General features: G+C 61.1%; 49 protein-coding genes and 2 pseudogenes (1 of these 51 running past the window's edge). 15 read left to right on the top strand and 36 right to left on the bottom strand.

Annotated elements, in window-relative coordinates; genetic code table 11:
* Together LJE91_11565 and LJE91_11570 are read left to right on the top strand one after the other, a co-directional pair.
* The coding region (locus LJE91_11565; GenBank protein ID MCG6869331.1) for a GDSL-type esterase/lipase family protein at nt 1–1,482 on the top strand (1,482 nt) is incomplete at its 5' end.
* Between the two features lie 4 nt (nt 1,483–1,486).
* Complete coding sequence (locus LJE91_11570; protein ID MCG6869332.1) at nt 1,487–1,897, top strand: hypothetical protein; 411 nt, start codon at nt 1,487–1,489, stop codon at nt 1,895–1,897.
* A gap of 211 nt (nt 1,898–2,108) precedes the next feature.
* Here LJE91_11570 and LJE91_11575 read toward each other — a convergent pair whose 3' ends face one another.
* The 8 genes from LJE91_11575 to LJE91_11610 form a co-directional block, all read right to left on the bottom strand.
* Nucleotides 2,109–3,410, bottom strand: coding sequence for an NAD(P)-dependent oxidoreductase (locus LJE91_11575; GenBank protein MCG6869333.1), 1,302 nt, complete (start codon nt 3,408–3,410; stop codon nt 2,109–2,111).
* A gap of 66 nt (nt 3,411–3,476) precedes the next feature.
* Complete coding sequence (gene rfbC / locus LJE91_11580) at nt 3,477–4,007, bottom strand: dTDP-4-dehydrorhamnose 3,5-epimerase (GenBank protein ID MCG6869334.1); 531 nt, start codon at nt 4,005–4,007, stop codon at nt 3,477–3,479.
* A 38-nt stretch (nt 4,008–4,045) separates the two neighbouring features.
* On the bottom strand, nt 4,046–5,095 hold the full coding sequence (locus LJE91_11585; GenBank protein MCG6869335.1) for an SDR family oxidoreductase: 1,050 nt from the start codon (nt 5,093–5,095) through the stop codon (nt 4,046–4,048).
* A gap of 129 nt (nt 5,096–5,224) precedes the next feature.
* Nucleotides 5,225–6,445: an L-2-hydroxyglutarate oxidase gene (lhgO, locus tag LJE91_11590; GenBank protein ID MCG6869336.1), complete on the bottom strand. Its 1,221-nt coding sequence runs from the start codon at nt 6,443–6,445 to the stop codon at nt 5,225–5,227.
* Nucleotides 6,439–7,218 (bottom strand): glucose-1-phosphate cytidylyltransferase, encoded by a 780-nt coding sequence (gene rfbF / locus LJE91_11595; GenBank protein MCG6869337.1) that lies wholly within the window; start codon nt 7,216–7,218, stop codon nt 6,439–6,441. The genes lhgO and rfbF overlap by 7 nt, the downstream gene beginning before the upstream one ends.
* 1,379 nt (nt 7,219–8,597) lie before the next feature.
* Nucleotides 8,598–9,245: a peptide-methionine (S)-S-oxide reductase MsrA gene (gene msrA, locus LJE91_11600; protein MCG6869338.1), complete on the bottom strand. Its 648-nt coding sequence runs from the start codon at nt 9,243–9,245 to the stop codon at nt 8,598–8,600.
* A 29-nt stretch (nt 9,246–9,274) separates the two neighbouring features.
* Nucleotides 9,275–9,793, bottom strand: a complete 519-nt coding sequence (gene msrB / locus LJE91_11605) for a peptide-methionine (R)-S-oxide reductase MsrB (protein MCG6869339.1) — start codon at nt 9,791–9,793, stop codon at nt 9,275–9,277.
* 181 nt (nt 9,794–9,974) lie between these two features.
* On the bottom strand, nt 9,975–10,550 hold the full coding sequence (locus tag LJE91_11610) for an NUDIX hydrolase (GenBank protein ID MCG6869340.1): 576 nt from the start codon (nt 10,548–10,550) through the stop codon (nt 9,975–9,977).
* Nucleotides 10,551–10,798: 248 nt separating this feature from the next.
* Between LJE91_11610 and LJE91_11615 the strand changes: the two genes are divergently transcribed.
* Together LJE91_11615 and LJE91_11620 are read left to right on the top strand one after the other, a co-directional pair.
* The gene (locus tag LJE91_11615; GenBank protein ID MCG6869341.1) at nt 10,799–12,397 is read left to right on the top strand and encodes an arylsulfatase; all 1,599 of its coding nucleotides are present in this window, start codon (nt 10,799–10,801) and stop codon (nt 12,395–12,397) included.
* A gap of 139 nt (nt 12,398–12,536) precedes the next feature.
* Nucleotides 12,537–13,113, top strand: a pseudogene (locus LJE91_11620) (hypothetical protein).
* Nucleotides 13,114–13,742: 629 nt separating this feature from the next.
* Here the strand turns inward: LJE91_11620 and LJE91_11625 are convergent.
* Nucleotides 13,743–13,994, bottom strand: a complete 252-nt coding sequence (locus LJE91_11625) for a hypothetical protein (GenBank protein ID MCG6869342.1) — start codon at nt 13,992–13,994, stop codon at nt 13,743–13,745.
* 211 nt (nt 13,995–14,205) lie between these two features.
* On the opposite strand from LJE91_11625, the gene LJE91_11630 reads away from it, so the two are divergent.
* Nucleotides 14,206–14,718, top strand: coding sequence for an FHA domain-containing protein (locus LJE91_11630; GenBank protein ID MCG6869343.1), 513 nt, complete (start codon nt 14,206–14,208; stop codon nt 14,716–14,718).
* Nucleotides 14,719–14,726: 8 nt separating this feature from the next.
* Here LJE91_11630 and alaC read toward each other — a convergent pair whose 3' ends face one another.
* The gene (alaC, locus tag LJE91_11635; GenBank protein ID MCG6869344.1) at nt 14,727–15,908 is read right to left on the bottom strand and encodes an alanine transaminase; all 1,182 of its coding nucleotides are present in this window, start codon (nt 15,906–15,908) and stop codon (nt 14,727–14,729) included.
* 179 nt (nt 15,909–16,087) lie between these two features.
* Between alaC and LJE91_11640 the strand changes: the two genes are divergently transcribed.
* Together LJE91_11640 and LJE91_11645 are read left to right on the top strand one after the other, a co-directional pair.
* Nucleotides 16,088–16,474: an Mth938-like domain-containing protein gene (locus LJE91_11640; protein ID MCG6869345.1), complete on the top strand. Its 387-nt coding sequence runs from the start codon at nt 16,088–16,090 to the stop codon at nt 16,472–16,474.
* Nucleotides 16,475–16,823: 349 nt separating this feature from the next.
* Nucleotides 16,824–18,563: a DnaJ domain-containing protein gene (locus LJE91_11645; protein MCG6869346.1), complete on the top strand. Its 1,740-nt coding sequence runs from the start codon at nt 16,824–16,826 to the stop codon at nt 18,561–18,563.
* Between the two features lie 84 nt (nt 18,564–18,647).
* Here LJE91_11645 and LJE91_11650 read toward each other — a convergent pair whose 3' ends face one another.
* The 13 genes and pseudogenes from LJE91_11650 to truA all read right to left on the bottom strand — a co-directional run bounded on the left by LJE91_11650 (nt 18,648) and on the right by truA (nt 30,791).
* Nucleotides 18,648–19,478 carry a capsular biosynthesis protein gene (locus LJE91_11650; GenBank protein ID MCG6869347.1) on the bottom strand — a complete coding sequence of 277 codons (831 nt, stop codon included), beginning with the start codon at nt 19,476–19,478 and terminating at the stop codon, nt 18,648–18,650.
* Between the two features lie 266 nt (nt 19,479–19,744).
* A complete protein-coding gene (locus LJE91_11655) occupies nt 19,745–20,110 on the bottom strand; it encodes a hypothetical protein (GenBank protein ID MCG6869348.1) in 366 nt (121 codons plus the stop codon).
* 100 nt (nt 20,111–20,210) lie between these two features.
* Nucleotides 20,211–21,284 carry a 6-carboxytetrahydropterin synthase gene (locus LJE91_11660; protein MCG6869349.1) on the bottom strand — a complete coding sequence of 358 codons (1,074 nt, stop codon included), beginning with the start codon at nt 21,282–21,284 and terminating at the stop codon, nt 20,211–20,213.
* Nucleotides 21,285–21,355: 71 nt separating this feature from the next.
* Nucleotides 21,356–21,940 carry a L,D-transpeptidase gene (locus LJE91_11665; protein MCG6869350.1) on the bottom strand — a complete coding sequence of 195 codons (585 nt, stop codon included), beginning with the start codon at nt 21,938–21,940 and terminating at the stop codon, nt 21,356–21,358.
* Between the two features lie 2 nt (nt 21,941–21,942).
* Nucleotides 21,943–23,454, bottom strand: a complete 1,512-nt coding sequence (purF, locus tag LJE91_11670) for an amidophosphoribosyltransferase (protein ID MCG6869351.1) — start codon at nt 23,452–23,454, stop codon at nt 21,943–21,945.
* Between the two features lie 47 nt (nt 23,455–23,501).
* A complete protein-coding gene (locus LJE91_11675) occupies nt 23,502–24,029 on the bottom strand; it encodes a CvpA family protein (protein ID MCG6869352.1) in 528 nt (175 codons plus the stop codon).
* Between the two features lie 223 nt (nt 24,030–24,252).
* Nucleotides 24,253–24,924, bottom strand: coding sequence for an SPOR domain-containing protein (locus tag LJE91_11680; protein ID MCG6869353.1), 672 nt, complete (start codon nt 24,922–24,924; stop codon nt 24,253–24,255).
* Between the two features lie 89 nt (nt 24,925–25,013).
* Nucleotides 25,014–26,276, bottom strand: a complete 1,263-nt coding sequence (folC, locus tag LJE91_11685) for a bifunctional tetrahydrofolate synthase/dihydrofolate synthase (GenBank protein ID MCG6869354.1) — start codon at nt 26,274–26,276, stop codon at nt 25,014–25,016.
* Nucleotides 26,277–26,364: 88 nt separating this feature from the next.
* Nucleotides 26,365–27,204: pseudogene (gene accD, locus LJE91_11690) on the bottom strand (acetyl-CoA carboxylase, carboxyltransferase subunit beta).
* Between the two features lie 88 nt (nt 27,205–27,292).
* Nucleotides 27,293–28,120: a tryptophan synthase subunit alpha gene (gene trpA, locus LJE91_11695; GenBank protein ID MCG6869355.1), complete on the bottom strand. Its 828-nt coding sequence runs from the start codon at nt 28,118–28,120 to the stop codon at nt 27,293–27,295.
* Entirely contained in the window at nt 28,117–29,343 is a 1,227-nt protein-coding gene (gene trpB, locus LJE91_11700) for a tryptophan synthase subunit beta (GenBank protein ID MCG6869356.1), read from the bottom strand. The genes trpA and trpB overlap by 4 nt, the downstream gene beginning before the upstream one ends.
* A complete protein-coding gene (locus tag LJE91_11705) occupies nt 29,327–29,971 on the bottom strand; it encodes a phosphoribosylanthranilate isomerase (GenBank protein ID MCG6869357.1) in 645 nt (214 codons plus the stop codon). Before LJE91_11705 ends, trpB begins: the two co-directional genes overlap by 17 nt.
* A gap of 55 nt (nt 29,972–30,026) precedes the next feature.
* A complete protein-coding gene (truA, locus tag LJE91_11710; GenBank protein MCG6869358.1) occupies nt 30,027–30,791 on the bottom strand; it encodes a tRNA pseudouridine(38-40) synthase TruA in 765 nt (254 codons plus the stop codon).
* Between truA and LJE91_11715 the strand changes: the two genes are divergently transcribed.
* Nucleotides 30,711–30,884: a hypothetical protein gene (locus LJE91_11715; protein MCG6869359.1), complete on the top strand. Its 174-nt coding sequence runs from the start codon at nt 30,711–30,713 to the stop codon at nt 30,882–30,884. The two genes, truA and LJE91_11715, sit on opposite strands and share 81 nt — an antisense overlap.
* 337 nt (nt 30,885–31,221) lie before the next feature.
* Here LJE91_11715 and LJE91_11720 read toward each other — a convergent pair whose 3' ends face one another.
* The 5 genes from LJE91_11720 to leuC form a co-directional block, all read right to left on the bottom strand.
* On the bottom strand, nt 31,222–34,179 hold the full coding sequence (locus LJE91_11720; GenBank protein ID MCG6869360.1) for a hypothetical protein: 2,958 nt from the start codon (nt 34,177–34,179) through the stop codon (nt 31,222–31,224).
* Between the two features lie 140 nt (nt 34,180–34,319).
* On the bottom strand, nt 34,320–35,342 hold the full coding sequence (locus tag LJE91_11725; GenBank protein MCG6869361.1) for an aspartate-semialdehyde dehydrogenase: 1,023 nt from the start codon (nt 35,340–35,342) through the stop codon (nt 34,320–34,322).
* A 200-nt stretch (nt 35,343–35,542) separates the two neighbouring features.
* The gene (gene leuB / locus LJE91_11730) at nt 35,543–36,625 is read right to left on the bottom strand and encodes a 3-isopropylmalate dehydrogenase (GenBank protein MCG6869362.1); all 1,083 of its coding nucleotides are present in this window, start codon (nt 36,623–36,625) and stop codon (nt 35,543–35,545) included.
* Entirely contained in the window at nt 36,622–37,296 is a 675-nt protein-coding gene (leuD, locus tag LJE91_11735; GenBank protein MCG6869363.1) for a 3-isopropylmalate dehydratase small subunit, read from the bottom strand. Before leuD ends, leuB begins: the two co-directional genes overlap by 4 nt.
* Before the next feature lie 88 nt (nt 37,297–37,384).
* Complete coding sequence (gene leuC / locus LJE91_11740; protein ID MCG6869364.1) at nt 37,385–38,788, bottom strand: 3-isopropylmalate dehydratase large subunit; 1,404 nt, start codon at nt 38,786–38,788, stop codon at nt 37,385–37,387.
* A gap of 149 nt (nt 38,789–38,937) precedes the next feature.
* Here leuC and LJE91_11745 point away from each other — a divergent pair, with 149 nt between their 5' ends.
* Nucleotides 38,938–39,813 (top strand): LysR family transcriptional regulator, encoded by an 876-nt coding sequence (locus LJE91_11745; GenBank protein MCG6869365.1) that lies wholly within the window; start codon nt 38,938–38,940, stop codon nt 39,811–39,813.
* A gap of 56 nt (nt 39,814–39,869) precedes the next feature.
* Here LJE91_11745 and LJE91_11750 read toward each other — a convergent pair whose 3' ends face one another.
* From LJE91_11750 to prmB, 3 genes are read right to left on the bottom strand one after another with little or no spacing between them, the layout of a single operon-like run.
* Nucleotides 39,870–41,036 (bottom strand): MFS transporter, encoded by a 1,167-nt coding sequence (locus tag LJE91_11750; GenBank protein MCG6869366.1) that lies wholly within the window; start codon nt 41,034–41,036, stop codon nt 39,870–39,872.
* Between the two features lie 39 nt (nt 41,037–41,075).
* A complete protein-coding gene (gene aroC, locus LJE91_11755) occupies nt 41,076–42,173 on the bottom strand; it encodes a chorismate synthase (GenBank protein ID MCG6869367.1) in 1,098 nt (365 codons plus the stop codon).
* 47 nt (nt 42,174–42,220) lie between these two features.
* Nucleotides 42,221–43,105, bottom strand: coding sequence for a 50S ribosomal protein L3 N(5)-glutamine methyltransferase (gene prmB, locus LJE91_11760; protein MCG6869368.1), 885 nt, complete (start codon nt 43,103–43,105; stop codon nt 42,221–42,223).
* Nucleotides 43,106–43,271: 166 nt separating this feature from the next.
* Between prmB and LJE91_11765 the strand changes: the two genes are divergently transcribed.
* A complete protein-coding gene (locus LJE91_11765) occupies nt 43,272–43,922 on the top strand; it encodes an SCO family protein (protein ID MCG6869369.1) in 651 nt (216 codons plus the stop codon).
* Nucleotides 43,922–44,806 (top strand): archaetidylserine decarboxylase, encoded by an 885-nt coding sequence (gene asd / locus LJE91_11770; GenBank protein ID MCG6869370.1) that lies wholly within the window; start codon nt 43,922–43,924, stop codon nt 44,804–44,806. Before LJE91_11765 ends, asd begins: the two co-directional genes overlap by 1 nt.
* Before the next feature lie 53 nt (nt 44,807–44,859).
* Here the strand turns inward: asd and genX are convergent, their stop codons facing one another.
* Together genX and efp are read right to left on the bottom strand one after the other, a co-directional pair.
* Nucleotides 44,860–45,828, bottom strand: coding sequence for an EF-P lysine aminoacylase GenX (gene genX / locus LJE91_11775; GenBank protein MCG6869371.1), 969 nt, complete (start codon nt 45,826–45,828; stop codon nt 44,860–44,862).
* 4 nt (nt 45,829–45,832) lie between these two features.
* Nucleotides 45,833–46,399 (bottom strand): elongation factor P, encoded by a 567-nt coding sequence (efp, locus tag LJE91_11780; protein ID MCG6869372.1) that lies wholly within the window; start codon nt 46,397–46,399, stop codon nt 45,833–45,835.
* 346 nt (nt 46,400–46,745) lie between these two features.
* Here efp and epmB point away from each other — a divergent pair, with 346 nt between their 5' ends.
* The 3 genes from epmB to LJE91_11795 all read left to right on the top strand — a co-directional run bounded on the left by epmB (nt 46,746) and on the right by LJE91_11795 (nt 51,893).
* On the top strand, nt 46,746–47,744 hold the full coding sequence (gene epmB, locus LJE91_11785) for an EF-P beta-lysylation protein EpmB (protein MCG6869373.1): 999 nt from the start codon (nt 46,746–46,748) through the stop codon (nt 47,742–47,744).
* A 123-nt stretch (nt 47,745–47,867) separates the two neighbouring features.
* The gene (locus LJE91_11790) at nt 47,868–49,703 is read left to right on the top strand and encodes a hypothetical protein (protein MCG6869374.1); all 1,836 of its coding nucleotides are present in this window, start codon (nt 47,868–47,870) and stop codon (nt 49,701–49,703) included.
* A 57-nt stretch (nt 49,704–49,760) separates the two neighbouring features.
* Nucleotides 49,761–51,893, top strand: coding sequence for an EAL domain-containing protein (locus LJE91_11795; GenBank protein ID MCG6869375.1), 2,133 nt, complete (start codon nt 49,761–49,763; stop codon nt 51,891–51,893).
* A 39-nt stretch (nt 51,894–51,932) separates the two neighbouring features.
* Here the strand turns inward: LJE91_11795 and htpX are convergent, their stop codons facing one another.
* The 3 genes from htpX to parE form a co-directional block, all read right to left on the bottom strand.
* Nucleotides 51,933–52,814, bottom strand: coding sequence for a protease HtpX (gene htpX / locus LJE91_11800; protein MCG6869376.1), 882 nt, complete (start codon nt 52,812–52,814; stop codon nt 51,933–51,935).
* A 185-nt stretch (nt 52,815–52,999) separates the two neighbouring features.
* The gene (parC, locus tag LJE91_11805) at nt 53,000–55,249 is read right to left on the bottom strand and encodes a DNA topoisomerase IV subunit A (GenBank protein ID MCG6869377.1); all 2,250 of its coding nucleotides are present in this window, start codon (nt 55,247–55,249) and stop codon (nt 53,000–53,002) included.
* Between the two features lie 51 nt (nt 55,250–55,300).
* Complete coding sequence (gene parE, locus LJE91_11810) at nt 55,301–57,187, bottom strand: DNA topoisomerase IV subunit B (GenBank protein ID MCG6869378.1); 1,887 nt, start codon at nt 57,185–57,187, stop codon at nt 55,301–55,303.
* A gap of 207 nt (nt 57,188–57,394) precedes the next feature.
* Here parE and LJE91_11815 point away from each other — a divergent pair, with 207 nt between their 5' ends.
* A protein-coding gene (locus tag LJE91_11815) for a hypothetical protein (GenBank protein MCG6869379.1) crosses the window boundary here: on the top strand, nt 57,395–57,671 show its 5' portion. It continues 131 nt past the right edge of the window; only the first 277 of its 408 coding nucleotides appear in the window; it begins with the start codon at nt 57,395–57,397; its stop codon lies beyond the right edge, outside the window.

The raw sequence follows: 57,671 nt of genomic DNA on the forward strand, positions 1-57,671 counted from the left end.
CTGGTGGTGATCGAGGCCGAGCACTTCGACGCCAGTACGCCTCGGGCCGGTCACGAGTGGCTGCTGAAGACCTCCCCGGGCGGTTTCGAGGGCGAGGGTTCCATGCTTGCCGCGCCGGAGGATTCGGCCAAGGTCACCGCCAACTACAACGCCAACAGCCCGCGACTGGACTATCAGATAAACTTCACCGAAACCGGCACACACTATATCTGGGTGCTGGGATACGGGCCCACGAGCAGCTCGGATTCGGTCCACGTGGGTCTCGACAGTGACGAGATCGCTTCCGCAGCCGGTATCGGGCCCTTCGATCCGGAGGATAACTGGGTCTGGGAGGACAGGGGTGGAGCCAGCATCCAGATCGCCTCGCCAGGCGTCCACACCCTGAACCTGTGGATGCGTGAGTCCGGCATCTCCGTCGATCGCATCCTGCTGACCACCGACCCGTCCTTCATCCCCGGTCCGGGCCTGGCCGAGAGTCCTCGTGGCAGCGCCTGCGGATCGGCGCCGACGGTGGAGATAACGTCTCCCGTTGCGGGAGATTTCCAGAGCAAGACGGACCTGTTCGTCACGACCCGGACCTGTCTCGAAGGCGCTTCACATTCGGGCTGGGGAATCCGGGTGAGGGCTGACGGCGGACCCAGCGCCGGGGGATCGGAGGCCTTTGCCTATACCTCACCATGGTCGGTCACGCTGTTCGGGCTCGCCCTAGCGGAGCACGTGATCGACGCGGACGTCGTGGACGAATCCGGCAACCCTGTCGCCGGCAGCCAGACGCACGACCAGGTCAGCCAGATCGGGATCGGCGACGGCTATCTCGCCATCGGCGACAGCGTTACCCTCGGCGTCGGGGATGACGACCCGAGCGACGACACCTCGCAGGACGGCAGGGTCACCGGCGGCGGCTTCGCTCCGATCCTTAACGACCTGCTGAGCAGCCCCCCGACCAAGGGATATCCCCACCGTATCATCAATAATGGTGTAGGTGGTGAAACCTCCGCAGGCGGGCTTCAGGAACTGCCGGGTGTGCTGAGCGCACACCCGGATGCGGACCGCGTCCTGATCATGTACGGCATGAATGACGCCCGCCCCTGGCTACCCGTTCCCAGCGGTCTGGGGTTGTCACCCGGTGATGGCGGATATCCCGGCACCTACAAGGACAACATGCAGCAGATTGTTGACCTCGTGAACGCCGACGGCCGTGAGGCAATGCTGGCCACGGTCAACATCGCTCTCGGTGACAGCACGAACACGACGCCGTATCCTGACCCCAACCTCGGAGCCCGCAGCGTCCTGATCCAGGAATACAATGATGTGGTGGACGAACTGGTAGCCGACAACGCGAACGGAATCAATGTGACACCACCGAACTTCTACAGCCATTTCGAGGTGAATCACCCGACAGAGTACTCGGACAATATCCACCCCAATGGCGCGGGGTACGACTCGATGGCCGATCTCTGGTTCAATGCATTGACACAATAACGGCATGAAATCGCTCACACGGATTATCGCAGTGGCAACGCTCCTGGCCACACTGGTTTCGCCAGCCACCGCCGGTGACCTGCGCGACGAAGACCCGCAAACCTGGGAAAGGGCGGAGTCGGAGGTGTTCGTACCGCTGTTCGAGGCTTTACAAGCGGGTGACGTCTCGGCGATCAAGCGACTTCTGGATGCTGACTTGTTCGGACAGTACCACGTTCTGCTGGAGCGAAACTCGGCGTACCCACAGTACCTCAGAGACTACTACCGTGGCGCGACCTTCGAACTGCGAGGGATCGAGGACGAAGGCGACCGTTACACGGCAGATGTGGTCATCCAGTGGCCGGACGGCAGGCGCATCCCGGTTCGAATGAGCGCCAAATCCCTGAATGCGAAACCCCGCACCGGACAGCGCTAGATCGCAACCTGAGCGCGCTACAAGACAAGAATACCCACTAACCTTCATGGATATTGACCATCCACCCCAGAAGATGAAAAACCACGGAAACTGGCTCGAAACGAACTGTGCGAACTCAATTTTCTGAAGCCGAACGAGCGTGACAAGAGATTCACGCCTGCAAGGGGCATCCGTCAAATCCCGGTACGCCCCACCGTACACCCGAACCTGGCTACGAGTTGCCGAAAAACAACTGGTTCTGTTCTGCCCGGAGTTGGTCCACGAGACGCCCTTGCGGGACTTCCACGTCGTCGTACGTCACTGTGGTGTCTTTAGGAATATTCCGTTTCAACCTACATCCCTCTGCTAGCCCTATTGGCAGGAGTCTCTCCGCGGAACAGACATCCGCATTCTCCGCCTCTCCGTAGGTCATGTAGTATCCCATGCCGTCCAGTACCTGCCCTGCCTTGAGATCGATCTTGGCGGTCGTGACCACGTCGACGCAGGGACCTCCAGCAGGCATGATAGCGCCGTCATTAAACAATGCAGCGCGGGCTACGGTCGTCGGGACCTCGAAGTGGCATAGGTGATAGGGTGTATAGAAGCAATACAGCGGGCCTTCTCCCAGTTTGTACAGATTCAGATAGTGCTGCTGTTGCGGGTGATCGTGCGTTCCGAGGACAAACACCCCCGGGCCCGGTTCCGCCCTAACCACGTAATCGACGATCCCCGTGCCTTCGATGAGGTCTTCGAGTGGATACCAGTTCACGGCCTCCTTGATCGGGGTGCCCGGCTCGACGGTCGGCCCGTGCATGCCGCGTTTGGCCACGCGCATACCGGTCGCATTCGCCACGATGGCCTGCTCGAAAGAGATCTTGGTCCCGTCCGCGAACGAGGTCACCATATGGGCCTTTTGACCCCATTGCCTGGCAAATCCCTCCTGGGTCGTCGGATTACGGTACGGGTCCTGGAGGCCCTTGATGTTGCCGCATAGCACCGGTTTGACACCGATGCCCTGAACGAATCGATAGAGGTTCAGAATGACACCGGGCTGGTCACCATCGGCATTCGTGTAAACAACGCCAGCCTTGTCCGCATAGGTCTTCAGCAATGGCCCGATCGTACCGTCCAGTTCCGCGTTCATGATGACGACATGCTTGCCGTTCTCGATGGCCTCCATCACCACACGGGCACCGAACTCAACCGCCCCTGTCACCTCAATTAGCACCTCGATATGATCCGACCGGCAAAGAAGCATAGAATCGTCGGTTACGGCATAGGTCCCTTTCTCTATGGCCTCGTCCAGCGATGAGACTGAATCCACGCACAGCGTGTCGTCTACATCCGCCTCCCGATAGGCCCTGATCGCACCCTCGACAGACCGATTGGAAATCGCGACCAAATCCATCCCAGGAGTATATTTCAGAATCTGTAACGCGATTCCCCTCCCCATGAAACCTGCACCTACCATCCCAACCCTGATGGGTCTATTCTCCGCCTCTCTCTGCTTCAGCGCTGTGTCCACAATAATCATGCACGCGACTCCAAAATCTGTCTGGATGGAATATCCCCTTGCGTAAGACCGGTCCGGGCGAGGTGATTAACCCTCAAAGTCCGGCCAAGATGCATCTTTATCGGAGATAACGGAGACCGTGACCGGCCACTCGATTCCCAGGGCCGGGTCGTTGTAGCGCAAACCCTGTTCGGCACCAGGCGTATAGAACTCCGTCACCATATAATAGGCTTCGGTGTCGTCCTCCAAGGTCACGAATCCGTGAGCAAAGCCTTCAGGCACGAACAACATCCGATGGTTATCCGCGGTAAGTTCTACACCTATCCAATCCTTAAATGTCGGGGAGTCTTCACGAAGATCGACGATGACGTCATAAAGGGACCCGCGCGTGCAACGTACCAGTTTCGACTCCTCGTGGGGACTGATCTGGTAATGCATGCCCCGCATTGTGCCCTTTTTTGTGCTCAGGGAAACGTTGGCCTGCGCGAGATCCGCCGACAAACCATGTTCCTGCATTTCCCGCTTGCACCAGGCTCTGGCGAAAAAACCTCTTTCATCCCCCAGTTCCTGGATATCGATGATAAAGGCACCCTTGAATTTGGTCTCGTCAAACTTCATGGCTTGTCGCTTTGTTCTATGTGTTTGGACCCGGCGCCTTAGGCGATCCAGCGCAATTCTTTGCCAAGAAGTTTTCTTTCTTGCAGACCGTTCAGAACCTTTAACCGCATGTATTGGGAGTTCCGGAAGTCCTGGTTGTCAAACCCCATACGCTCCAGTCCCTCTCTCAATTCCCGAATCGATTGATCTAGCGGTACCTGAGGGAGGTGACCCGGGGCAAGCGACTTGTACAGACTGAAATCAACTCGATAGGAGCGCTTGTCCGGTTGGGCTTCCGTGTTGATCTCCAGCTCCACATCCGGCATCTGCTCCTTTACGGCCTCCGCAAGATCTCGAACCTGGTAGTTCCACTCCGTCCTTCCAACGTTGACTGCCAGGAAAGCGCCGCCGTTCGATGCTTCACGGCTCACGGCCCAATTCATCGCGCGGCTCATGTCCTTGATGTCGATTAGCGGGCGCCACGGGGTGCCGTCACTGAGTATCTTGATCTTCCTCGAAGCGACCGCGGCCGCTACAAAATCATTTAGAACCAGGTCCAGACGCAGGCGTTCGCTCATACCACAAGCCGTAGGAAACCGCAGACTGGTGACAACGAAACTGTCTTCAGCCAGACCTTGAATGGATTTTTCCGTGTTTATCTTTGATCTCGCATAGGCGGTTAGTGGGTTTAACTCAGAATTTTCATCTCGCGCCTCACCCTCGGCGTAACCGTATACACTGCAGCTGGAAGCGAACACGTAGGACTTCACGCCCGCCTCTTTCGCCATCTCGGCAATCCGTAGGCTGGAACGGTAATTGACTTCGGCGGTTACGTTCTCGAACGCATTACCCATAGGATCGTTGGAGATAGCGGCCAGATGGACAACGCTGTCCACCCCTCGCAGGAACTGCAGTTCAATATCTCGAACGTCCCTGATGTACTGAACATCGATTCGGGTTTCCGGAAGCACTTCGGCCCCCGTAAGACAGTGACCAAAAAAACCCGTGTCTACCCCCACTATCTTCACCCCCGGATAACCCGCCTTTAGCGTACGTACCAGCGTTGGACCGATGTACCCCATGTTTCCAGTAATTAAGATGTTCTGCATTTTTACTCGAGTAGTTCCCTAGAAATAATTGAAATATTCATAGTCACACTCAAGCAGAGCGTGCCCGTGCCGTGTTTCATTTTCCCTTGAACCGCTGGTATGGGGCAATTCAAGGAGATCTCAATACTCTCAGGTCAAGGTGGATAGATTACGGTCGATATAGTCGACAACGTAAGCGGAGAATGGGATTGAACACGTCCATCCCGGCGACACAGCATTCAACACATGGGTTGACTCACTATTTCCCTCCAACACGAAGTCCATTTCCAGTTTGCGTTTCTTCGTGTTGACCAATTGTGCGCGAATGCCAGGCTTACCCCAATCCCTGAAATGCGACTCGGTAACTCCCGTTGCCAATTTCGTTGCCAGTGAAATCAGATGGTTGCGTGAATACTTCCGGATCTCCGTCATCGCCAACCTGGAAAATTTGAATTCGGACGAGGTAAACAGCGATGCAGAACGCAAACCAATATCGACAACCTCACCTAAACTGAACCCGTTGAACCCATTGTAATTCTCGCGCCAGAAAGCAGGGATAGCAGTAGGCCCGATTTTGGTTATTCCATCAACGGTAATAGTGAAATGGACGCCGAGGAACGGATATTCGAGATCCGGAACTGGGTAAATATGCGTCTTGTATGCCCCTTTCTGTTCATTAGATTTCAGGTAGATTCCTTTGAACGGCAAGATCGCATAGTCCTCGGAGAAACCAAAATCGCGCGCCACCTTGTCGGCGTACAATCCAGCGGCATTCACTAGATGACCCACCACGTAATCGCCAGATTTGGTAAGTATCTTCATTCCGTCTCGCCTGACATATCCAGCGCCGTATCGGAAGTCGATCCCTTCCCGTCTGGCATCCTGCTCCATGTGCTGGATCACCGTGAGTGGATCGGCGGATGATGTTGTCGGCGAATAAATAGCTCTGCGGTAGGTCTTGATTCGCGGTTCTATCCGCCGTGCCTCCTCCGCGCTCAGTTCCTCGAGCGCCACACCATTGGTCGCTCCACGCCTCAATAGTTCATCCAGCAACCTGTCTTCCGACTCATTAGACGCGACGACAAGCTTGCCGCATTTGTTGAGAAATATCCCTTTATCGTCACAATACTCGGTGAGGGCCTGATTTCCGTCCCGAGTAAATCTGGCCTTCAGACTATCGGCCGTGTAGTAAAAGCCAGCATGCAGCACGCCGCTATTCCGACCGCTGGCATGTTCGCCGCAGACGGTTTCCTTTTCCAGGAGGACAACACTGGAACCCGGATTCCGACGTTTTATCTCACGCGCTATGTTGATTCCGATGATGCCTGCGCCGATGACGAGGAAATCGGCTCGTTTTGCCTTGGTCACCATATCTTCCAGGGAGCTTCACCACTATCCCAAATGCTTTCCAGGTGGTTCTTGTCTCTCAGCGTGTCCATGGGGTGCCAGAATCCATGATGTCGATATGCGCTGAGCTGATTGTCCGATACCAACGCGTCCAGTGGTTCCCTCTCCCAGACCGTGGAATCACCTTCGATGTAATCCGTTACCTTCGGCTCCAGGACGAAAAAACCTCCATTGATCCAAGCATTTTCTTCCTTCGGCTTCTCACGAAAATGCTTTATCACGTTCTGCCCTTCTGCGAGAGTAAAAGCTCCAAACCGACCGGTGGGTTGAACTGCGGTAAGGGTCGCTAGTCTACCCTGCTGCCTATGAAAGCTTACGGCCTCACTAATATTGATGTTTCCGACACCATCTCCATAGGTCAAACAGAATGTCTCGTCGCCAATGTAACCCCTCACCCTTTTTAAACGGCCGCCAGTCATGGTTGCCACCCCCGTGTCCACCAAAGTGACCTGCCACTTTTCAACCCCACTCTTGTGGATTTGTGTATCCTTACCCTCCCCGTCAAACGTGAAAGTCACGTCCGACCTGTGAAGCCAATAATTGGCGAAATACTCTTTGATAACATATCCCATGAATCCACAACAAATAACGAATTCACTAATACCATGGCAATAGTAAATTTTCATAATATGCCAGAGAATCGGCATCCCGCCCACTTCGACCATTGGTTTAGGCCGAATCGAAGTTTCTTCCGACAGCCGAGTGCCCAACCCACCGGCAAGTATCACTGCCTTCATTGCTTCTCCATACTTATCGGATAAACCTTGTTTGCGTCTTTGCGTTCCCTACGGCCGTCTTGGCATGGTTTCTGGCCCGGACAGACGGCAATCGCGCTAGATTGCGCCACCGGACAAGCACCGGGGCCACGCTGGTGTGGGAGGCGCAGATTTCAGCGCCTAACTCCGCGATCCCGAATCGGCGCGCATGTCTTGCGCGTCAAAATAAATCTTCCATGATTTAAAGCACCCACTATAATGGCTAGCACTATTGGATTCAGGCATTTATCTTGTCCCCACTAGCCTCAAGGTACGAGAATCGGATAAGGAATCATTGCCGCCACACAATTCTATGCATGGTCTTAATTTATCGACACTGAATGCCAAGGATGTTTGTAGATTAGCGACCAGCGACCATCATGTACAAAAACGCAAATGATGATTACAACGACTTGCAGCAATATTCCATCATTGATGGATACGAAACTGCGCGGGAAATCTACTTTCGATATTCTTGATTGTCAAATGAGTGGGATCATTCGATCCATTATCGACATTCCCGTAGATGGTGTGGTCATGGGCGTCATATACCTCCCCCCCAGGTACCCGCCGATGGCTCTCACCAGCCGCCTGTCGCCTCGGAAGCCCAGCAAATCACCCATTCCAGTCGCTACATCAATTGGATGATCGATTGTCGCTAGAATCCCGAATTGCCCTGAATCATGATGCGCGCCTTCAGTCAGCGGTTGCGAATCCGTCCCACCATCCACTTCATCTCCTCGACACAGCCATCCGGCGCATCCCGGTTCGATGGGCACAGGCGCACAAACGGTGTTCGCGGCAGAAACTGTACGGAGCCAGTAACAGTAGCACACGTAGTCTCAATAGAAAAAATGCCCTTCCCTCCTGGTCGGCATCGAGCATACCTTTTTACGACCGAACCGTCCTCCTCACCAGAAACCGGCTTAGGAGAACTACGCAGGAATTGAAGCTGTCCCGGGGTATTCGATACGAGGGCGTCTGCGGCTCCTGATACGAAAAGGCCTCGGGAGATTACGACACGCCAGATGAACCGACTCATCTCTGCGGTTCGGCAAGTGTCGCGCTCAACACCGCGGCACGGCGCGTACCCCAGCAATCGGCCTCACCATATGCAATTCGTCGCCCGACCGGCCGGGATCCTCAAGTGGAATCGGGATCGCGCTCGAACGTCGAGACCCGACCGCGGAACACTGTCACAAAGTGCTTATCCACCGCCCTGGAAACCAGGCCCTGAACAGCGGCAGCGGCCTGTTCTGCAAGAACTTATTTTTGCCTCCGTTTCGGCAACGTGAGTTCGAATGCGCAGGATCTTCCGAGACAAGTGCACCATGACCGCTCCGAACCACGACCACGAACCTTCACGACCCGCTCTTCCAGGAATGCCCTTCCGCGCCAGCCTCACCCCAGAGTTCCTCGAGACGCTGGTCACGCCCGCAACGATAGCGGTAGTACTTGTAACGGATTGGGTTCTTTTTGTAGTAGTCCTGATGGTAGTCCTCGGCGGGATAGAAAGTCGAGGCCTCCACGATCTCCGTGTGGATCTCGCGCCCGCCGAGCGCAGGCTCGGCCACTTCCTGGACGCTGCGCTCGGCCAACGCCTTCTGCTGCGCGTCGTGATAGAAGATCGCCGAACGGTATTGATTGCCGCTATCACAGAACTGGCGATTCTTCACCGTCGGATCGATGTTATGCCAGAAGACCTCGAGGAGCTCCCGGTAACTGACCTTGTCCGGGTCATAGGTTACCTGTACGGCCTCGGCGTGACCGGTCCCCCCCGCCGAGACCTGCTCGTACGTCGGGTCCTGCACATGTCCGCCGGTGTAACCGGATACCGTCTCGACCACGCCGTCGACCCGGTCGAAGGGTCCCTCCATGCACCAGAAGCATCCTCCTGCGAACGTGGCGACCTGGAATCTGGCCTCGTCGGCCTGGGCCGACGAGATCAGCGCGATTGTACCCGCGAGCGTGATGCCGGCCAGGTGCCACATGGCTTGAATCTTTCTCATCTGGAATCCTCGTCTCACCGAATGGTGGTTCATTGCTCGAACAGCGCCCGGAACTCTCCGTAACCCTCTTTCTCCAGGTCCGCCACCGGAATGAACCGCAGCGACGCGGAGTTGATGCAGTAACGTAATCCGGTGGGCTGCGGGCCGTCGTCGAAGACGTGACCGAGGTGAGAGTCGGCCTGAGCGCTGCGAACCTCCTCGCGCACCATGAAAAAACTCCGGTCCTTCCTGATCACGATGTTCCCGCTCTCGAGCGGTCGGGTAAAACTTGGCCAGCCTGTGCCGGACTTGAATTTGTCGAGCGAACTGAACAGGGGTTCGCCGGAAACGATGTCCACGTAGATCCCGGGTTCCTTATTGTCCCAGTATTCGTTGTCGAAGGGCCGCTCGGTGCCGTCATCCTGCGTCACCTTGTACTGCAGCGGCGTGAGTCTCTCGCTGAGATCGCCCTTGTCAACCGGCTTCCCCTGCGAGCCGGCGATTACGACGATCGCTCCAACCGCCCCCAAAACGGCGATCAGTATTGCCGAAAGGATGCTTGGCTTCATTGCATTTCACTCCTGGCCCCCGCGTTTCGGGGCATTACAAGATCGACTGTCAGACCATAAGACCGTAAAAACCCTCGGATCCTTGCAAACGCGCCGCACTCGGTCGTTGTTTCCGGGGAGCGGAGCTTCAGGGGCCGAAGATATGATCCTCACACCTCCTGTGGTCGGTGCGCGCCCCGGATCAATCCCCGTGAATCGTGATCCGGTAACGCCGGATGTCTCCGTTGGTGCGCACGATATCTCCAGATCGCAGGGAGAAATCGCCCGTTCGCCTGTCGCGGTAGTACAGTGCCAGGGTTTCCCGGATTACCGGGAAGGCGATCTTGTCCCAGGGGATGACCTCCTCCTCGAACAGTCTCACGTCCAGACTCTCTGCACCCGGACCGAACTCCAGATCCTGCAGCGCGCCCCGGAAGATCAGATACACCTGGTTGATGTGCGGTAGATTGAAAATCGTGTACAGCCCTTTGAGCGTCACGTGCGCATTCGCCTCTTCTACGGTCTCGCGACAGGCGGCCTGCAGGGTTGTCTCGCCGTTCTCCATGAATCCCGCGGGCAAGGTCCACAGACCGTAGCGCGGCTCGATGGCGCGCCGGCACAGAAGAATCTTATCTTCCCACTCGGGGAGACAACCGGCCACGATCCGGGGATTCTGATAGTGGATGGCCCCGCATGCGCTACAGACGTGACGGGGTCGGTTGTCACCCTCTGGAACGATGAATTCGACTTCCGATGCGCAATTACTGCAGTACTTCATCGATGAGTCCATTGTGAAAATCGCGATTCTGGAATTTCTACCCATTGGACCGACGCGTTACCGGCGGGTTCTCGAGGCCTGTTGCATATGGACAACAAGAGCCGAATCTGCGACGGGTTCGAGCGCAGGAACCGATCTCGACAACTCTGGAATAGACCCGGAGTCACACGCTAAAGCATAATGCCGCGCAGTCAACAACGAACACCCGCCGGGTAGTCATCCGACAAATTCACCGCTGGAGTTACGCCATGCCGAAATTACCCGTACATTCGTTGCATCACGATTTCTACCTTGTCCTGTTTCTGCTCCTGATCAGCCAGGGAGTCTCTGCAGCAACCGGTAAACCCAATATCCTTGTCATCTTCGGTGATGATATCGGGATGTACAACATCGGCGCCTACCACCGGGGATTGCTCGGCGGAAAGACACCTAATCTCGACCGCATCGCGGGGGAGGGCGCGATGTTCACGGACTACTACGCCCAGCAAAGTTGTACGGCAGGGCGAGCCGCGTTCATCACGGGTCAGCACCCCTACCGCACCGGCATGCTGACCATCGGGATGCCGGGTGACACGCAGGGGATCCAGGCTAAGGACCCCACCATCGCCGACCTGCTGAAACCTCTCGGCTACAACACCGGACAGTTCGGCAAGAACCACCTGGGCGACCGCAACGAGTTCCTGCCCACGGTACACGGCTTCGACGAGTTCTACGGAAACCTCTACCACCTCAACGCCGAGGAGGAACCTGAAACCTATTTCTATCCGACCAACCCGGAGTTTCACAAGAAATTCGGCCCGCGCGGCGTACTCAAATGCGTATCTTCCACCAAGGTTGACGACAGTGAAGATCCGCGTTTCGGCAAGGTCGGAGCACAGCAATGCGAGGACACCGGACCGCTATCCCGGGAACGCATGACGACCGTGGACGACGAGTTCATGAAATCCGCGCTGGATTTCATCGACAGGTCCCATCGGGACGGCAAACCCTTTTTCGTATGGTTTAACTCCACCCGAACTCATGTCTGGACCCATCTCAAAGAGGATAGCGTGGGCAAGTCAGGCTACGGCCTCTACGCCGACGCGATGCTGGAGCACGACAAGCAGGTAGGTACCCTGCTCGACAAGCTCGACCAGCTCGGGATCGCGGACAACACCATCGTGGTCTACTCCAGCGACAACGGTGCGGAGGTGTTCACCTTCCCGGACGGTGGTTCGATCCCCTTCAAGGGAGAGAAAGGCACGACCTGGGAGGGCGGTATGCGCGTGCCCACGCTCGTTCGCTGGCCGGGGGTGGTGGAACCGGGCCGCGTGATCAACGACATCTTCAGCCACGAGGACTGGCTTCCCACCCTGCTGGCTGCCGCCGGCGTTCCCGACGTGAAACAGCAGCTGTTGAAGGGCTATGAGGCGGGTGACAAGACCTTCAAGGTCCATCTCGACGGTTACAACCAGACCGGATTGCTGAGCGGCAAGGACGAAGGCGCCCGCAAGGAGATCTTCTACTTCGACGCCGGCGGACACATGAACGCGATCCGCTACAAAGACTGGAAGATCAGCTTCACGATCATGGAGGGCTCCATCAACGAGGCCTATCGAAAGACGCCGAGCTGGCCGATCGTCACCAACCTGCGAATCGACCCGTGGGAACGGGCGCCGTTCGAAGGCAGCGGCTACATTCGCTGGTATGCAGACCAGATGTGGATGTTCGTCCCCGCTCAGGCCGCGGCAACGAAGTTCCTGTCGACCTTCAAGGACTATCCGCAGAGCCAGAAGGTGGGATCTCTCAGTATCGACAACGCAATCGAGATGCTGGAGAACGCGCAGTCCAGCGCCGTGAGACAATAGCCGTTACCAAACGGATCGGAAGGACCACGCGCGGCCCTCCCGATCCGCTGCCGGCTCCGGACACGGCCTGCTATCATCCTGGCTGCGGAGTCGACACACTCGTTCCCCGGGGCCGAAACCGATAGCACGCCGCGCGCTCGGTCCGCGGGGCGTCATCCGTTCCACTGCCGGCGGCGAGATCGAGGACACGGGTCAGCTTACGAAGAAGCGCATGGAGACCGTCGACGACGAGACCTCGGACGCCGCCATCGACTTCATCGAGCGGCAGCACAATGTCGGCAGGTCCTGGTTCGTCTGGTGGAACGGGACCCGCATGCACTTCCGCACCCATGGTAGGCGATTTCTGCCAGAGGAAGGAAATCTTCTACTTCTCCGACGACGTTGACCTGACGGCCCTGCGTTACGAGGACTGGAAGGTCATCTTCATGGCGCAGAAGACCCCGGGGACCTTCCGGGTGTGGATGGAGCCCTTCACGCCGCTGCGCGTGCCGCTGATCGAGAACCTGCGCCGCGACCCCTACGAGCGCGCCACCATCACCTCGAACACCGACTACGACTGGCTGCTGGACCGGACGTACGTGCTGGTGCCCGCGCAGGCCTACCTGGGGCAGTTCCTGGAAACCTTCAGGGAATACCCGCCGCGCCAGAAGGCCGCCAGCTTCAGTCTGGACCAGGTGATGGAAAAACTGTCGGAAGGTCCCGGGGCGAGTCACTGAAACCCCGTAATCGCGCTTCCGCTCCTTACCCCGGACGCGCGCATCGCTCGTTTGCGAAGAGAAGACCCTCCGCTTCGCAGAGCCCGGTTGGCGACGAAACGACAACCGGGCTCTCAATCGCGGTGAGATTTTCTGGGGAAACCGTAGGGGCTGACGCCGGAGAACGACATCTGGCCGGGGTTGGAAACCTTGCCCGTGCGTAGATTGGAAGAATCGAGCCCACCCGCCCGTGTTTCTCGGGCGGGTGGTGTGTTACGGCGATTCAAGGCTCAGCGCCAGAGGATCCAGCCCAGGGTCAGGACCGGAATCAGCCAGAGCATGCCCAGTACGATCAGGGTGTCCATCGGATCTCCTCGTATTGATCTGCGTTTTCCCGGATTCCAATGTAGGGAATGATTCCCTTGGATTCGTCGATGTCCCTCACACTCTGGGATACAGAATCGACGGCGGGCGACGAAACCTTGACGGCAGCCGCACGTCACCGGATGCGAGACCACAAGGAGCCATCAAGGAACCCTGAACATATGCGCGGGACGGACACGCCGCGATGCGTTCAGAACGGGCGATGCAGCAGGCATTTGTTCAGGATTCTCGGACCATACGTCGCTCCGGCACCGCTGAATCACGGATCAGGCCAGTCGGCTGATATGGGCCTCGTAACGTGACAGTTCGTCCGGGTCGTTGATGTCGTAGATCGTGCGCTGCTCGCGCACCCTGGAATCGGGATAGAAGTGGCACATCCTGCGTTGCGCCTGTTCGGCATCGCCGAGACTGGAGAACTCGTCCGGGACCAGCTTGTAGATCATCGACTCGAGCACATCCACGATGAAATAGGACTTGACGGTCTTCAGCATTGCCTTCTCCTCCTGAGAATCACTCACTTCCCTTGACGCGAAAGCATCAGCGGCTTTCTTGCTGAATGGTATTAGCGGAATCCAGGCGGGATTGGGATGAATGACATCACAATTTCACCACCGCCACCCCTTCGGTCACGATAGGCCGTGAACGCCGTAACAGCCCTGCAGGGCTGGTTCTTATGCGCTCGATTGCGGACGTTTTTTCGCGCACCGACCATTCGTGGACTCCACAGTAATGTCGAAATCGACGCCGGATTCAGTGGCGCGCAATCGTAGCGGGACGAAACGAAAGGATTCGGACGATGAAGTCCATTCTGACGCGGAGTGGGTGCAGAGCGATGTGCACGGGGAAAATGGCGGACCGGGCATCCGCCGCATCACCAAATCCAGCGATGGCTGGCAGATCATGGCCTCCGCTAAACCGACGCGGCGGTTACTCTTGAGATGCCACGAAGAACTCCTGGAACTGACGAAAACCGCAGCACCGATCGTAGTGGGCCGACAACTTGACTGCGATGTGGTTCTCGACGACTTGAATGTCTCCCGATCTCACGCCCGATTCGAGTATTGCAACGGCCGGTGTATGCTAACCGATCAGAGTCTCAACGGAACGTACGTCGATACGGACTTCGACGGCAGGGTCCACCTCGTGCAGTCGCGGATGTTCCTCTATGGCTACGGAATCGTCAGCCTGGGAAAACCGGTGCGCGCCGGCGACAGGATGCTGCTGCACTACTTCTGTAGCTGACCCCTCCATTATCCGCCACTGCGTATCATCTTGCGTATGCCGCGCACCGCCTGGCGGGTACGATGCTCGTTCTCGATCAGCCCGAAACGCACGTGGTCGTCTCCATACTGCCCGAAGCCAACTCCCGGGGACACGGCCACCTTTGCCTCGTTGAGCACCTTCTTAGAGAACTCCAGCGAACCCATGTCCCGGTACGGTTCGGGGATCGGCGCCCAGACGAACATCGTCGCCTTCGGTCGCTCTACCGGCCAGCCGGCATTGTTGAGACCATCGCACAGGACGTTGCGGCGCTCGCGATAGGTGCGCCGCACCTCATCAACGCAGTCCTGAGGGCCTTCCAGCGCGGAAATGGCGGCGACCTGGATCGGCGTGAACATTCCGTAGTCGAGATAGGACTTTATGCGTGCCAGCGCAGCGACCAACGTCTTGCAGCCGCACATGAAACCGACCCGCCAGCCCGGCATGTTGTAGCTCTTGGATAGCGAGTAGAACTCCACCGCAATATCGCGGGCCCCCGGCACCTGTAGAATCGAGGGGGCCCGGTATCCGTCGAAGACGATCTCGGCGTAGGCGATATCGTGAACCACCCAGATCTTGTGTTCGCGCGCGATCTCGACCACCCGCTCGAAAAACGCCAGGTCCACGCACTGCGTGGTCGGGTTGCTCGGGAAGTTCAGGATCAGCATCTTCGGCTTGGGCCAGGCGTCCTTGAGTGCCTTTTCCAGTTCCTCGTAGAAATCCGTCCCCTTCGTCATCGCGACGTAGATCACCTCGGCCCCGGCGATCACGCAACCATAGGGATGAATGGGATAGGCGGGATTGGGCACCACGACCGCGTCCCCCGGACCTAGCGTCGCCAGTGTCAGGTGCGCCAGGCCCTCCTTCGACCCGATTGTCACGATGGCCTCGGTCTCCGGATCCAGTTCGACACCAAAACTGCGCTCATACCAACCCGTAACCGCCTTACGCAGCCGCGGAATCCCGCGAGACATGGAGTATCGGTGCGTATCCTTGCGTCTCGCCGCCTCCACGAGCTTCTCCACGATGTGTGACGGCGTGGGTTGGTCCGGATTGCCCATACCGAAGTCGATGATGTCTTCGCCCCGCGCTCGCGCCGCCGCCTTCAACTCGTTGACGATATTGAACACATAGGGGGGAAGACGTTTTATTCTGGGAAAATCCTCGATCAAGGCGGCCTCTGGTTTCTGCGCGCCGGCGTCCCGGCAAAAGCCGTCAGTTTACACGAACCGTGTGTTCGGTTGAGCCCGTGGCGTCGGTAAATCCCGCTCGAAACTGCGCATGGTCGCAGCCCGGACCCTCGCGCCCGGATCGCTATAATGGTGTGCACCGAGCGAGCCCCGGAGCCCTTATGCAGATCACCCTCGAGTCCGACGAGCGTCGTAATCTCATTCAGCGCTACGACACCGCGTCGGTGCAGATCAACGAGGTCGTTTACACCGCCAGCCTCCTCGTAACACCCGACGACCTGCAATCTGACTGGTCTGTGACCTCCATCGACGATCTCGCCGAAAGCCATGTCGATGCGATCGCCAGTCTGGCACCCGACCTAGTCATCGTAGGGACGGGGACGACGTTGCGGTTTCCGCGTCCGTTGATTCATGCGGGTTTCGCCGGTCGCGGGATCGGAGTTGAGTTCATGGACAATGCCGCGGCCTGCCGCACCTACAATGTGGTTGCGGCCGAGGGACGGCGGGTCGTGTGCGCCCTGATCATGCCGCCATCCCGAACGGATTGAACCGGGCCGAGATCCGACTGCGGATACGTCCGGGGATTCAATGCCCGTCTGCCGCATGGTTCCGCGCACACGCCGAGAACCCGTGTGATCTATCATCCTGTATGGGCCCACGGCATCGAAATCTCCATACACAGTGAAGGGACGGCGTCACCGATGGTCGGCTGATCTCAACCGTCTGATCCGGCGGGATGACCATGCCAGCGGGTTCACGCTATGGGCATGACGTACCGGCCGAAGGGGTCACCGGCAGGAAACGCTTTTATCAGCGACACGTAGGACATTGAGCCCCCAACCACTTGCGCATGCCCCGAATACGGACCAGAACCGGCAAACCGAAGCTCCAGCGACCGTGAATCCAGAATCCTTTAGACTGCCACTCGCCTACTACCGTTCTCAGACACGCTATCCGCAGCTGTCCGATGCGGACTGGCCCCTGCCCGAACAGCTCGGTGAGGTCATCGAGGCCCTCGGCGGTGGTCAACAGGACCCACGCTTTGACACCGCCGCCCGTGCACTGGATGTCACCCCCGAGGAACTCCGCGAGGCATCCCGGTTCTTCGTGAGACAGGTCCTGTTCGCACCGAAAGGGGACTTCTATCGCGTCCTCGGTGTGGACCCCAGCGCCGGGGCTGAACAGATCAAGCAGCACCATCGCCTGCTGATGCGAATCTTCCAACCGGACCGCCGACACGCGCACGAGTGGGAAAGACACTTCGCCAATAGGATCCACGAGGCCTGGACGACCTTACGAGACCCAAAAATGCGACGGTCCTACGACCGCAAACTCGGACCCCGACGGATCCGGCCTCACACGGCCAATGCGCAGGCAGAGGCGGCACGAACACGAGCCAGGGACTTCGGACAGCCCAGGGATTCCCATGACCATTCGCCGAAGCCTGGCGAGATCCTCTACCGTAGCCGACTGTGGATCCGCAAACCCTCCGCGATCATCTGGAGCGCTATTCTCCTGATCGCGGTGAGCGCCGCCGGCCTTGCAATCTTTACATCACGCCAAGGCGTCCTCTCCTGGCAGGCTGGCGACCAACAGCCGGTATCCGCCAACCTCGCAGGAGTCGGATCCACTCCACCGACCGCGACCGGCGCGATCGATCTGGCGCAACGGCAGGACGATCTCGACGAGACGGGTCCCGACGCCGTCGCCACGGAGCCCACCCCGAAACTGTTGAAGTCCTCACCAGCCGGAAGCGTCAAGGCTGGTCTGGAAACGGACGACAGCCAACCCGCAGAACTCGCAACAATCCGACACGATGAAGAACAAGAGACGGTCGTTCCCGACCAGACAAGAGAAGCCACTCCGGATAGGATCGATATCGGGATCGACCGGATGATTGCCAGGGTGGAATCGCCGGTAGTGCCAGCGGAAACTCCGCCGTACCGGACCAACGTGGAATCGCCCGCAACGCCCGCGGAAGTCCGGCCACCCGAGGTCGCGTCCGATTCCCCCGCCCGGGAGGCGACACCACCCTCCCCCGCACAGCCGTCCAAGGCATCCGCAGCCGCGGTTACGCAATCGAGCGCACAGCCGTCGGCGACAGCCATGTTGAAACCCTCCCCGGCGCCTGCCGAGGCGGATGGAGACACCGAACAGACGATCTCCCGTTCACCGGCTACCCAGGCAGGGCGTCCGGAACAAACGGCCGGTGGCGCTGCGGCCCTTTCCACGACCAGCACGCTAGCCGACGACTATGGCGATATCTCAAAGCTGGAACTCAACATGCTGCTGGCCCGCTTCCTTGCGGCCTACGAAAACGGAGATCTGAAACGGTTCACGCGAGTCTTCTCCCGCGATGTTAGCCTGAACGATGGCGAGGGCTACCGTGCACTGCTCAAGGCATACAAATCGCTGTTCAGAAATACCGAGGCCCGACGGATGGTGCTCAACGACATCAGCTGGATTCCTCTCGACGATACCCATCTGAAGGGCTGGGCGCGGACCGATATCGAACTCTGGCCCACCGGTCAGGAGGGTTCCGAACTGTTCACCGGAAATATCGTCCTGGTGGTGGAAAAAAAGAGCGACAAGCTGCAAATCACACGATTCGACCACCACATGACATCGCAGCCATAGTTTCAGGTACGAACCATCGAGCCACGTGGGACCCGGCACGGGAGCACACAGCATTCTGGGCCGAATCTGTAGCACGGCTGCGCGTTACAGGCGATTCGCCGATCCCTGTTCCCGGCCAAACAACCGACGCAGCCAACCGCCGGCCCGGGCAGCTGTAGCAGACGAATCCTGGACCAGTCCTTCCGGGAACGGTACGGCGTCGGGAGGCGCGTCCTCGAGGATGGCCCCTGGGCGACCCACCACCATCCTGAGCGCCTCCTCCTCCCCGACCCGCTCGGCCGCCGCATCCCGTCCCTCGGCAAGAAGTGGCGCCCGGTTTCCGAGGTTGTGCGCATCGGTGGCGAGGACGTGTACGACACCTTCATCCAGCATGCGCTCCGACCAGCGGCGCACACGCCGTCCGAAGCGGCCCGTCAGGCTGCCTGCCGTGAGCTGCAGCCAGGCGCCGCCCCTGGCGGCGTGGATGAACAGCTCATAGTGGTCCTCGATCCAGCGCAACCTTTCCGGGTGGGTGATCAGCGGGACGTAACCGGCGGCGAGGACGTTGAAAACGGATTCCGCGAAACGCGGGGGGGCAACATGGTGAGGCGGCTCGAAAAGGAAATACCGGCTGCCATTCAGGGTCGGTATACGCCCGGCCCTCAACCCCTCCACCAGATCCGGCACGAGGTGCGTGTCGGCGCCGAAGGTCAGGCGCAGCGGAATCCCTGCCTCAGCTAGTCGCTCCCTGAATCGCGTCACGGCCCTGCGAATCCCCTGCGCATCGTTCTCGTAGACGCCCGGGTAGATGTGCGGGGTACAAGCCACCTGGGTGATTCCGTCTCCCACCGCCACCCGGGCCATTTCCAGCGCCGTGTCAAGGTCCGAAGCGCCGTCGTCGATACCTGGTAACAGGTGGCAGTGAAGGTCTATCATCGTTTGGGTTTCCCGCCGCTGCGTGGTAACAGGTTCGCTCCCTGGGTTACGATCATCGATCGAATGACGGCTACACCACCCCTGCTCCCGGACAGGATGCGATTCACGCCACAACCGTAGTGGGATGAGTATAGAGGAACCGGCCCGGGCTGTACCGTTTCGAACGACCCTATCGTCACGGAACGCGGCGCAAATCCGGTGTCGGATGCGGTCCGATCCTCACCGATCCTGACCCGGACACTCATCGAGGAATGATAAGGTGCAGGTTATCTCGCCACGTACATCGATTCGGCGTTCGACAGTTTGATCCACCCGATCGCGATCCGGTAGATCAGCCAGAGGTATGCCAGGGTCAGGACCAGGTAACCCACCAGAATAACCACGGTGACCGTTCCCAGCACCGTCCAAAGGACGCTGTACCAGAAGGTGCGGATCTGCCAGCGATAGTGGGAATCGACCCAGCTATCTCTGACCTCGCCACGGGTCACATAGTTGATGATCACGCCGATCAACATCGGGATACCCGTGACCAGCGCCACCGCCTGAAGGGCGTAGACGACATGCGCCAGCGTCCTCCCCGTCGCCGGGGACACATCGGTCACTTCGACCGTTTGCATTTCATTGTCGCTCATTAGAACTCCGAGGGTTCGGGTAGGGTTAAGGTCGCGGCTCCGTGGTGTGGGTGTCGGCCCGGGAAGCGCCGACGCACCCCGGCACCCTCACCGGCGGCCTTTAGGGGGTCTGTTCCAGTATCACACCGCTGCCCGGGGCCTGGTACAGGTCAATGCGATCAAGGTGCGGGATCACGTTGGCCAGCCGAGTGAAGATCCAGCGGGCGATACCCGCCGGGTCCGTCGAGCCAATGTCGTCGATCTCGTCCAGCCGCCGGTGGTCAAGGAGATCATACACGGGACCGAACAGCGCCTTGACGTCGCCATAGTCAACGGTCCAGCCCATGAGCGGATCCAGTTGGGTGGTCAGATAGAGCCGTACCCGATAGCTGTGCCCATGAAGCCGGCGGCGGGGATCCCGCGAAGGCGCGTTGCCAAGACGCAGTGCGCTCTCGAACCGGCGTTCCTTCCAGATCCGATGGTTCGTCCCGTCGAAGTGGCAACCCGCCGTGGTCGTTTCGTACACGGTGACACGGGACAGCGATGGCACGGGAGGTTTGATCCGTCCCCAGATCCAGGTTGCGATCAACTCACTGGTCGGGTTCTCGAGACCGGGAAGGTCGTTGAGACAGCCATGGTCGAGTTCACGGAAGAGTGCACCCCATTCCCGGTCCAGCGCGGCCTCCTCGAGCCGGCACTCCACCTCGTCCAGGGAATGGCGGGTCCGCAGGTCGACATCGAAACCGTGCCCGTGCATGCGCCCGCAGGGGTGTCCGGGCGGCACGTTCGGCAGGCGGTGGGCGGCCTCGAAACGGACACGTCGCCACGCATGAACCGCGCTTCCGGGTTTGTAATCGATGCCGGAAGTCGGAGCGCCTCGGACGCTGACCCGGACGATCCCCGGCACGTCGATCCGCCTGGAGATCCAGCGCGCCAGATTCTCGTCGGTGGGCGTATCGAGGCGTTCGTTGAGCAGGGAATAGTCCAGCGGTTCCACGCTGCGCACCAGGGACCTCTCAAGCGCGGCGGACTCGTCGCCCGGAAAGCGGCCCCAGCCCGACGGAAGGTTCGCCCGAACCCGCGACAGAAAACTGTGGCCGTGCAGCCCCCTCTCGGAGCGATCGAACGAAGTACCGTCCAGACGGCGTGCAGCCTCGAACGGTGCATGTGCGGTATACAGCAGGAATTCTTTCACGATTCGAAAGACTACATCAGATCGGCCGTTCTCCAGTACGCCCAGCCGGATGCCGCGCAGGCGCTATGAATTCAGGTTGCGATCATGACCAGCGAGCCGACCGGGATCAGGTCGTAAAGTTCGATGATGTCGTCGTTCTTCATTCGAACGCAGCCGATGGAGGCGGATTCCCCGATCAGGCCCTCCTCCAGCGTACCGTGAATGTAGACATAGCGCTCCAGCGTATCGACCCCCACACCCAGATTGAGACCGGGCTCGAGTCCCCGGAGTTGCAGTATCCTGCTGGTGACGGCGTCTTCGCGTCTGCCCTCGTGGGTGGAGATGATTTCCCCGATCTTCCCGGTGGGCTTTCTGCCCTTGAATATTGACGCCTTCGGTGTGCCGTCACCGATCTTCGCGACGATCCGGTGCGCGCCCATCGGCGTCTTGTAGCTTCCCTCCACGCTGCCGGTGCCGAAACGCGACGTGGATACCGCGTAATCCCGCACGACATCCCCGACCTCGAACAGGAAAAGCCGCTGTTCGCCGATGGATACGAGCAGCACAAATTTCACCTGGGGCGTATCGAAACGATAGGTCAGGAGACGAACCAAACGCCGGTAGCGCCTGTCGGGCCTCGGGCGAGCCACAGCGATCGTACCGGTGTTTTCAATCATCTTCACGCATCGTTGTGGAGATCGATCCCCGCGTATTCCTTTTCGTGCCCCGACTTGGCGTCGTCGTTGCGCTGGGCCTCGAGATGTTCGAGATACCCGTCACTGATCCGGGTGACGTACTCTCCGGTGAATACCGAACAGTCGAACTGGGTAATGGAGGGATTCCCCTTGCGCACCGATATCACCAGGTCATCCAGTTCCTGATAGAGCAGCCGGTCCGCCCCGATGGCCTTGCGCACCTCTTCCTCGGAACGCCCGTGGGCAATGAGTTCACTGGCGGCGGGCATGTCGATCCCGTAGACGTTAGGGTAGCGGATTGGTGGAGATGCCGAGGCAAAATAGACCTTGCGAGCCCCAGCGTCCCTGGCCATTTGCACGATCTCCCTCGAGGTCGTACCACGCACGATCGAGTCGTCCACCAGTACGACGTTCTTGCCCTTAAACTCGAGACCGATGGGGTTGAGCTTCTGGCGCACCGACTTCTTGCGCTGCTTCTGTCCTGGCATGATAAACGTCCTTCCGATGTAGCGGTTCTTTATGAATCCCTCACGAAATTTCACACCCAGCCGGAAGGCCAGCTCCTGCGCCGCCGTACGGCTGGTATCGGGAATGGGAATCACCACATCGATATCGTGATTCGGCCATTCCTTCAACAGCTTCTTGCCCAGGCGTTTTCCCATCCGCATCCGCGCCTTGTGAACGGAGATGTCGTCGATAACCGAGTCCGGCCGGGAAAAATAGACGTGCTCAAATATACAGGGGACATGTTTCGGGTCTTCCGCGCATTGTGCCGTGTGGACCTCGAAGTCCGTATCGATGTAAATGGCCTCGCCTGGCAGGATGTCCCTGACGAGTTCGAAGCCCAGCACGTCAAGCGCCACGCTCTCCGATGCAACGATGTACTCCGGCCCGGAACGTGTTTCGCGGCTACCGAAGACAACGGGCCGGATTCCATTGGGGTCGCGAAACGCGAGTACCCCGTACCTGGCCATCATGGCAACGACGGCGTAGGCCCCGACGCAACGTCTGTGCACCTCGGATACCGCGGCGAACACCGCGTCCGAATCCAGTGACAGTCCGCCGCTTCGGGAAAGCTCCTGGGCGAAGACGTTGAGCAGGATCTCCGAGTCCGAGTCGGTATTGATGTGTCTGCGGTCCTGCCGGAAGAGTTCTCCCCTGAGATCCCCCGCGTTGGTGAGATTCCCGTTGTGCCCAAGCGAGATTCCGTAGGGAGAATTCACGTAGAACGGCTGGGATTCCGACGATGCGGAACTGCCCGCGGTCGGATATCGCAAATGACCGATTCCCATGTTTCCGGTCAGGCGCTGCATGTGCCTTTCCTGGAACACGTCCCTGACCAATCCCTTGGCCTTGCGCAGATTGAGACGCTTCTGACCCTGATCGTAGGTCACGATACCCGCAGCATCCTGTCCTCGATGCTGCAGTATGGTCAAACCGTCATACAGGGCCTGATTGACCGGCTTGCGGCCGACTATACCGATGATACCGCACATAGGTTTTTAGTCCGGGTCGGAGGCAACGGGGATCGACTGGCACCGCGTCAACGAAACGAAAAGTACTCGGCATACTTGTCCGGAAGACGCTCGATGACCCGGAACGCGATCGCCTCGAAATGATCGACGAGCGTGGAATCCTGCCACCATGGGGTCTCGGGAAACCGGGTAAGGCCTCCTGCCATCACGAGAACAACGACAATAATAACACCACGAACCACACCGAAGATTAATCCCAGCCCCCTGTCCGCCAGATTGAGCGAACCGCGCATCAGGTAGCGCCCGATCACATAGTTCAGGACCGCGCCGACGATCAGCGTGAGCACGACTATCAGCGTGAAAACGATCCCGACACGCAGATTCCTGACGGTAACCTGGGTCTCGCCCAGAGCGAGGTCGGCCTCGTCCATGGACGCCGGCAGCAAGGGCGCCAATGCCCCTGAATAGGCGAATGCGAGCCACAGGGCGATGATCCAGGTCGCAAGCGCAATGAACTCCCGAACGAACCCTCGAAACACACTGACCAGCGCCGAGAGCGCGATGATCCCGACGATCCCCGCGTCAAGCCAGGACATTCAGCAGCCTGGCCAGGCGCCGCCAGGACCCGGTTGCGGGCACGGTAACGTCCACAGTTTCGGAAACACGCTCCAACGGGGCAAACTTGAACGAGTAAAACGCGCAGTGGCGCCGCCCCCTTACGCGGTACGTACTGTCTCTCCGGGTGGCTAGACAGGTTCCATTCGATACCCGCGACTCACCTCGCGCCACAATCTTTTCACTCATTCGTTCGGGAATCCTTTAGCGCTGAAGGACCACGATACCACTGAGTTTTTCCCTGGACTTCAAACGCGTGCGCGTCGTCATCGCCGCCGCCTTGTCCCTATCAGGTCCCACCTTGACGCGATACCGCCGGCTTGTCTCGCTCCCGACGGGTTCGATGAAGGCCCTGTACCCCGAAGCTTCCAATTTCGCCGCCAAGGTTTCAGCGTTCTTCCTGCTGCTGAAGCTGCCGACCTGCACCACCCAGCCGCGAGGGTTTGCATGCTCCGGTGCGACCGGCGGCGTCTTCTCGCTGGGTCCCGCGGTCGTGGACCCGGCGCCTGGCGCTTCGTTTGACGTGGCGCTGACCTCTGCCCTCTTTGCTGCATCTTCTGTCGGGGACTCGAGCGCTTTCGCCTGCTCAGAAATGCGTGGCGCATCACCGGTCACCGAAACAGCGTCTGCAGAGGCACCCTGACCAGACACCTGCGGTTCGACTGCTGGAGCCACGGGTGGGATCACGTCCCGTCGCGCATCCGACAGGGTGGGCAGGGAACGGGAAAAGGTGAACTCCGGCTCGGGCGGAATCTCCGCACCACCAGAGCGGCGCTCACGCCAGCCCGTACCGTCGAGTAGCACCGGTACGAAAATGACCGCCAGCGCGATGAGCACCACCGCGCCGATCAAGCGCTGTTTAAGGAGAATGTCCATGGAACAGTCCGAGAGTCCCGCGCAGAATGACGCGATGCGTCAGTTTTTCCGGATACCGGTTATATGGTAACTTGCAAGCCGTACCAGGCTCAATCCGCCAGTGCGGCCATGAGTTCTCCAACACCGAAGGCAGATCCGAAAACAACGACCCGGTCTTCGTCTCCAGCCCGCGCCATCGCGTCGGTGTACGCCCCGACGATGTCACGGTAGCATGTTACTTTCACACCCGTCACACGGGCGAGCAGAATTTCACGGATAGCTTCCGCCGCCAGCCCTCGGTCGCTGCCCAACGTCGCAACGAACCACTTGCCGAAACGGCCCCCGACCGCGTCGACGATGCCGGCCACGTCCTTGTCGGCGAGCACGGTGAACACCGCCAGATCTGCACCGGGAACCGGGCGGGCGTCCAGATCCGCGGCGAGGCCCGCGGCGGCCGCGGGATTGTGGGCGATATCCGCCACCACATTCCCTTCGGTCCCCAGGTGATCGAATCGCCCTGGCAAACGCACCGCGCGCAACCCCGCGTGGATTGCCCCCGGTTCAAGCGGAAACTCGTCCACCAGGGCGTCCAGCGCCATCAGGACCGCGGCGGCATTGTCCGTCTGCCGCGAGCCCCTCAATGCCGGATACGGAAGCCCCCTGCGCTCGGCATCGAGACCAATCAGATTCCAGGTCTCGGCATCGCGGCGGACACCGAAGTCCCTGCCGGATACACGCAGATCGCAACGCATCCCGGCTGCGATCGATAGCAGGCTCTGCGGTGGCGCAGCGTCACCGCACACGACACGGATCCCCCGGCGCATGATACCCGCCTTCTCCCTGCCGATGGACTCCCGATCGTCCCCGAGCCATTCCTGGTGATCGAGATCCACACTGGCGATCACGGCGACGTCCGGGTCGACGACGTTGACCGCGTCGAGCCGTCCGCCCAGTCCGACCTCGAGGATCGCGACATCCAGTCGCGCGTCTTCGAACAACAGCAGCGCGGACAGGGTTCCAAACTCAAACTCACTCAGGCTCGTCCCATCACGTGCCTGATCTACCGCCCGGAAGGCACCAATCAGCGCCTCGTCCGATACTTCGCGGCCGGCGATCCGTATCCGTTCGTTGTAGCGAACCAGGTGAGGCGAGGTGTATGCACCGACCCGGTACCCACTCGAACGTAGGATGGCTTCAGCCAGAGCGACACAGGAACCCTTTCCATTGGTTCCGCCGACCGTGATGACGCGCCCGGCCGGGCGCGTCAGTCCCAGTCGGCCAGCCACGGCCGCAACACGTGAAAGACCCAGATCGATCTTCCTGGGATGAAGCTGGCGCTGCCAGTCAAACCATTCCGATAGCGTTCGGGCCATCACCGGCAGACTCCGCCGTCGTCAGGGGCGGCGATACAGCGTCGGCACGCGGGGCCCCTCAGATACCCTTGGCGACCGGTTGCCGCATCATCATCGTCACGAGATTGACCACCGTCTCGCGCATGTCCCTACGATCCACGATCATGTCGATCGCGCCGTGATCGAGCAGAAACTCGCTGCGCTGGAAGCCCGTTGGAAGCTTCTCGCGTACGGTCTGTTCGATGACGCGGGGACCGGCAAATCCGATCAGTGCATTGGGTTCGGCGATATGGATGTCACCCAGCATCGCCAGACTGGCGGACACCCCCCCCATCGTCGGATCCGTCATCACGGAGATGAACGGCAGCTTCGCCCTCGACATTCTCGCCAGCGCAGCGCTGGTCTTGGCCATCTGTAACAATGAAATCAGGGCTTCCTGCATCCTTGCGCCCCCACTGGCGGTAAAGCACACCAGGGGCAGTCCGGTGACCATCGCCGCATTGACGGCGCGCACGAAACGCTCCCCCACGACCGAACCCATGGAGCCCCCCATGAATTTAAACTCGAAAGCGGCACTCACGAGCGGGACCCCCATGACCGCACCCTTGATGACGACGAGCGCGTCCTTTTCTTCCGTCGCCTTCTGCGCTGCGTGGAGCCGATCCTTGTACTTCCTGCTGTCCTTGAATTTAAGGATGTCGTGCGGTTCGATCTCTTGGCCGATCTCTTCCCGGGGTTCCTGATCGAGAAAGGTATCGAGCCGGCGCCTGGCCCCGATTCGCATGTGGCTGCCGCACTTCGGGCAGACCTCGATATTTCGTTCCAGTTCCGCCCGGTACAGGATCGCATCGCAGGTGCCGCACTTCTCCCACAGGCCTTCGGGGACCTTTCGCTTCGCGCTGCCATCCGTGCGAATCCGGGTCGGCATCAACTTTTCGAACCAGCTCATAAACTGTTACCCATGGAAGGGAGAGGGGGGGGAAAGGGGAACTCGGGAAATCGACGTCGCGGCCGCGCCCACTATCTGCTGTCGCGAATCAGGCAGCGTCCTCACCGGGAGAATTCGCGTCCATCGCCGCACGCATCGACGACAACAGACCACCGACATGCTCCCTGATCATTGCCGCATCACCGGCATTGGCCGCCACCAGATTCACGATCGCGCTGCCGACCACGACCGCATCCGCGATTCGTGCGACCTGCGCGGCGGTTTCCGGATCCTTGATGCCGAAACCCACACCGATGGGCAGGTCCGACAGCTTGCGCACGATCTCCAATCTGCTTGCGACCGATGAGACATCCAGCGCGCTTGACCCCGTCACCCCCTTGAGAGAAACATAGTACACAAAGCCCGATGCGGCAGCGCATATTCGGGAGATCCGCCCCGAGTCGCTGGTGGGCGCAATGAGGAAAATCGGGTCGATCCGCCGGTCATGCAACTCCACCAGCAGGTCGTGAGATTCCTCGGGCGGCAGATCAACCGTCAGCACACCATCGACTCCCGCATCGGCGGCCGATGCGGCAAGAGTCCCGTAGCCCATGACCTCGATCGGGTTGAGATACCCCATCAGCACGACCGGGGTCCGGTCGTCGCGCTGTCGGAAGTCCCTCACCATGGCCAGGACGTCGTTGAGACTCATGTGATGCTTTAGTGCACGCTCGCACGCCGCCTGTATGACCGGGCCATCTGCCATCGGATCGGAGAAGGGCACGCCGAGTTCCAGGATGTCTGCCCCTGCATCGACCATCGCGTGCATGAGCGGTACGGTCACGCCAGGCTCCGGGTCCCCGGCGGTGATATAGGGAACCAGCGCGGTTCGCCCCCGCTGGGCGTTGCGGTCGAAGACGGCACCGATGCGGCTCACAGTGCGATTCCCTCGATCCTGGCGATGGTGTTGATGTCCTTGTCGCCACGACCCGAGAGGTTGACGATAATGATCTGGTCCTCACTCATCTGCGGGGCCAGCTTGCCCGCCCAGGCCAGGGCGTGGCTACTCTCCAGGGCCGGGATGATACCTTCGTCGCGAGTCAGGTCGTGGAATCCCGCCAGTGCTTCCGTATCCGTCACGGCAACGTACTCGACCCGCCCGATGTCCTTCAACCAGGCGTGTTCGGGGCCGACCCCGGGATAGTCGAGACCGGCCGAGATGGAGTGCGTCTCGATGATCTGACCGTCCCGGTCTTCCATCAGGTAGGTCCGGTTTCCGTGCAGGACGCCCGGCTGTCCGGCACACAGCGGTGCGGAATGCCTGCCGGTATCGAGGCCCAGTCCGGCGGCCTCGACACCGACCATTCTCACGGCCTCGTCGTCCAGAAAGGGATAGAACAGACCAATGGCGTTGGAACCGCCGCCGACACAGGCGACCAGCGCATCCGGAAACCGCCCCACCTGCTCCTGTATCTGCACGCGCGCCTCGCGTCCGATGACGGCCTGAAGGTCCCTCACCATCACCGGATACGGATGGGGCCCCGCCACCGTGCCGATGATATAGAACGTGTCGTCCACGTTGGTTACCCAGTCGCGCATTGCCTCGTTGAGCGCGTCTTTCAGGGTGCGTGACCCCGAGGTTACCCGCACGACCTCCGCACCCAGCAGACGCATGCGGTAGACATTGGGCGCCTGTCGTTCGATGTCCTCGGCCCCCATGTACACGACGCACTCGAGACCCAACCGCGCCGCCACCGTAGCAGTGGCCACGCCATGCTGGCCCGCCCCGGTCTCGGCGATGATCCGCTTCTTGCCCATTCGCAGGGCCAGTAACGCCTGACCGACCGTGTTGTTGACCTTGTGTGCGCCGGTGTGATTAAGGTCTTCGCGCTTCAGATAGATCTGCGCGCCGCCAAGCCTGCGACTCCATCGCGCGGCGTGGTAGAGCGGACTCGGTCTGCCGACGTAGTGCGTCAGATCGGCGTCCAGTTCGGCGACAAAACCCGCGTCCTGCCGGTATCGTTCCCAGGCCAGACGGAGTTCCTCGAGCGGCTCCATCAACGTCTCGGCAACGAAACGTCCGCCATAGATACCGAAATGACCTGTCGGATCCGGTAATTGCCCCTTCAAGGGGCGGGCACTATCAATCACGTTGTGCATCGATTCGCTGTACCTCCCGGCAGAATGCCGCCATCTTCTCCGGATCCTTCATCCCTTTTCCGGATTCCACTCCGCTGCTTACGTCCACACCCCAGGGTACGGTTTCGTGTATCGCCGCTGCCACGTTGTCGGGGGACAATCCCCCGGCAAGGATCAGCACTTGCGACGAACGCCTCGGCCAGCTCGACCAGTCGAAGGTCTCACCTGAGCCACCCGCCGCGCCGCTGGCATGGCTGTCGAGCAGGAATCCGCTCGCGTCCCGGTAGCGACCTGTGTATTCGTCGAAATCCACAGCATCGCGCATCGGCACCGCCTTGATGTAGGGTCTGCCGAAACTGCTGCAGAATTCGGGGGATTCGGCGCCGTGGAACTGCAGCAGATCCAGCGGTACGGCCTCGAGCACCTTATCGACGGCCGCCTTGCCGGCATCGAGAAAGAGGCCGACCGTCGTCAGGAACGGCGGCGCCGAACGCACCAGCATCCAGGCCGTTTCCAGCGTCAGGTTGCGCGGGGACGGCGCATAGAATACCAGACCGATGGCGTCGGCTCCCAGGTACCCCGCAATCCTCACATCCTCTTCTCGGGTCATCCCGCAGATCTTTATCCGTGTGCGTCTGGATTCGTTCATCGTGCTATCGGATTCGTTCAGGTGACCCGCCCGGGGAGCGAACGCGGGTAGCGCCTCAGAAATGCAGGGGTGAATCGACAGTGGAAGGGAGCCCGAATTCGGGGTCGTAAATCGCGCGGATGAAATACAGACCGTCGGGTGGCGCCGTAACACCGCCCCGGGTCCGATCACGCATCTCCAGCAATTCCAGGACCCATTCCGGCCGTTGTTCACCGCGTCCGATTGTCATCAAAACACCGGCAATGTTGCGGACCATATGATGCAGAAAACCGTTTGCCTCCACGTCGATCGACACGAAGTCCGAATGCCTGGATACCGCTGTCTCGCTCACACACCGAACCGGGCTCTTCGCCTGACATTGAAGCGCGCGAAAGGTGGAGAAGTCGTGTTCCCCTTCCAGGTGTGCGGCAGCCTCACCCATCCGCACTTCATCCAGCGGATGGTGATGCCAGGTCACCTTGCCCTGGAGTATCGCGGGGCGGACCCATCGATTCAGGATCAGGTATCGGTAACGGCGCGACGTCGCGGAAAACCTCGCGTGAAAGGACTTGTCAACTGGCCTGACCCAGTTCACGGCAATGTCCGCAGGCAGATTCGCGTTCGAACCAAGGACCCAGGACCGCACCGAGCGTTTCGATTCCGTATCGAAGTGTACCACCTGCTCCCTGGCGTGAACTCCGGTGTCCGTGCGACCCGCGCAGATCACTCTCACAGGATGATTCGCAACGAAAGACAAGGCGTGTTCGACTTTCGACTGGATCGTTTGGACACCCTGGCGCTGCGCCTGCCAGCCGTGGTAGCCGGCACCGTCATATTCGATCCCAGCCGCAATTCTCACCGGGAACTCACGAACCGCGTGCTGGTAAACAGCTCTCTGAGTGTCTCGGGCACGATCGGGGAAACGGGAACCTGAGGAGTCGAAATATTATGCTGCGGGGAAGTCGAAGTTAGGAGCACCCACATTGCATCGGTCGAACAGACGTTGCGGCCCGCGAAGCCCTTGAACCATCGCGACCCTGTCCGGATGAGGGATTTTGCCACAACCGGCCCCGGGGGGCACATTGCGGTATCGAGAGAGGAGACGGATCTCGCCGCTCGGAAATGGATGACGGTTGCCGTCGTCGGCGGGGTTTGTTGCGTGGTCCCAAACAGCGGTGGGGTCGGCGCCCGACGGTCTAGCGGCTCATGCCGGCGTGTCCCGCACCCGGTAGGGTGGTGCTTTCGCGGACCACCCTACCGTCTTGCAGCTGTCAGGCGATCTGCTTGAGTAGCGCTTCGGCCTCGTGGCGCTGATGATCGTCACCTTCACGGACAACCTCTTCGAGCGTACTCTTGGCCCCCTCGCCATCGCCCATGTCGATAAATGCCCGTGCAAGATCGAGCTTTGTAGCGACCGAGTCACCTTCGGGACCGGCACCCATGATCTCCGTCTCGAAATCCGCCGGATCGAACTGGGTAGTCTCCTGCGCCGGCCCCGTAGAAGAAAGGTTTTCTTCGAAATGCGCCGCCAGATCCTCGAGACCGCCCAGACCCTCGACGACTTCGGTCTCGACCTCATCCGGAGTGGTTTGCCCTTCGGGGGTCTCGCCGCCAAGATCGACGACGTTTTCGACCTCTGCAGTTTCGCCGCCCGGCAATCCGAGATCCTCTTCGAGATACTCCTCGAATTCCGCGGTTTCACCGGCGAAACTACCCGAAACACCGAGGTCCGCCGCGTCGCCGCCGTCGGTCGTCTCACCGAACTCGCCAGACACATTCAGTTCGGAGATCTCGAAGTCCAGGGTGGCCGCCTCGTCCAGTGAGGCATCCGCAGATACACCCTTCGTTTCCGCGTCACCTAATCCGAAGTCCAGGCCGTCGAGATCGAAGTCGAGCGGCTTGTCATCGTCTTCTATCGACTCGACCTCTAGCGTCCCATCGACGGGCATCTCCAGCATGTCCGTTTCGCCCTGTTCAGCGAACTCGGGCAATTGTTTGGAATCAACCTCCTCCGGCTGACCGGATTCGAACTCGTGCACCCCGGTCTGGCCAGGCTCATCGGCAGACATGTCGAGATCCGTCGATTCAGGCTTGTCCTTGATAAAATCCGCGGCCTTCAGACCGCCCGTATCGACCCCTGCGAACAAGGTATGTTCCGGGCTGATCTCCTGGCCCATGGCCACGACACGATTCCAGAATTCTCCCTGGTTCTTGCCGGCTGCCGCCATTTCCTCGGCCGTCTCGACAAAGGCCTCCCGGTTGTCGTCCCGATAATAGGCCTCGGCAAGTTTTGCACGATAGATCTCAGCATCCGGGTCCTTCTCGATCGCATCCTTCAGCAGATCCTCAGCCTGCTGGAACAATCCGTAGGCCACATACACATCCGCCTCAGACACGGCTTCGTCTACCGCCTGCTCGTTGGTCTCCGTCCCCGGCTGTATCGCCCCGGTATCGAGCAGACCCGCTCCGATCTGCCCTGTGACCATGACCTGGGCGGTTCTCTCGAAGGTGTCCGTTTCGGAGGCTTCCTGCGCGGCGCCCTCATCGGACGGGGTCTTACCACCCATGGTGGCCGCCTGTGCGGCCGCTCCATGCGCGGCTGCGCCAGCACCGGCAACCGCCGCGGCGGGCAACGTGTGCGCGCCGGTGGCAAACAGCTCGGACATGTCGTCGGACTCATCCACCTCTCGCCGGCGGCGACCGACCATCCAGAGTCCGATTAGCGCCAGAAGGACGGCACCACCCCCCAGGCCGTAGAGGATTCTTTCATCCGCGAAGATCCGATCGAACAGTCCCGCGGGTGCCACCGGGGTCACTTCCTCCGTGGATACCTCGGGTACGGAAACAGTGACGTCCGTCTCGGCAACCTCTACCCCTGCCTCGGGATCCAGGACCTGCGTCACCACTTCATCCATTACCGGTTCATCCATTACCGGATCTTCAGTCTCCATTTCGGCGGCAATCAGATCCTCATCGACCAGTGGCAGTTCGGTCTCCTCTCCGGTATCCGTATCCAGACCGGCCAGCACGTCGTCCTGAGGAACCGCTGCAATATCCTCTCCACTTTCGATCACTACACCTTCGGGGGTAACATCTTCCTGCACCAGGCGATCCTGCAGTACGGACAACTCATCGCTCTGCAGTGTGATGACGCGCTCTTGCTGGGAGACCATGGCTTCAAGCTCCGTCACGCGCGCCTTCAGCGCCTCGTTCTCGACCGCCCGTGATTTCGCGATCTCCCGGGCCAGTGCCGCGTCATTGCCGGCGCCGGCACCACTTGCCTCCTCGGTCTCGGATCCCGCCAGGATCTCAAGATTTCCGTCGGCGCGGGTTTCTGCATCGCCGGTCGTCTTGACGTCGACCCTGGCCTGTTCGCCGCGCGCCTCGGGCAGTGCTTCCTGGGACTGTACCTGTCTGCCGGCGGCCCTCGCGTGGTACTCCCGCCAGAGTGCGTTCTGACTGGCCACTTCGGCCACGGCTTCCGGCTGGCTGACGGCGCCGGCTTCCGCGGCATCGGGAATCCGGAGCACCGCACCGGCTTTCAGATTGTGAATGCTGTTATTGGTAAACGCCTGGGGATTGGCGCGAAGCATCGCGATCATCATCTGCTGGGAACTGACGCGATTCGAGGGATTGACCTGCCTGACGATGCCGCTGAGCGTGTCACCACGTCGAACCCGATAGGTATCCTGCGAAGGGACACCAGCCGGGGTGGCCACCGAAGGTCGAGGGGGTGCAGGACTTGCCGAAGCGGCCCGGGGTGCGGGAGCGGGTTCGCGTACCGGCGCACTTTGACGCACCACCGGTGCCACGGGTGCAGCGGCTGCCCGCCGCTCCATCAATACCGGCGGATCGAGGAGAATGGTGTACTCTCGAATCATGCGCCCGTTCGGCCACACGACCTCCACGAGGAAATTCAGAAACGGTTCGCGAATCGGTTCTCGTGAAATGACGTCGATGATCGCGCGGCCGTTGAGCAACGCGGGCTTGAACTGCAATTTCTGCAGCGCCGGTGGCCGCGCTATCCCGACACGCTCAAACGCCTCGGGAGGGGCCAGTCCGACTGTGATATCTTCCAGTTCATCGGGGTGCACGGAAAGCATTGTGATTTCAGCCCGCAAGGGCTGATTCAGAGCACTGTCGACCTCGATCCCCCCGAGTCCCAGCGAGGTCGCCGCGCCTGGAAGGAACACAATGAGGGGGAGCATCCCCCAAACCAGCTTTTTCACGATTGTAGTCCTCGTTCGCTCGAAAAATTGCTCAGAAACCGACTGCGATAGATTGTTCCGCTGCAATCCGTGCGACGAAAACCGCGCCCGCGAAACCGCTGGGCCGAAAATCCGTAGAAGCTTTTGGACGGTAACTGCTATTAAAGATAGTCCGAAATCAGAATTTCAGCTATCTGTACGCTGTTCAGGGCCGCGCCCTTGCGCAGGTTATCGCTCACGACCCAAAGATCCAGCCCGCGCGGGTGGGAGATATCCTCCCGAATCCGGCCGACATAGACCGCGTCCCTATCGGCAGCTTCGGTAGCGGCGGTGGGATAGCCACCGTCGCCGCGATCGTCGATCACCTCGACACCCGGCATGGCTTCGAGCAGTTGCCTGGCGCGTTCGGCGGTGATCCGCTCGCCGGTCTCCAGATGGACCGCCTCCGAGTGTCCGTAGTAGACCGGGACCCTCACTGTCGTCGAATTCACCTGTATCCGCTCGTCCCCAAAGATCTTGCGGGTCTCCCAAACCATCTTCATCTCTTCCTTGGTATAGCCGTTATCCATGAATACGTCGATGTGCGGCAGTACGTTGAAAGCGATCTGTTTCGGATAGACCTGCGCCTGCGGGGGTCGCCCAGAAAGCAGGTCAACGGTCTGACGGGTCAGTTCCTCTATTGCCTCCTTACCGGTACCCGAGACCGCCTGGTAGGTGGCGACATTGATGCGTTCGATTCCGACAGCGTCGTAGATCGGCTTCAGTGCCACCAGCATCTGTATGGTCGAGCAGTTCGGATTGGCGACGATGCCGCGATTGGTGTAGTCGGCGATCGCAGCGGGGTTGACCTCCGGTATGACCAGCGGGATGTCGTCGTCGTAGCGGAACTGCGAGGTGTTGTCGATGACGACGCACCCGGCGTCGGCAGCCTTCGGCGCGACGACTTCCGAGATCGAGGCCCCGGCGGAAAACAACCCGATGTCCGCCCGCTGGAAATCGAACGTATCGGCATCCAACACCGTGAGTTCCGTGTCCCCGAAACCGATCTTGCTGCCCGCAGAGCGGCTGCTCGCGAGGGGAAAGACCTCGTTTACCGGGAAATCGCGCTCGGCCAGAATGGACAGCATGACCTGCCCCACGGCGCCGGTACATCCCAGGACCGCCACATTGAATTTCTTGCTCATTTCCTTTACCACCCCAGAAAAATATCGCTGACGGCCGAGCTCAGGCGATTTCTGTCAAATGACATACCACCCTGCTTGTCTTTTCGTCCGTCCTCTGTGTTGCGACAACAGTGACATAGTTCGACTATGCGCCTGTTGTCGCGCCTTGATGACGAACGAAAATCGGGCGCGATCTGGTATGCCATTTTCCGGCAATCGCCTCAGGCCACGAGGGCCGACACCACCGCATCCCCCATTGCCGAGGTCGACACCACGGTTTCGTCCCCGGCGGCGATGTCCGCGGTTCGTAGCCCCCGGTCCAGCGCCTCGCCCACTGCGGCCTCGACGCGGTCCGCCAGGTCGGCCCGGTCCAGCGAGTACCTCAGCATCATGGCCACCGACAGGATGGTCGCCAGAGGATTCGCCCTACCGGTGCCCGCGATGTCGGGCGCGGAACCGTGAATCGGCTCGTACATGCCCCTGCCGGATGCATCCAGTGAGGCCGATGGCAACATACCGATGGAGCCTGTGAGCATCGCCGCGGCATCCGAGAGAATATCCCCGAACATGTTACCCGTCACGATCACGTCGAACTGCTTTGGTGCCCGGACCAACTGCATCGCCGCGTTGTCCACGTACATGTGACTTAGCGACACTTCGGGGTATTCGCGTGCGACACGTGTAACGACCTCGCGCCAGAGTTCCGACACCTCCAGGACATTGGCCTTGTCGACCGAGCAGACCTTGCGACCGCGTTTCATCGCAACCCGGAACGCGGAATGCGCAATGCGCGCAACCTCCGATTCCCGGTACACGAGCGTATTGAATCCCTCCTGCTCCTCGTTTTCCAGGGTACGAATTCCCCTCGGATTACCGAAGTAGATCCCCCCGGTCAGTTCACGCACGATCATGATGTCCAGTCCACAGACGACCTCGTCTCGGAGCGTAGAGGCCGAGGCGAGTTGCGGATACAGGACTGCGGGTCGCAGGTTGGAAAAAAGCGCAAGTTCCGAGCGGATACCCAGCAGGCCCCGTTCCGGTCGCAATTCGCGCGAGAGCCCCTCGTACTGCGGTCCGCCGACCGCGCCCAGCAGCACCGCGTCGCTCGCCCTGGCGAGATTAAGGGTCTCCCGGGGCAAGGGGTCTCCGGCCACGTCGTAGGCCGCACCACCGATCAGGGCTTCCTTGGTCTCGAGGGCGAGATCAAAACGCTCGACGAGCGCGTCCAGCACCTTCCGCGCTTCGGCGACCACCTCCGGGCCGATGCCGTCTCCCGGCAGCAAGAGCACTTTTCCAACCGTCATGCGTCGCACCCTGAGCGTTCCTGCACCGCCGGCCCGTGGAACAGCCAGGGGGCCTCCGGGCTTCGTCGTACCTCGTATGCCCGAATCTCGTCCGCGTAGCGCAAGGTGAGTCCGATCTCGTCCAGTCCGTTGATCAGGCAGTGCCGCCTGAACGAGTCGACCTCGAATGGCAGCCGCTCGCCATCCGGGGTCTCGACGTTGAGTCGTTCCAGATCGACGGTCAGAGTGTAGCGGTCATTGCTTTCGACCGCCCGGAACAGCCGATCAACGGCATCATCCGGCAGAACGACAGGCAGGAAGCCGTTCTTGAAGCTGTTGGTGTGGAAGATTTCGGCGAAACCCGGTGCAATCACGGCCCGGAACCCGAACTCGCTCAGGGCCCAGACCGCGTGTTCCCTCGAAGACCCGCAACCGAAGTTCTCGCGCGCCAGCAGTATGGTGGCGTCACGGAAGCGTTCCTGATTGAGGACGAAATCCGGGTTCGGTCGCCGCGCGGCGTGATCGTCTCCGGGTTCTCCCGGATCGAGGTATCGCCAGTGATCGAACAGATTCGGTCCGAACCCGGTTCGTTTGACGGACTTGAGATATTGCTTGGGTATGATGGCGTCGGTGTCGACATTGGGCCGGTCCAGCGGCGCCACGATCCCGGTCACGCGGATAAACGGTTCCATTTCGATGATCCCATTGGGCCGATCGGCCCGTGCTCAATAGTTAAGGAGTGCGGAAATTCATTGCCACGATCCCCGCGATCGTCGCACCTCAGAATTCGCGAACATCCACAAAACGACCGGCGACCGCCGCCGCGGCTGCCATAGCCGGACTGACGAGGTGGGTACGCCCACCGTGTCCCTGACGTCCCTCGAAGTTGCGGTTCGAGGTCGAGGCGCAACGCTCCCCGGGTTCGAGACGATCGGCGTTCATCGCCAGGCACATCGAACATCCCGGTTCGCGCCACTCGAATCCCGCCGCCCTGAAGATCTCGTCCAGACCCTCCGACTCGGCCTGTTGCTTGACCAGGCCGGAACCCGGGACCACCATCGCCAGCCGGATGTCGCCGGACACCCTGCGGCCACGAAGCACATCCGCGGCCGCCCGCAGGTCCTCGATGCGGGAATTGGTGCAGGAACCGATGAATACCTTGTCCAGCGTGATATCGGTCACCGGGGTCCCCGCATCGAGTCCCATGTACTGCAACGCCCGGGCGATGTGTTCGGCCATGATCGGATCAGACTCTTCCGCCGGATCCGGCACCCTGGCGTCCACCGGTATCACCATTTCCGGGGAGGTGCCCCAGGTGACCTGCGGCTTGATATCGGCCGTATTGAGCGTGACGACCCGGTCGAAGGTCGCGTCCGGGTCACTGTGAAGTTGCTCCCACCAGGCGACGGCCTGATCCCAATCCCGGCCTTTAGGCGCCATCGGCCTTCCCCGGACGTAGTCGATTGTCTGGTCGTCGACCGCCACCATCCCGGCGCGCGCCCCTGCCTCAATGGCCATATTGCACAGTGTCATGCGTCCCTCGACGGACAGCCCCCGAATCGCCGCACCGGCGAACTCCACGGCATACCCCGTCCCGCCCGCGGTTCCGATCCGGCCGATGATCGCCAGGGCGATGTCCTTCGCCGTCAGGCCGGCGGTGGATTCGCCTTCGACCGAGACGAGCATGGAACGGGATTTTTTCTGGATCAGACACTGTGTGGCGAGCACGTGCTCGACCTCCGAGGTCCCTATCCCGAAGGCCAGGGTGCCGAGGGCCCCGTGGGTCGAGGTATGCGAATCACCGCAGACCACAGTCATACCTGGCAGGGTCGCACCCTGCTCCGGGCCGATGACGTGGACAATTCCCTGGCGGATATCCGACATACCGAACTGCCGGATTCCGAATTCGCGGCAATTGTCCTCCAGCGTCTCCACCTGAATCCTCGATACCGGCTCCCGGATCCCGCTGGCGCGATCGGTCGTCGGCACATTGTGGTCGGGTACCGCCAGGATCGAATCGACCCGCCAAGGCCGACGTCCCGCGAGCCGCAGTCCCTCGAAGGCCTGTGGGGAGGTCACCTCATGCACCAGGTGTCGGTCGATGTAGAGCAGCGCGATGCCGTCTTCGTCCATTCGCACCACGTGCGCATCCCAGAGTTTGTCGTAGAGTGTCTTGCCCGCCACCTGATTCACCTCCTGACGTTCTTCCCCGGAGCCGGTTTACCGATGGATGAGTCAACCTCTGCCCACCTCGCCACGATGGTATTACAATATTTTCGTATAAGACTAATTTTTATTTTTTATATTTAACATTCCAATAAGGAATAACAGAGATGGATCCCGCCACCCTGGAGGCCTTCATCGCGGTGGCCGAAGCAGGTTCGTTCACCGCGGCATCCGAGAGGCTCCACCTGACCCAACCGGCCGTCAGCAAACGCATTGCCCTGCTGGAGTCGGAGCTCGAATCGCGGCTGTTCGATCGGATCGGCAGGCGCACCCGGTTGACAGAGGCCGGCCGCGCGCTCGTTCCGGGGGCCAGAAACATCCTTCGCGCGATCGACGATACCCGCCGCTCCATCGAAAACCTCTCAGGCCGCATAGGCGGGCGCCTGTCGCTGGCGACCTCACACCACATCGGCCTCCACCATCTACCCAGTGTTCTCAGGGACTATACCGACCGGTACCCGGACGTTCGCCTCGAACCGACCTTTCTGGACTCCGAAGCCGCCTGCCAGTCGGTGAAAAGCGGTGCCTGCGAACTGGGCATCGTGACCCTGCCGCCGCGACCGCTGCCTGCGCTGACGGAACGTATCATCTGGGACGACCCGCTGGCGCTCGTGGTCGCATCCGATTTCCCCCTCGCGAATCGCCACGGCCTGGCAATCCCCGATATGCTCGGCAGATTGCGCGGCGTACTGCCTTCGCAAGGGACCTTCACCCGGGCCGTGCTGTCCGCCGGACTGGAAAGCGTCGGCCTGTCCACCGAGGAGGTGCTGGAGACCAACAATCTGGAAACGATCAAGATGCTCGTAGCGGTCGGATTCGGCTGGAGTGTCCTGCCCGCGACGATGATCGACGACTCCCTGCGTGTCATCGACACCGATCCGGTCCACATGGTGCGCCGGCTCGGTGTGGTCGTTCACGGCAACCGGACGCTCGGCAATGCCGCGAGTGCGTTGCTGGACCTGCTGGACGAGAAGCACCGGTAACGGAATCGTGACGACCGGTGGCGACGGACGGTATCGTCTCGGGGCAGGCCGATACGCTACGCCGCCGGTTCACGCGGGCCGACGGCGGCAAATCCCCGCAATGCCACGAACAGTCCGAGCAGTGCAACGCCCGCGGCCAGAAGGAACACCCATACCGGCTCCCAGTGCGCCCAGGCAATTCCGCTCGCGAGGCTGCCGATCGCACCGCCGGCACCGAAACTCACACTGGAGTACAGCGCCTGTCCGCGTCCCTGTGTCTTTCCCGGGAACAGGGAATGGACCAGATGGATCGCAGCGGCATGGAGCAGACCGAAGCTCGCCGCATGCAGTGTCTGCGCCAGGACGAGAAACAGGATACTGTCGACCAGCGTGGCGATCATGACCCAGCGCAAGACCGTGAGCGCCAGCGCTACGAGCAGGATGTTGGCGGCCCCGAATCGGACCAGCCAGCGGTGTACCGAGAAAAATACCCCCACCTCCGCGGCCACACCGAGCGCCCACAGGATACCGATCGTCTCTTTGCTGTAACCGTGGTCTGCCAGGTAGATGCTGAAGAAGGTGTAGTACGGGCCGTGGCTGGCCTGGGCGAGCAGACAGGCGACGAGAAACGCCACGGTGCGGGGCTGTCGCAGGACATCGAGAAACTCGCCCGCGTCGCGGGTATCCCGCTGCGTGGCGTACTCGGACACGACCAGGGTGGTCAGCCAGATCGCGACGAGCAGGAAGAATACGACCGCCGGCAGCACCGACAAGCCCAGATCCTCCACCTTCAGCAGGATCGGCATCAGCAGAACCGCAACGATGAATCCCACCGACCCCCACAGCCGGATCCGGCTGTAGCGGTGTGCATCGCTGCGCAGGTGGTTCAGCGTAATCGCCTCGAACTGCGGCAGGGAGGCATTCCAGAAAAAGGCGTAGGCCGTGAGCGCGAGGTACATCGACAGGGGATCGGTGCGGAAGAGCAGGACCCCAAAGGCGGCCACGGAGAGCAGTGACGCGATGCGAATAAGGTCTATCCGCCGACCGGTATGGTCGGCGATCGGGCCCCAGACATTCGGGGCTACGATCTTGGTCGCCATGATCAGGGCCATGACGCTGCCGATGCGCTCCGGCGAGTAGCCGAGGTCCTTCAGGTAGAGGCCCCAATACGGCAGGAATGCGCCCAGGCTCGCGAAATAGAAGAAATAGAAACCCGAGAGGCGAATGTAGGCTGAGGCTTCGATACTGTCTCGCTAGCCGGACGATCACCGGCGTCTCGAGTGTCAAACTGCCGCAGGGATTGGGGTGATGCCGGGATCCACGTCGGCGTTCTGGGCACGATGACGAAGCATGTGATCCATCAGGACGATCGCCAGCATCGCCTCGGCGATGGGCGTGGCGCGGATTCCCACGCAGGGATCGTGTCGGCCGGTGGTGACCACCTCGACCGGTTGACCCTGTACATCGACCGAGCGGCCCGGTATCCGGATACTCGAGGTCGGCTTGAGCGCGATGCTCACGGTCACGTCCTGACCGCTGGAGATTCCGCCCAGCACACCGCCGGCATCGTTGCCGACAAAGCCCTGTGGCGTCATCTCGTCTCGATGCTCGGTCCCCTTCTGCTCCACGCAAGCGAATCCCGCGCCGATCTCGACACCCTTGACCGCGTTGATCCCCAGCATCGCGTGGGCGATGTCCGCGTCCAGGCGGTCGAACACCGGCTCACCCCAGCCTGGCGGCACCCCGGAGGCGACGACGTTCACCCGCGCGCCGATGGAGTTCCCCTCCTTTCGCAGGGCGTCCATGTAGCGTTCCAGCTCCGGCACCAGCTCCGCATCCGCCGAGAAGAACGGGTTGCGCTCCACCTCTTCCCAGTCGAAACTCGACGGCCTCAGCGGGCCGAGCTGGGCCAGATAGCCCCGGATCGTCACACCGAAACGCTGATGCAGATATTTCTTGGCGATCGCGCCGGCCGCGACTCGCATGGCGGTTTCCCTTGCCGAGGAGCGACCGCCGCCACGGTAATCCCGGAAACCGTATTTTCTGAAGTAGGTGTAGTCAGCGTGACCCGGCCGGAACTTCTCCGCAATCGCCGAATAGTCCTTCGATCGCTGGTCCTGGTTGTAGATCACCAGACCGATAGGAACACCCGTGGTCACGCCCTCGAAGACACCGGAAAGGATCCGCACCTCGTCAGGCTCCCGACGTTGCGTGGTGTGGCGCGACTTGCCGGGTCGGCGGCGATCCAGTTCGACCTGGAGGTCGGCCTCGCAGAGCGTCATCCCGGGCGGACAGCCATCCACGACGCAGCCGATCGCGGGGCCGTGGCTCTCACCGAAGGAGGTCACGGAGAACAGCTTGCCTATCGTGTTACCGGACATGCGCGAATTGTAGCAGAGTCGTTTCGCGCACCTGTCCGCGCACGACCTCACCCCGCGGGCGAATCCGTCGGGGGAAGCTGTCCGGCTTCCAGCAGGACGACACCGTGACCACCGAACTCGAACTCGAGCCAGGTAAACGGGAGACCAGGCAGGGATTCGACCAGGGCCCCCTCACGGTTCCCGACCTCCACGACCAGGATGCCCCCCGGATTGAGATGTCCGCGGGCCTCGGCAACGATCCGGCGCACCAGGTCCAGGCCGTCCTCGCCACCATAGAGACCGTGTTCCGGTTCGTGGAGGAACTCCGCGGGTAGCGTCTGCATCTCCTCGAGATCGACATAGGGCGGATTGCTCACGATCAGGTCGTAGGTCTCGGCGGCCAGTGCGTCGAACAGGTCCGACCTGACGGCCCTTACCCGATCTGCGACACCATGGCGGCGGATATTCGTTCGCGCCACCTCCAGCGCATCATCGGACAACTCGCCCAGGTCCACGCGCCCATCGGGAAAGGCATGGGCGCAGGCGATGCCGATACAACCGCTGCCGGCACAAAGGTCGAGCACGTGCCGCACTCGGTCGGTGTCGAGCCAGGGCCGGAACCGGTCCTCGATCAATTCGGCGATCGGAGAACGCGGCACGAGCACACGTTCATCGACGTAGTAACTTCGACCCGCGAACCACGCCTCATGGATCAGGTAGGCGAGCGGCTTGCGGGTTTCGATCCGCGTCCGCGCCAAGGTCCTGACGCGTTCAGCCGCGCCGGATTCAACCGGACGCGAGCCCTCCCAGGGATCCTGGACCGGATGGCGCCCGATGACATGCGACACCAGCCAGGCCGCCTCGTCTCCCGCATCAACGGTCCCGTGTCCGTAAACCGCAGCTGCTGCGGTCAACAGCACCGTGACCTCCCGACAGAGCTCGTCCCGTGTCAATCTCGTTTCACCCCGATCTGGTTCGGCTGCGGACACACCCGCCGAGTTGCTTTCGAATACACTCCGTTTGCATCGCTCCGGGTTCCGGCAGGCCTCAGGTGATCCCGGACGCGCGTTATGAAATAATATCCCCCCAGTGACCACAGAACCATCGAGACCTCCCCCCGTGAAATCCCACCGCCTGCCGCTCATGCTGCTGGCGGTAGTTGCGCTTGCGGCCGGCAGCACGGTCGGCTGGCTCCTGCAGGGCGACAGGCTCGGGGACCGGGAACCGCTGGCGCTGCAGGCCGGAACCTCCCTGCTGGGACATGCGCGTGCACTGCCGGCATTCACGTTAGTGGATCACAACGGCAATCCGTTCGACAACGACCGCCTGACAGGGAAATGGACCTTCATTTTCTTCGGCTATACCCACTGCCCGGACATCTGTCCGACGACCTTGTCCACCCTGGCCCAGGTCGCGCAACAACTGGAAAACGACGACGTCTCGAAGGACACGCAGTTCGTCTTCGTGTCCGTGGACCCCGACCGCGACACACCGCAGACCCTGGCTGAATACGTGGTCTACTTCAACCCGGATTTCATCGGCGTGACCGGAGACGAGCAGGCGTTGGCGCAGCTTACCTCGTCGCTCGGGATACTCTATGCAAAGGTCGAAGACCCCTCGAACCCGGAAAATTATCTCGTCGACCATAGCGGATCGATCCTTCTCGTGGGCCCCGGGGGAGAATTGGCCGCTGTCTTCTCGGCACCGCACGACCCCGCCCTGCTCGCCACGGACCTTCGCAGCCTGTACAAGGCCTACGGAAGCTATTGATGCCGGACGCCCCGTCGCCCGTCGAGCGTATCAAGGCCTCTCTGTTCAGGATCCTCCCCCACCACCTGATCTCCCGAATCGTATTCCGGCTCACACGGGTCCGAACACCCTACGTGCACTACGCGATCCAGACATTCATCCACCACTTCGACGTCGACATGTCCGAGGCGGCCGAGCCCGATCCGAAATCCTACGCCACCTTCAACGACTTCTTCGTTCGCCAGCTGCGCCCCGGGGCGAGAACGATCGACGATGCCTCTGACGCACTGGTCTGCCCGGCAGACGGAAGAATCAGCCAGATCGGCGAGTTGAACGGCGACGAAATCGTGCAGGCGAAGGCGCGATCCTTTTCCGCGTTGTCACTCCTCGGAGGATCGGCACAACGCTCGGCCCCGTTCGAGGGCGGAAGGTTCTGCACCATCTACCTGTCACCCCGCGACTACCATCGCGTCCACATGCCCTGCGCGGGGGCACTCAGCGAAATGGTGCATGTCCCGGGCCGATTGTTCACCGTGGCGCCCTTCGCGACGCGCACCGTCCCGGACCTGTTCGCGAGAAACGAACGCGTAGCGGCGCTGTTCCAGACAGACACCGGACCGATAGCCGTGGTTCTGGTCGGCGCCATCAACGTCGCCGCCGTCGAGACCGTCTGGGCCGGGCTCATCACACCCCCGAAGGGAAAGGAGATCCGGGTTACGCAATATCGCGACGTGCAATCGCCGCTTCACATCGGACGCGGAGAGGAAATGGGCCGCTTCAACATGGGCTCGACGGTCATCCTGCTGTTCCCCCCCGGGACCGTGGCCTGGGACGAGCGACTCGGTGAGGAGAGCCCGGTCCGGATGGGCGAGCGCATCGGGACTCTCTCCGGAGAGTCAGCCTGACACTGCTGGTTCACGAGGCGGTGGTTGCGGCAGGTACCACCCGTTCGAGCCCGCTACGCCCGAGGCCAGGGGAACGCGATCACCTCGTCGATGTGCGTCGCCCCTGCTCTCGCCATGAGCAGGCGGTCGAGTCCCACGGCGACACCGGCGCATGGTGGCATTCCTGCCTCGAGCGCCTCGATGAGACGCCGATCCATCTCGACCGGAGGTTGCCCCGCCATGGATCGCCGTTTCGTATCCCCCCAGAAGCGCTCGGACTGCTCGGCGGCATCAGTCAGCTCGTGGAATCCGTTGCCCAGTTCCGTCGGCCCCAGGAAGACCTCGAAACGCTCCGCAACGCGTGGATCCCCGTCCCGTATCCGGGCCAGCGAGGCCTGCTCTGCGGGAAAGTCGAAGACGAAAGTCAGTCGGCCCGCCGGAAATCCCCGGGCGACCGCCTCGGAAAACAGTAGGTCCAGCCACTGTGAGGCAGTCAGGGATTCTACCCGCCCCAGCCCGAGCCTCACGGCCCGGCTCGCCAAGGTTTCGGCGTCGGCAGTGTGCGGATCGATGCCGATCGCCTCACCGTAGGCATCCCGATAGGACAGGCGCAGCGTATCCGCGACGATGGCCTCACCCAGCACGGACCTGAATAGTGACTCGACCTCGTCCATCAGGCGCCAGTGATCAATGCCGCTTCGATACCACTCCAGCAGGGTGAATTCCGGGTTGTGCCAACGACCCGATTCAGCGCGGCGAAACGCCCGTCCGATCTGATAGATGTCCCCCAGGCCCGCGCACAGCAGACGCTTCATGGCAAATTCGGGGGAGGTTGGCAGAAAACGTACCGGCCGCTCCCCATCCTCGACCGCGAAACTCTCGATGTTGGGGTCGGTCGTCCCGGCCAGCGACAGCAGCGGCGTTTCCACCTCGAGGACGTTGCGCTCCGCGAAGAAGGCACGCACCTCTGCCAGCACTCGTGCCCTGAGCGCGATCCGCTCCGGCGTTGCCGCAGGACGCCAGTCTTCCTCACCCCTCTCCACGAAGCTACTTGACCCGAGAGACGTACTCTCCGGTTCGTGTATCGATCTTCAGGACCTCCCCCTGCTCAATAAACAGCGGGACCTTTACCACGGCGCCGGTCTCCAGCGTGGCCGGCTTGGTTCCACCGGAGGCCGTGTCACCCCGGACACCCGGATCGGTCTCGACGATCGTCAATTCGACGAAATTGGGCGGCGACACCGAAATCGGGTCACCGTTGTACAGCGTTACCAGACAAACATCCTGGTCCTTCAGCCAACGGGCGGCGTCACCAATCGCCGTGGCACCCGCGGCCACCTGTTCGTAGGTCTCCGGATGCATGAAATGCCAAAGTTCGCCGTCGTTGTAGAGATACTGCAATTCGGTTTCCATGACGTCCGCCGCCTCGATGGATTCGCCGGACTTGAAGGTCCGGTCGATCACGCGACCGGTCTTCAGATTGCGGAACTTCACCCGATTGAACGCCTGTCCCTTGCCTGGTTTGACGAACTCGTTTTCCAAGATGTTGTGTGGATCGCCGTCCAGCATCACCTTGAGACCGGACCGGAATTCATTGGTACTATACGTGGCCATGACACCCTCAATATTCAGTTATTCCATTCGCTGTCCACAAGGTCGGAGCCCCACCATATCGATTCCCGGGATGCGACATGGTCTGACTGATATCGCCACAGCCGGGCGATAGGGGCGTTCGCCCCGGCGCGCAGGCACCCGGCGTTCCGGATTCCGCAATGAGCCGAAAACCTTCGCCCGACCGCGTCGCTGCGCCGGGCCCTGACTTGGACAAGCCGCCTATGATAGCCCTTGGGCGCATGACAGGACAGACGCCGCCGGTATCGGGCAAACGCCGTTCGAGGCCGAAAGCGGCAGCGTGCATCCGGCGTTCCGTTGGACCCGCACGGAGGTACGCGGCACACCAATGAGGACTGAATTCTCGTCTCAAGGCCCGTCTGCATGGCGGACACGCGCCGAAATAATCACCGATCCCGCGGAGCTGATCGAACTGCTGGGTCTGGAAACCTCGTTGATCCCCGCTGCCAGACGCGCCGCGGAGCTGTTCGGATTTCGCGTCACCCGAAGCTTCGCGTCACGGATGCGACGCGGTGATCCGCAAGACCCCCTGCTTCGCCAGGTCCTGCCGGTGACCGCGGAAACGTTGGACGGCCCTGCCGAGTTCGTCAGCGATCCGGTCGGCGATCTCGAGTCCCGCGCCGCTCCCGGTGTGCTGAACAAGTACCGGGGTCGTGCCCTGATGGTGGTCACGGGCGCCTGCGGTACACATTGCCGCTACTGCTTCAGACGGCACTTTCCCTACCGGCACGAGATTCGCCCCGGAACGGCCGCCGCCCTGAGCTACCTGCGTGAAAACACCGGGATCGGGGAAATCATTCTCAGCGGTGGCGATCCGCTGACCCTCAGCGACAGACGCCTGTCCGGACTGGTTTCCGAACTCGAATCCATCCCACATATCAAGCGCCTGAGGCTGCATACGCGCCAGCCAGTATTCGAACCCGCCCGCGTCAACGATTCACTGCTGGCGTGGATAAGTTCGACAGGCCTTCGAGCGTTGGTCGTAATCCACGCCAATCACCCCAACGAGATCGACGGCGATGTCGCCGATGCGATGGGCAGATTGCACTCGACCGGCGCCGTACTGCTGAATCAGTCAGTCCTGCTGCGTGGCGTGAACGACGACACCGAGACACTGGTCCGTCTGAGCGAGCGACTTTTCGAAGCCGGCGTCATGCCCTACTACCTGCACGTCCTCGACCGGGTCCAGGGTGCCGCGCATTTTCTCGTTCCCGATTCCTCGGCGCGCACTCTGCACCGCAGGTTGAGGGCATCGTTGCCGGGATACCTCGTTCCCAGACTGGCCCGGGAGGATCCCGGCAAGGCCTCGAAGACCCTGCTGGTCTGAACAACCGGCGACTATGTCAGACGATTCCGGCGGTCACACAAGGGCTTTCCTAAACTACACTATGAGTTAGGTTCTACCATGGCAGGCCCACCGCTACCCACTGGTATCCGGCAGAACAACGTTATGCAACTGAATACCCCGTTTCAAACCGCCCCCGGCAGCGATTCCCCGTTTGCCGAGCCGCGCAGGGTCAAGCGCTGGCTCAGAGAGCTGCCGCCCACCAACATAGGCGAATCCACGAGGCTTTTCTACGAGGGATTGAGGGACTCGAACCGCCTCGTGATCGCGCCGAAGAAACGCCTCGAGATCATGGAGTTGATGCGCTCGACCGCGAAACCGATCACCCGAAACCTGCAGAAGCATCTGCTTGCGCGCAGCTACCCACTCCCCACCAGGACCCGAAAGATCCTGCAGCTCAATCTTTCGATCCAGGAGGAGATGGCTAATGGCTACAAGAGCGCAATCAACGATGCCGCCAACGGTAGGGGAAAACTCGATCCGCGCTCCCAGGTGCTGGCCGTTCAGCGTGCGATGCGCTACCTGCAGGCGCAGTTTCTCTCCTCGATGGAAAGCTATGTGGGCTACAACGAGGGCAACTGGCGGGACCTGTATGCGCTGTTCGCGTTCGCCGAACAGCGCGACCTGCTCGACAGGGCAGTCAAGGACGAAGAATACGAAACCCTGACTCGCGCCACCATCGAGGACGTGTTCAGACAAACGGTGCTTCTGGAACTCTCCAAACCACAAAGCCTGCGCCAAGGCGAGGCGGCGAAACTTGCGACCTACTTCGAGCACACCGCTCGCAGCTGCGTGGTGCGACGGGGCCTGGCCCCCGATGCCGACGACAACGCCTGCGTGATGGACCTCGACAGCGACGACCCCCCCGTGTGCGCGATCGCCTCGCAGATCGAAAGTTCACCGTACCTGCGCTTTCTGGATATCAGCGCGCTGATCGCGTCAATTCAGTCACAAATCCAGGGTGCCGATTCCAACGACGCCATGGGTGCACCACAGGTGACCCTGAGTCTCGATCTCTACCGCCGGCTCCACCAGCACCTCACAACCAGCATCTCGCGCCGATTCTCCCGCGGTCCGGGGAGATTCGAGACCGAGTCCCTGATCGTGATCGGTCTGCCAAACATTCATCTGGCGCATCGTATCGATGCAGGGGCATTCGAGGAAACCGAGATCCCATACGAGCCCCAGAGCGTCGACCCCGTATCCGATGTCCTGTCGCCACCCGACACACTGTCGATCGACCTCAGCACCGAAGAACTGACCAAGCCCGGCCGATTCGAATTCCGGGCAAAGACCGAAACCGGCATGAGCAGCGGCAATGCCTGGGAGATCGTCGCCCGGGGGAACGTGATCGGTGAAAACAGTTTCAAGGCGACGCCCGGGGGAGAGGAAGTGCCTCTGCCGGATCGTAAGACGGATGAAATCTTTCACCGTTGGGGTGTCATCAACGTCAGCGCCGGCGGTTACCGGTTGAGGACGCAGGACACAGAGGCGAGCAACGCGCACGTCGGGGAGATCCTCGCAATGCGGTTTCCCCACGGCTCGAAGACACGCTGTCACGTCGGCGTTATCCGCTGGATGCAGGCGTACGGCTCCGGTGCCCTGGACATCGGGGTGCAGCTCATGGGTCCCAGGGTGCTACCGATCACGGTGGATTTCATCGACGTTTCGAGACGCACCTCGTCGGAACCCCGCGAAGGACTTGTCCTTCCCAGGGTTCAGGCTCTCAATCAGCCCTCCACCTTGGTGCTGCCGTACGGGGAATTCTCCGTCGGCGACAGGGTTATCGCGGCGATCGAGAACCGGGAGAATCGGTTGGAACTCACCGAACTCGTCGGACAGACCGGGTCATTCAGTCAGTTTCGATATTCCACCCTTTCCGAAACGGACGAATCGACGGACGACCAGGACAAGTTCGCGTCGCTCTGGTCGAAGCTCTGAATCCATGATCCTCCTGGTCCCGTGCACGCAGCATCAGGCCGCGAAGGCGTACTGACCGTGACGCCTCTCAAGACACGTTTTTCCCAATACGACAGAGAGCTGAACGCCTTGCGCAACGAGAATAAACTGCAGGTGATCATCGTCGAGAGCGATCTGAACGACGCGGACAGGGTCATCAGTATGCTGAAGTCGGCCGGTTACGCCGTCAGGGCGTCCCGGGCGGAGTCGTTGGAGGAACTGAACGAGCAGCTGCGCAAGCGCTCCCCGCAACTCGTACTCTGCACACTCGGACTCGAAGAGCTGAGTCTCGAAAACACCATTGCCGCCATCAGGGAAGCCGGCAAGAACATCCCCGTCATCGCGGTCGCTCCCGAAGGTGAGGCCAACGACGTGGAGTGCATGCAAGCCGGCGCGCAGGACCTGGTCGACAATGACAACCGCGATCAGTTCGTCCTGGTCGTGGACCGCACCGTCAGGTGCCACAATCTGTGGCGCCAGGTCAAGAAGCTCGAAGCCGCGATTGGCGAGTGCGAGCGCCGCAGCCGCGTGCTCCTCGACACCTCCCGGGACTCGATCAGCTACGTTCACGAGGGCATGCATGTCTACGCGAACGAGTCCTATCTCGACTTCTTCGGATTCGAGAGCTTCGACGACATCGAGGGTATGCCGCTCGTCGACATGATCGCACCGGAGGAACAGGCGCGTTTCAAGACAGCGTTGCGCGAATTCAGCGACAAGAGTCAGAAACCCATCGAAATCGACATCCGTTTGCAGAATGCCGCCGGGGAGCTTATCGACGGCATCATGGAATTCAGCCCGGCGACTGTCGATGGGGAACCGTGCACCCAGATTCTCATCCGTAACCAGGCCAACGCCCGCGAACTCCAGGACCAGCTCGCGCAAATGAGTCAGCGCGACGTCGCGACCGGGCTCTACAATCGCAAGCACTTCATGACGATGGTCGACGAGGCCATCCAGAACGCGACGACGGGCCAGGGAAACAGTGCCCTGATCCAGATCGAGATCTCTAACATCCAGGACATCCGCAACCGGCTCGGGGTGGCTGCGACCGACATCGTCATCTCCGACATCGCCCGGGTCCTCGAGGACACGTGCGTGGAAGACGATGTTCCGGCCCGGTTCGCCGAAGAGACATTTTCGGTGCTGACGACCCACGATTGGGAACAGACCAATCTACTGGATTGTATGACGCGTCTGGCGTCCGCGGTCGAGGGACACATCTCTGACGTCGAGGGAAAATCGGTGACCGCCGAGATCTCCCAGGGCGCCGTACAGATCGACGAGAACTCACCGGATTCCGATGAGCTGATCCAGCGCGCGGAAAAGATCCTCTCCGAATCCCGCAAACGCGAGGCCAACCGCTACGACATCTACGTCCCCCATGAGGGGGAGATGTCCCAGAAACAGATCGACAAACTGTGGCACGAACGTCTGTTGAACGCCATGGTCGAAAGGCGGTTGTCGCTGGAATTCCAGCCCATCGTCAGTCTGCACGGCGACGAAGGGGAACGTTACGAGGTCTACGTTCGCCTGCGCGACGAGAACGGGGAGATTGTCCCGCCGATGGATTTTCTCCCCAGTGCGGAACGCAGTGGGATCGCCTCCGACATCGACCGGTGGCTGATCCGGGCGGCGCTGGAAAAACTCTCGGCGATTCGCAAGGAAGGCCGGGACACAACGATGTTCATCAAGCTCAGCTCGGGTTCACTGCAGGACGAGGAACTTGTGATCTGGCTGGCGGAGATCGTCAGGGACACCCGGGTCCCTCCTGCCAGCGTCGTCTTCCAGATTTCCGAAAACGTCGTCACCGCGTATCTCAAGCAGGCGAAGGCGCTCGCCCGGCAGCTGCAGGAACTACACTGCAAACTGACCATCGAGGAATTCGGGACCGGACTGAAGCCCTTTCAGTTGCTGAAACTGGTACCGGCCGACTACCTGAAGATCAGCGCCACGCTGATGGAAAACATCGCTCAGGACAACGAAAACCAGGAGGCCGTACACACCCTGAGCGACACGGCGCACTCCATGAACAAGGAAACCATCGCCCCGTACGTCGAGGACGCCGGGACGCTGTCCGTCCTATGGGGACTCGGGGTGAACTATATCCAGGGGAATTTCCTGCAGGAACCCGCGGAGTCGATGGACTACGACTTCTCAACAATGGGATAGGCGCGGCAAGGCGCAGAAGCAGCTTGCCGCGACCGGCACTCACCCACGCTGCAGGGCCTCGATCCGCTCTTCCAGGGGGGGATGGCTCATGAACAGCTTCTTCAGGCCGTCACCGAGACCGCCGGCGATGCCGAACGCCGCCATCTCGCCCGGCAGATCGCGCGGTTGATGAACTCGCTGTAAGGCGCGCAGGGAGGCGATCATCTTGTCCCGACTGGCGAGGCTGGCCCCACCCGCATCTGCCTTGAACTCTCGCTGGCGGGAGAACCACATCGCGATGATCGTGGCGAGCAAGCCCAGCACGAGTTCGGCGACAATACTTCCGATCCAGTAACCCGGGCCGATACCATCCTCGATCCGGAACACCACGCGGTCCACGAGAATTCCCACGATGCGCGAGAAAAAGATCACGAAGGTATTCAGGATGCCCTGGAGCAACCCCATGGTCACCATGTCGCCGTTGGCCACGTGCGTCACCTCGTGCCCCAGTACGGCCTCCACCTCGCCTGCGTCCATACCGGCCAGCAATCCGGTGCTGACGGCCACCAGCGCTTCGTTCTTGTTCATCCCCGTGGCAAAAGCGTTGGGCTGATCGGAGTGGAACACACCGACCTCCGGCATGCCGATTCCGGCCTGCCCGGCCTGCCGCCTGACCGTCTCCACCAGCCACTGTTCGGTTGCATTCCTCGGGTGCTCGATGATCTGAACCCCCATCGATCTCTTGGCCATCCATTTCGAGGCGGCCAGGGAGATGAACGAACCGCCGAAGCCGATCAGCAGGGCCATGATCAGCAGGCCGTTCATCTGCCCGGCCATTCCCTGCTCGGCAAGCCAGGCGTCGATGCCGAGGACACGTGCCGATACGCTCAACACCGCGAGCACGCTGAAGTTCGCTATCAGAAACAGTACGATTCGCTTGATCATCGCTTTATTACCTGCCTGCCTGTCGTCATTTTCGATCGTCTCGATCTCTCGGGAAGGTGCTTGCGGACCGCGGACCGGATACCATAGATTGCGACCACCGGATATCGAACCGGTTGCGACCCACAACCGGTTAAGATGGGGGCACCGCGCGCCGATTCAATACCGGCCAACCGTCGAATCCTTCATGTGACCTCCACCGCCGTCACCTTCTGGTATCCCCTCGGCAGCTTGCGTCCGCGCTTTCCCCGTTCAGCGCGGTATCCTTCCAATTCCGCGGGCTTGAGCAGCTTGTACTGCTTTCCCGCGTGCACGGCGAGCGACTCGCCCGGCGTCAGGACCACCATCTGCACCACCCGCTCGAGCCCTTCCTTCAGCCTGGCCAAAGGCATACCGACGATGCGGTTCCCCTTGCCCCTGGCCATCTCCGGCAGCGCCGCCACCTCCGTTACGAGCATGTGACCGTCCGAGGTGATCGCTACGATGAAGGACTCGGCCGGATCCACGACGCGGACCGGCGGCATGACCTTCGTCCCCGCGGGGACAATCAGCAGGACCCTGCCCGCCTTGTTCCGGGTCACCATGTCCCCGAACCGGCAAACAAACCCGTAACCGGCGGCGGTGGACAGCAGGAATCGCGTTTCGGAATCCCCCATCATCACACCGACGAACGATGCGCCGTCGGGCGGAGCGAGACGGCCACTCAACGGTTCGCCCTGCCCTCGGGCCGAAGGCAGGGTGTGAGCCGGCAGCGAATAGCATCGCCCGGTCGAATCCAGGAAGACCGCCTGCCGGTTGGCACGCCCCTGCGAAGCGGCCCGGAACCCGTCACCCGACTTGTAGCTGAGCGCCCCGGGATCGACTTCGAGCCCCTTGGCCGCCCGCACCCAGCCCTTGCGCGACAGGACGACGGTAACCGGTTCTGAAGACACCAGTGCGGTTTCATCCATGGCCCGCGCCGTCTCCCGCGCCACGACGGGGGAGCGCCGTTCGTCACCGTAGGTCTCCGCATCCGCGAGCAGCTCGTCCCGGACCAGGCGCTTCAGGCGCCGGCTCGATCCCAGGGTATTCTCCAGACCGTCGCGCTCGGCGGACAGATCGTCCTGTTCGGAGCGGATCTTCATCTCCTCGAGCCGCGCGAGGTGACGCAGTTTCAGCTCCAGGATTGCCTCGGCCTGCGCGTCGGTGAGTTCGAAGCGTTTCATCAGGACAGGCTTCGGCTCGTCCTCGCTGCGAATGATCGCGATCACCTCGTCGATGTTGAGGTAGGCGACCAGCAGACCCTCGAGGACGTGCAGGCGACTCCGAACCTTTTCCAGACGCCACTCGAGCCGCCTCCTCACGGTATCGGTACGAAAACCGAGCCATTCGCGCAGCACGGCGACGAGGCCCTTGACCTGCGGGCGGCCGTCGACACCGATGACGTTCACGTTCACCCGGTAGCTCCGTTCCAGGTCCGTGGTGGCGAACAGGTGGGACATCAGCGCCTCGCTGTCGGTCCGCCCGCCGCGCGGCGAGATCACCAGCCGGGTCGGATGCTCATGATCGGACTCGTCCCTCAGGTCCTCGACCATCGGCAGCTTCTTCGCCTGCATCTGCTGGGCGATCTGCTCGAGGACCCGCGCCCCGGAGACCTGATAGGGCAGCGCCGTCACGACGATGTCGCGATCCTCCCGTTCCCAGCACGCGCGCATGCGCACGTTGCCCTGTCCGGTGCGATACATCGAGATGATCTCGTCCCGTGCGGACACGATCTCGGCCCGGGTCGGGAAATCCGGTCCGTTCACGTGCTCGCACAGATCCTCCAGCGTCGCCTTCGAATCCTCGAGAAGACGAACACAGGCGGCGACGACCTCGCGCAGGTTGTGCGGCGGGATATCGGTGGACATGCCGACCGCGATCCCGGTCGCCCCGTTCAGCAATACGTTGGGCAGCCGGGCGGGCAGAATCTTCGGTTCGTCCAGCGTGCCGTCGAAATTCGGGACCCAGTCGGCCGTCCCCTGCCCCAGTTCCTGTAGCAGGACCTTTGCGTAGTGCGACAGGCGGGACTCCGTATAGCGCATTGCGGCGAACGACTTCGGGTCGTCCGCGGAGCCCCAGTTACCCTGCCCGTCGATCAGAGGGTAACGATAGGAAAAATCCTGCGCCATCAGCACCATGGCCTCGTAACAGGCGCTGTCCCCGTGGGGGTGGAATTTGCCGATCACGTCGCCGACGGTGCGCGCGGACTTCTTGTGTTTGGAGGCGGCCGACAGACCGAGCTCCGACATCGCATACACGATCCGCCGCTGCACCGGTTTGAGCCCGTCGCCCACATGCGGCAGGGCCCGGTCGAGGATGACGTACATGGAGTAGTCCAGATACGCCTTCTCGGTAAACACGCCGAGCGGCATGCGCTCGATGCCTTCGTAGTCCAGTTCCAGGTTTTCTGCCATCGATCAGCTCATATTGACGTGCGTATCGACGCCGGAGGCGGCTCCGGCGCACTACAGTTGCGCGATATCGCCCTTGCGCTCCAGCCAGCCGCGGCGGTCCGCGGCCCGCTTCTTGGCCAGCAACATGTCAAGCATCCCGGCGCTGTCGTCGCCGTCTTCGACCACCAGACGGACCAGACGGCGGCTCTCCGGCGCCATGGTGGACTCGCGAAGCTGCAGCGGATTCATCTCCCCGAGGCCCTTGAAGCGGGTGACCGTCACCTTACCTTTCCTGCGTTCCGCGGCGATCCGGTCGAGAACGCCGTCACGCTCGCTGTTGTCCAGGGCGTAGTAGACCGCCTTTCCGACGTCGATCCGATACAACGGTGGCATCGCAATGTAGACGTGGCCGGTCACTACCAGTGGCCTGAAGTGACGCAGAAACAGGGCGCTCAACAGCGTGGCGATGTGCAGCCCATCGGAATCCGCGTCGGCAAGGACGCAGATCTTCCCGTAGCGAAGGTCATCCAGTCTTCCGGAACCTGGATCGACGCCGATGGCCACTGAGATGTCGTGCACCTCCTGCGAGGCCAGCACGCGCTCGTGCTCGACCTCCCAGGTGTTGAGGATCTTACCGCGCAGCGGCATCACCGCCTGAAACTCACGGTCTCGCGCCTGCTTCGCGGACCCGCCGGCCGAGTCCCCCTCGACCAGGAACAGCTCCGTGCGCGAGAGGTCCTGCAATGTACAGTCCGCAAGCTTTCCCGGCAGGGCGGGCCCTGCCGTCACCTTCTTGCGCACCACCTTCTTGCCGGCGCGCAGGCGTCTGCCCGCATGGCTGATCGCCTGGCGGGCGATCAGCTCTCCGGTTTCGGCGTGCTGATTGAGCCACAGGCTGAGCGCATCCTTGACTACCCCGGAGACGAAGGCCGCCGTCGCGCGCGACGACAGTCGCTCCTTGATCTGCCCCGCGAACTGAGGCTCCAGCATCTTCACGGAGAGTACGTAACTCACCCCCTCCCAGACGTCATCCGGGGCGAGCTTGATCCCACGCGGCAGCAGGTTGCGGAATTCGCAGAACTCACGCACGGCCTCGGTGAGGCCGGACCGCAGCCCGTTGACATGGGTCCCGCCCTGTGTGGTCGGGACGAGATTCACGTAGCTCTCCGCCACCCCGTCGCCGCCTTCCGGGAGCCAGATGACGGCCCAGTCCACGGCCTCCTGATGGCCCTCGAAACTGCCGGTGAACGGGGCCGGCGGCAACAGCTCGTATCCGGCCACGGCCTCGGCGAGATAGGCCTCGATACCGTTCGCGTAGTTCCACTCCAGCGACTCGCCGGTGTTCTCGTCCGAGAACCGCACCGTCAGTCCGGGACACAGCACCGCCTTGGCACGCAGCAGGTGCCGTAGTCGCGGGACCGAAAACGTCACGGTGTCGAAGTACCGTGGATTGGGCCAGAAGCGCAGCACGGTTCCCGTGTTGCGCTTGGCGGCATCGCCGACGACCTCCAGGTCAGAAACCTTATCGCCGTCGGCGAATGCCATGTTGAACTCCTTCCCGCCCCGGCGCACCCACACCTCCAGGTGCCGGGACAGCGCGTTCACGACCGAGACGCCGACACCGTGAAGCCCGCCTGAAAACCGGTAGTTGTCGCCGGAGAACTTGCCACCGGCGTGCAGCGTCCCGAGGATGACCTCGACACCCGGCGCTTTCTTTTCCGGGTGGATGTCTACCGGCATGCCGCGGCCGTCATCGCTGACCTGCAGGGAACCGTCCTTGTACAGCACCACTTCGATGGACCGGGCGAATCCGGCAATGGCCTCGTCAACGGAATTGTCGATGACCTCCTGCGCCATGTGGTTCGGACGGGTCGTGTCGGTGTACATGCCAGGGCGCTTGCGCACCGGATCGAGTCCACTGAGGACCTCGATGTCGGCAGCGTCGTAGGAAGGCGTCATGGGGATCGTCTGAGTATCCAGGCTTGGGTTTCGCGCTATTCTAGTACCCTGCCCAACCTGAGTTCCACGGGTTTCAACGCATCGCAAAGGCACTGTTCGAAGCGACCGGGTTGACAGTCCCGCCACCCGTTTCATACTGTAACCTTGTCGCGCCGGTTCCTGCAGTGCCCCTTGCGCGTTACCTTTCGCACAATGCCGAGGTCAGCCATGACAAACATGCGCCACGGATCCCTAGCCGCCTTCATGGCGTTGCTGTTCGCCGTCGCCCCCGCTGTGTCGATTGCCTCGGAAGAGGCACCGACGTCCGATGAGCCGAAGCTGGGCTACCTCGATCGCCAGAAGACCGGAAGCGAGGACCCGTCGCTGGGTATGAAGGCATTCGACCTGTTCCTGTCACGCCCGACCACCCTGGTGGCCTCGCTCGTCGGGACTGTCGGCTGGATCGCAGCCCTGCCCTTCACGGCCACCGGTCTGGCGACGACTA

The sequence above is a fragment of the Gammaproteobacteria bacterium genome (assembly GCA_022340215.1).
Classification (GTDB): domain Bacteria; phylum Pseudomonadota; class Gammaproteobacteria; order JAJDOJ01; family JAJDOJ01; genus JAJDOJ01.

What these genes read in the sequence shown, in the direction of transcription:
- LJE91_11610 (MCG6869340.1), bottom strand. Translation starts at nt 10,550, where the DNA reads ATGAAGTACTGCAGTAATTGCGCATCGGAAGTCGAATTCATCGTTCCA.
- rfbF (MCG6869337.1), bottom strand. Translation starts at nt 7,218, where the DNA reads ATGAAGGCAGTGATACTTGCCGGTGGGTTGGGCACTCGGCTGTCGGAA.
- efp (MCG6869372.1), bottom strand. Translation starts at nt 46,399, where the DNA reads ATGGCCACGTATAGTACCAATGAATTCCGGTCCGGTCTCAAGGTGATG.
- LJE91_11705 (MCG6869357.1), bottom strand. Translation starts at nt 29,971, where the DNA reads ATGAACGAATCCAGACGCACACGGATAAAGATCTGCGGGATGACCCGA.
- purF (MCG6869351.1), bottom strand. Translation starts at nt 23,454, where the DNA reads ATGTGCGGTATCATCGGTATAGTCGGCCGCAAGCCGGTCAATCAGGCC.
- LJE91_11585 (MCG6869335.1), bottom strand. Translation starts at nt 5,095, where the DNA reads ATGCAGAACATCTTAATTACTGGAAACATGGGGTACATCGGTCCAACG.
- epmB (MCG6869373.1), top strand. Translation starts at nt 46,746, where the DNA reads ATGAGGACTGAATTCTCGTCTCAAGGCCCGTCTGCATGGCGGACACGC.
- LJE91_11680 (MCG6869353.1), bottom strand. Translation starts at nt 24,924, where the DNA reads ATGGACATTCTCCTTAAACAGCGCTTGATCGGCGCGGTGGTGCTCATC.
- LJE91_11615 (MCG6869341.1), top strand. Translation starts at nt 10,799, where the DNA reads ATGCCGAAATTACCCGTACATTCGTTGCATCACGATTTCTACCTTGTC.
- LJE91_11745 (MCG6869365.1), top strand. Translation starts at nt 38,938, where the DNA reads ATGGATCCCGCCACCCTGGAGGCCTTCATCGCGGTGGCCGAAGCAGGT.
- leuB (MCG6869362.1), bottom strand. Translation starts at nt 36,625, where the DNA reads ATGACGGTTGGAAAAGTGCTCTTGCTGCCGGGAGACGGCATCGGCCCG.
- LJE91_11725 (MCG6869361.1), bottom strand. Translation starts at nt 35,342, where the DNA reads ATGAGCAAGAAATTCAATGTGGCGGTCCTGGGATGTACCGGCGCCGTG.
- msrB (MCG6869339.1), bottom strand. Translation starts at nt 9,793, where the DNA reads ATGAAGCCAAGCATCCTTTCGGCAATACTGATCGCCGTTTTGGGGGCG.
- parE (MCG6869378.1), bottom strand. Translation starts at nt 57,187, where the DNA reads ATGACGCCTTCCTACGACGCTGCCGACATCGAGGTCCTCAGTGGACTC.
- LJE91_11650 (MCG6869347.1), bottom strand. Translation starts at nt 19,478, where the DNA reads ATGATAGACCTTCACTGCCACCTGTTACCAGGTATCGACGACGGCGCT.
- lhgO (MCG6869336.1), bottom strand. Translation starts at nt 6,445, where the DNA reads ATGGTGACCAAGGCAAAACGAGCCGATTTCCTCGTCATCGGCGCAGGC.
- LJE91_11630 (MCG6869343.1), top strand. Translation starts at nt 14,206, where the DNA reads ATGTCGAAATCGACGCCGGATTCAGTGGCGCGCAATCGTAGCGGGACG.
- LJE91_11570 (MCG6869332.1), top strand. Translation starts at nt 1,487, where the DNA reads ATGAAATCGCTCACACGGATTATCGCAGTGGCAACGCTCCTGGCCACA.
- LJE91_11640 (MCG6869345.1), top strand. Translation starts at nt 16,088, where the DNA reads ATGCAGATCACCCTCGAGTCCGACGAGCGTCGTAATCTCATTCAGCGC.
- asd (MCG6869370.1), top strand. Translation starts at nt 43,922, where the DNA reads ATGCCGGACGCCCCGTCGCCCGTCGAGCGTATCAAGGCCTCTCTGTTC.
- aroC (MCG6869367.1), bottom strand. Translation starts at nt 42,173, where the DNA reads ATGTCCGGTAACACGATAGGCAAGCTGTTCTCCGTGACCTCCTTCGGT.
- leuD (MCG6869363.1), bottom strand. Translation starts at nt 37,296, where the DNA reads ATGGAACCGTTTATCCGCGTGACCGGGATCGTGGCGCCGCTGGACCGG.
- LJE91_11790 (MCG6869374.1), top strand. Translation starts at nt 47,868, where the DNA reads ATGCAACTGAATACCCCGTTTCAAACCGCCCCCGGCAGCGATTCCCCG.
- LJE91_11665 (MCG6869350.1), bottom strand. Translation starts at nt 21,940, where the DNA reads ATGATTGAAAACACCGGTACGATCGCTGTGGCTCGCCCGAGGCCCGAC.
- msrA (MCG6869338.1), bottom strand. Translation starts at nt 9,245, where the DNA reads ATGAGAAAGATTCAAGCCATGTGGCACCTGGCCGGCATCACGCTCGCG.
- LJE91_11655 (MCG6869348.1), bottom strand. Translation starts at nt 20,110, where the DNA reads ATGAGCGACAATGAAATGCAAACGGTCGAAGTGACCGATGTGTCCCCG.
- rfbC (MCG6869334.1), bottom strand. Translation starts at nt 4,007, where the DNA reads ATGAAGTTTGACGAGACCAAATTCAAGGGTGCCTTTATCATCGATATC.
- LJE91_11675 (MCG6869352.1), bottom strand. Translation starts at nt 24,029, where the DNA reads ATGTCCTGGCTTGACGCGGGGATCGTCGGGATCATCGCGCTCTCGGCG.
- LJE91_11575 (MCG6869333.1), bottom strand. Translation starts at nt 3,410, where the DNA reads ATGATTATTGTGGACACAGCGCTGAAGCAGAGAGAGGCGGAGAATAGA.
- parC (MCG6869377.1), bottom strand. Translation starts at nt 55,249, where the DNA reads ATGGCAGAAAACCTGGAACTGGACTACGAAGGCATCGAGCGCATGCCG.
- folC (MCG6869354.1), bottom strand. Translation starts at nt 26,276, where the DNA reads ATGGCCCGAACGCTATCGGAATGGTTTGACTGGCAGCGCCAGCTTCAT.
- trpB (MCG6869356.1), bottom strand. Translation starts at nt 29,343, where the DNA reads ATGCACAACGTGATTGATAGTGCCCGCCCCTTGAAGGGGCAATTACCG.